At 63.1% G+C, this 54,232-nt stretch carries 61 protein-coding genes and 1 other RNA gene (2 of these 62 cut by a window edge); 23 read left to right on the top strand and 39 right to left on the bottom strand.

Annotated features, from left to right (window positions below):
• The 17 genes from GR138_RS20210 to ruvC form a co-directional block, all read right to left on the bottom strand.
• Positions 1-761 carry the 5' portion of an outer membrane protein gene (locus GR138_RS20210; protein WP_160861056.1) on the bottom strand. 73 nt of this gene lie to the left of the window's left edge, so 761 of the gene's 834 nt are visible here — the first part of the coding sequence; the start codon lies at positions 759-761; the stop codon falls past the left edge of the window.
• A 348-nt stretch (positions 762-1,109) separates the two neighbouring features.
• Positions 1,110-2,462 (bottom strand): phosphoglucosamine mutase, encoded by a 1,353-nt coding sequence (gene glmM / locus GR138_RS20205; RefSeq protein WP_160861055.1) that lies wholly within the window; start codon positions 2,460-2,462, stop codon positions 1,110-1,112.
• A 294-nt stretch (positions 2,463-2,756) separates the two neighbouring features.
• Positions 2,757-4,679, bottom strand: a complete 1,923-nt coding sequence (ftsH, locus tag GR138_RS20200) for an ATP-dependent zinc metalloprotease FtsH (RefSeq protein WP_160861054.1) — start codon at positions 4,677-4,679, stop codon at positions 2,757-2,759.
• A 202-nt stretch (positions 4,680-4,881) separates the two neighbouring features.
• The gene (tilS, locus tag GR138_RS20195) at positions 4,882-6,171 is read right to left on the bottom strand and encodes a tRNA lysidine(34) synthetase TilS (protein WP_160861053.1); all 1,290 of its coding nucleotides are present in this window, start codon (positions 6,169-6,171) and stop codon (positions 4,882-4,884) included.
• A 20-nt stretch (positions 6,172-6,191) separates the two neighbouring features.
• Positions 6,192-7,187 carry a tol-pal system protein YbgF gene (gene ybgF, locus GR138_RS20190; RefSeq protein ID WP_160861052.1) on the bottom strand — a complete coding sequence of 332 codons (996 nt, stop codon included), beginning with the start codon at positions 7,185-7,187 and terminating at the stop codon, positions 6,192-6,194.
• A 151-nt stretch (positions 7,188-7,338) separates the two neighbouring features.
• The gene (gene pal, locus GR138_RS20185) at positions 7,339-7,872 is read right to left on the bottom strand and encodes a peptidoglycan-associated lipoprotein Pal (RefSeq protein ID WP_160861051.1); all 534 of its coding nucleotides are present in this window, start codon (positions 7,870-7,872) and stop codon (positions 7,339-7,341) included.
• Between the two features lie 240 nt (positions 7,873-8,112).
• Positions 8,113-9,417 carry a Tol-Pal system beta propeller repeat protein TolB gene (gene tolB / locus GR138_RS20180; protein WP_160861050.1) on the bottom strand — a complete coding sequence of 435 codons (1,305 nt, stop codon included), beginning with the start codon at positions 9,415-9,417 and terminating at the stop codon, positions 8,113-8,115.
• A gap of 21 nt (positions 9,418-9,438) precedes the next feature.
• On the bottom strand, positions 9,439-10,551 hold the full coding sequence (locus GR138_RS20175; RefSeq protein WP_160861049.1) for a hypothetical protein: 1,113 nt from the start codon (positions 10,549-10,551) through the stop codon (positions 9,439-9,441).
• Positions 10,552-10,560: 9 nt separating this feature from the next.
• Positions 10,561-11,013 carry a protein TolR gene (gene tolR / locus GR138_RS20170; RefSeq protein WP_160861048.1) on the bottom strand — a complete coding sequence of 151 codons (453 nt, stop codon included), beginning with the start codon at positions 11,011-11,013 and terminating at the stop codon, positions 10,561-10,563.
• Positions 11,014-11,040: 27 nt separating this feature from the next.
• Positions 11,041-11,757 (bottom strand): protein TolQ, encoded by a 717-nt coding sequence (gene tolQ, locus GR138_RS20165; RefSeq protein ID WP_160861047.1) that lies wholly within the window; start codon positions 11,755-11,757, stop codon positions 11,041-11,043.
• A 315-nt stretch (positions 11,758-12,072) separates the two neighbouring features.
• Positions 12,073-12,543 (bottom strand): tol-pal system-associated acyl-CoA thioesterase, encoded by a 471-nt coding sequence (ybgC, locus tag GR138_RS20160; RefSeq protein WP_160861046.1) that lies wholly within the window; start codon positions 12,541-12,543, stop codon positions 12,073-12,075.
• Positions 12,544-12,609: 66 nt separating this feature from the next.
• Positions 12,610-13,512 carry a metallophosphoesterase gene (locus GR138_RS20155; RefSeq protein WP_338091127.1) on the bottom strand — a complete coding sequence of 301 codons (903 nt, stop codon included), beginning with the start codon at positions 13,510-13,512 and terminating at the stop codon, positions 12,610-12,612.
• Position 13,513: 1 nt separating this feature from the next.
• Entirely contained in the window at positions 13,514-14,554 is a 1,041-nt protein-coding gene (gene ruvB / locus GR138_RS20150) for a Holliday junction branch migration DNA helicase RuvB (protein WP_160861045.1), read from the bottom strand.
• Positions 14,555-14,594: 40 nt separating this feature from the next.
• On the bottom strand, positions 14,595-15,212 hold the full coding sequence (gene ruvA / locus GR138_RS20145) for a Holliday junction branch migration protein RuvA (protein WP_160861044.1): 618 nt from the start codon (positions 15,210-15,212) through the stop codon (positions 14,595-14,597).
• An 11-nt stretch (positions 15,213-15,223) separates the two neighbouring features.
• Positions 15,224-15,640 carry a type II toxin-antitoxin system VapC family toxin gene (locus GR138_RS20140; RefSeq protein ID WP_160861043.1) on the bottom strand — a complete coding sequence of 139 codons (417 nt, stop codon included), beginning with the start codon at positions 15,638-15,640 and terminating at the stop codon, positions 15,224-15,226.
• On the bottom strand, positions 15,621-15,884 hold the full coding sequence (locus GR138_RS20135) for an AbrB/MazE/SpoVT family DNA-binding domain-containing protein (RefSeq protein ID WP_160861042.1): 264 nt from the start codon (positions 15,882-15,884) through the stop codon (positions 15,621-15,623). The genes GR138_RS20140 and GR138_RS20135 overlap by 20 nt, the downstream gene beginning before the upstream one ends.
• A 55-nt stretch (positions 15,885-15,939) precedes the next feature.
• Positions 15,940-16,452, bottom strand: a complete 513-nt coding sequence (gene ruvC / locus GR138_RS20130; RefSeq protein WP_160861041.1) for a crossover junction endodeoxyribonuclease RuvC — start codon at positions 16,450-16,452, stop codon at positions 15,940-15,942.
• Positions 16,453-16,623: 171 nt separating this feature from the next.
• On the opposite strand from ruvC, the gene GR138_RS20125 reads away from it, so the two are divergent.
• Positions 16,624-17,625, top strand: a complete 1,002-nt coding sequence (locus GR138_RS20125; RefSeq protein ID WP_160861040.1) for an LLM class flavin-dependent oxidoreductase — start codon at positions 16,624-16,626, stop codon at positions 17,623-17,625.
• A gap of 142 nt (positions 17,626-17,767) precedes the next feature.
• Here the strand turns inward: GR138_RS20125 and GR138_RS20120 are convergent, their stop codons facing one another.
• The 3 genes from GR138_RS20120 to GR138_RS20110 form a co-directional block, all read right to left on the bottom strand.
• The gene (locus GR138_RS20120) at positions 17,768-18,514 is read right to left on the bottom strand and encodes a YebC/PmpR family DNA-binding transcriptional regulator (RefSeq protein ID WP_160861039.1); all 747 of its coding nucleotides are present in this window, start codon (positions 18,512-18,514) and stop codon (positions 17,768-17,770) included.
• Between the two features lie 168 nt (positions 18,515-18,682).
• Positions 18,683-19,177: a hypothetical protein gene (locus tag GR138_RS20115; protein WP_160861038.1), complete on the bottom strand. Its 495-nt coding sequence runs from the start codon at positions 19,175-19,177 to the stop codon at positions 18,683-18,685.
• 15 nt (positions 19,178-19,192) lie between these two features.
• Positions 19,193-20,032, bottom strand: a complete 840-nt coding sequence (locus tag GR138_RS20110) for an MBL fold metallo-hydrolase (protein WP_420853688.1) — start codon at positions 20,030-20,032, stop codon at positions 19,193-19,195.
• 165 nt (positions 20,033-20,197) lie between these two features.
• Here GR138_RS20110 and GR138_RS20105 point away from each other — a divergent pair, with 165 nt between their 5' ends.
• A complete protein-coding gene (locus tag GR138_RS20105) occupies positions 20,198-20,734 on the top strand; it encodes a pyridoxamine 5'-phosphate oxidase family protein (protein WP_160861036.1) in 537 nt (178 codons plus the stop codon).
• Between the two features lie 31 nt (positions 20,735-20,765).
• Here GR138_RS20105 and GR138_RS20100 read toward each other — a convergent pair whose 3' ends face one another.
• Entirely contained in the window at positions 20,766-21,590 is an 825-nt protein-coding gene (locus tag GR138_RS20100) for a TIGR00282 family metallophosphoesterase (RefSeq protein ID WP_160861035.1), read from the bottom strand.
• Positions 21,591-21,599: 9 nt separating this feature from the next.
• The gene (locus GR138_RS20095; RefSeq protein WP_160861034.1) at positions 21,600-22,184 is read right to left on the bottom strand and encodes a 5-formyltetrahydrofolate cyclo-ligase; all 585 of its coding nucleotides are present in this window, start codon (positions 22,182-22,184) and stop codon (positions 21,600-21,602) included.
• A gap of 220 nt (positions 22,185-22,404) precedes the next feature.
• On the opposite strand from GR138_RS20095, the gene GR138_RS20090 reads away from it, so the two are divergent.
• The gene (locus GR138_RS20090) at positions 22,405-22,629 is read left to right on the top strand and encodes a helix-turn-helix domain-containing protein (protein ID WP_160861033.1); all 225 of its coding nucleotides are present in this window, start codon (positions 22,405-22,407) and stop codon (positions 22,627-22,629) included.
• 3 nt (positions 22,630-22,632) lie between these two features.
• On the opposite strand, the gene GR138_RS20085 is transcribed toward GR138_RS20090, so the two are convergent.
• Complete coding sequence (locus tag GR138_RS20085) at positions 22,633-23,619, bottom strand: sugar-binding domain-containing protein (protein WP_160861032.1); 987 nt, start codon at positions 23,617-23,619, stop codon at positions 22,633-22,635.
• Positions 23,620-23,909: 290 nt separating this feature from the next.
• Here GR138_RS20085 and tal point away from each other — a divergent pair, with 290 nt between their 5' ends.
• The gene (tal, locus tag GR138_RS20080) at positions 23,910-24,872 is read left to right on the top strand and encodes a transaldolase (RefSeq protein ID WP_160861031.1); all 963 of its coding nucleotides are present in this window, start codon (positions 23,910-23,912) and stop codon (positions 24,870-24,872) included.
• 68 nt (positions 24,873-24,940) lie between these two features.
• Here the strand turns inward: tal and GR138_RS20075 are convergent, their stop codons facing one another.
• The 4 genes from GR138_RS20075 to GR138_RS20060 all read right to left on the bottom strand — a co-directional run bounded on the left by GR138_RS20075 (position 24,941) and on the right by GR138_RS20060 (position 26,618).
• Complete coding sequence (locus tag GR138_RS20075; protein ID WP_160861030.1) at positions 24,941-25,570, bottom strand: hypothetical protein; 630 nt, start codon at positions 25,568-25,570, stop codon at positions 24,941-24,943.
• A 95-nt stretch (positions 25,571-25,665) separates the two neighbouring features.
• Positions 25,666-25,823: non-coding RNA, 6S RNA (gene ssrS / locus GR138_RS20070), on the bottom strand.
• 50 nt (positions 25,824-25,873) lie between these two features.
• A complete protein-coding gene (locus GR138_RS20065; protein WP_160861029.1) occupies positions 25,874-26,245 on the bottom strand; it encodes a cell division protein ZapA in 372 nt (123 codons plus the stop codon).
• Positions 26,246-26,345: 100 nt separating this feature from the next.
• Positions 26,346-26,618: a DUF4164 domain-containing protein gene (locus GR138_RS20060; protein ID WP_160861028.1), complete on the bottom strand. Its 273-nt coding sequence runs from the start codon at positions 26,616-26,618 to the stop codon at positions 26,346-26,348.
• A 328-nt stretch (positions 26,619-26,946) separates the two neighbouring features.
• Between GR138_RS20060 and tkt the strand changes: the two genes are divergently transcribed.
• The 3 genes from tkt to GR138_RS20045 all read left to right on the top strand — a co-directional run bounded on the left by tkt (position 26,947) and on the right by GR138_RS20045 (position 31,279).
• Positions 26,947-28,929, top strand: coding sequence for a transketolase (gene tkt / locus GR138_RS20055; RefSeq protein ID WP_160861027.1), 1,983 nt, complete (start codon positions 26,947-26,949; stop codon positions 28,927-28,929).
• A gap of 70 nt (positions 28,930-28,999) precedes the next feature.
• Positions 29,000-30,001, top strand: coding sequence for a type I glyceraldehyde-3-phosphate dehydrogenase (gap, locus tag GR138_RS20050; protein ID WP_160861026.1), 1,002 nt, complete (start codon positions 29,000-29,002; stop codon positions 29,999-30,001).
• A gap of 78 nt (positions 30,002-30,079) precedes the next feature.
• Complete coding sequence (locus GR138_RS20045) at positions 30,080-31,279, top strand: phosphoglycerate kinase (protein ID WP_160861025.1); 1,200 nt, start codon at positions 30,080-30,082, stop codon at positions 31,277-31,279.
• Between the two features lie 387 nt (positions 31,280-31,666).
• On the opposite strand, the gene GR138_RS30315 is transcribed toward GR138_RS20045, so the two are convergent.
• On the bottom strand, positions 31,667-31,822 hold the full coding sequence (locus tag GR138_RS30315) for a hypothetical protein (RefSeq protein ID WP_202402733.1): 156 nt from the start codon (positions 31,820-31,822) through the stop codon (positions 31,667-31,669).
• Positions 31,823-31,974: 152 nt separating this feature from the next.
• On the opposite strand from GR138_RS30315, the gene GR138_RS20040 reads away from it, so the two are divergent.
• The 3 genes from GR138_RS20040 (at position 31,975) to rcdA (ending at position 34,343) form a co-directional block, all read left to right on the top strand.
• Positions 31,975-33,252 carry an MFS transporter gene (locus tag GR138_RS20040; protein WP_160861024.1) on the top strand — a complete coding sequence of 426 codons (1,278 nt, stop codon included), beginning with the start codon at positions 31,975-31,977 and terminating at the stop codon, positions 33,250-33,252.
• On the top strand, positions 33,249-33,440 hold the full coding sequence (locus tag GR138_RS20035; RefSeq protein ID WP_160861023.1) for a DUF1192 domain-containing protein: 192 nt from the start codon (positions 33,249-33,251) through the stop codon (positions 33,438-33,440). Before GR138_RS20040 ends, GR138_RS20035 begins: the two co-directional genes overlap by 4 nt.
• Positions 33,441-33,824: 384 nt before the next feature.
• On the top strand, positions 33,825-34,343 hold the full coding sequence (gene rcdA, locus GR138_RS20030; protein ID WP_160861022.1) for a protease adaptor protein RcdA: 519 nt from the start codon (positions 33,825-33,827) through the stop codon (positions 34,341-34,343).
• 263 nt (positions 34,344-34,606) lie between these two features.
• Here rcdA and rpmE read toward each other — a convergent pair whose 3' ends face one another.
• Positions 34,607-34,828, bottom strand: coding sequence for a 50S ribosomal protein L31 (rpmE, locus tag GR138_RS20025; RefSeq protein WP_160861021.1), 222 nt, complete (start codon positions 34,826-34,828; stop codon positions 34,607-34,609).
• 190 nt (positions 34,829-35,018) lie between these two features.
• On the opposite strand from rpmE, the gene GR138_RS20020 reads away from it, so the two are divergent.
• Positions 35,019-36,842, top strand: a complete 1,824-nt coding sequence (locus GR138_RS20020) for an ABC transporter transmembrane domain-containing protein (protein WP_246200582.1) — start codon at positions 35,019-35,021, stop codon at positions 36,840-36,842.
• Positions 36,843-36,955: 113 nt separating this feature from the next.
• Positions 36,956-37,915: a Bug family tripartite tricarboxylate transporter substrate binding protein gene (locus GR138_RS20015; RefSeq protein ID WP_202402748.1), complete on the top strand. Its 960-nt coding sequence runs from the start codon at positions 36,956-36,958 to the stop codon at positions 37,913-37,915.
• Positions 37,916-37,939: 24 nt separating this feature from the next.
• On the opposite strand, the gene GR138_RS20010 is transcribed toward GR138_RS20015, so the two are convergent.
• From GR138_RS20010 to GR138_RS19985, 6 genes are all read right to left on the bottom strand, one after another.
• Complete coding sequence (locus tag GR138_RS20010; protein ID WP_160861018.1) at positions 37,940-39,583, bottom strand: FAD-binding dehydrogenase; 1,644 nt, start codon at positions 39,581-39,583, stop codon at positions 37,940-37,942.
• A 95-nt stretch (positions 39,584-39,678) separates the two neighbouring features.
• The gene (locus GR138_RS20005) at positions 39,679-40,710 is read right to left on the bottom strand and encodes a peptidoglycan -binding protein (RefSeq protein ID WP_160861017.1); all 1,032 of its coding nucleotides are present in this window, start codon (positions 40,708-40,710) and stop codon (positions 39,679-39,681) included.
• Positions 40,711-40,712: 2 nt separating this feature from the next.
• A complete protein-coding gene (locus GR138_RS20000) occupies positions 40,713-41,801 on the bottom strand; it encodes a MotA/TolQ/ExbB proton channel family protein (RefSeq protein WP_160861016.1) in 1,089 nt (362 codons plus the stop codon).
• A 110-nt stretch (positions 41,802-41,911) separates the two neighbouring features.
• The gene (locus tag GR138_RS19995; protein ID WP_160861015.1) at positions 41,912-42,712 is read right to left on the bottom strand and encodes an inositol monophosphatase family protein; all 801 of its coding nucleotides are present in this window, start codon (positions 42,710-42,712) and stop codon (positions 41,912-41,914) included.
• A 179-nt stretch (positions 42,713-42,891) separates the two neighbouring features.
• Positions 42,892-44,031 (bottom strand): tetratricopeptide repeat protein, encoded by a 1,140-nt coding sequence (locus GR138_RS19990; RefSeq protein WP_420853683.1) that lies wholly within the window; start codon positions 44,029-44,031, stop codon positions 42,892-42,894.
• A 9-nt stretch (positions 44,032-44,040) separates the two neighbouring features.
• Entirely contained in the window at positions 44,041-44,694 is a 654-nt protein-coding gene (locus tag GR138_RS19985; RefSeq protein WP_160861014.1) for a thiamine phosphate synthase, read from the bottom strand.
• 93 nt (positions 44,695-44,787) lie between these two features.
• On the opposite strand from GR138_RS19985, the gene GR138_RS19980 reads away from it, so the two are divergent.
• A complete protein-coding gene (locus tag GR138_RS19980; protein ID WP_160861013.1) occupies positions 44,788-45,558 on the top strand; it encodes a sulfite exporter TauE/SafE family protein in 771 nt (256 codons plus the stop codon).
• A gap of 62 nt (positions 45,559-45,620) precedes the next feature.
• Positions 45,621-45,881, top strand: coding sequence for an ArsR/SmtB family transcription factor (locus GR138_RS19975; protein WP_160861012.1), 261 nt, complete (start codon positions 45,621-45,623; stop codon positions 45,879-45,881).
• A gap of 193 nt (positions 45,882-46,074) precedes the next feature.
• Here GR138_RS19975 and GR138_RS19970 read toward each other — a convergent pair whose 3' ends face one another.
• The gene (locus GR138_RS19970) at positions 46,075-46,248 is read right to left on the bottom strand and encodes a YdcH family protein (RefSeq protein WP_160861011.1); all 174 of its coding nucleotides are present in this window, start codon (positions 46,246-46,248) and stop codon (positions 46,075-46,077) included.
• A gap of 216 nt (positions 46,249-46,464) precedes the next feature.
• Here GR138_RS19970 and GR138_RS19965 point away from each other — a divergent pair, with 216 nt between their 5' ends.
• The 6 genes from GR138_RS19965 (at position 46,465) to GR138_RS19940 (ending at position 50,324) form a co-directional block, all read left to right on the top strand.
• Positions 46,465-46,668, top strand: a complete 204-nt coding sequence (locus GR138_RS19965) for a YdcH family protein (RefSeq protein WP_160861010.1) — start codon at positions 46,465-46,467, stop codon at positions 46,666-46,668.
• Between the two features lie 51 nt (positions 46,669-46,719).
• Positions 46,720-47,187, top strand: a complete 468-nt coding sequence (gene purE / locus GR138_RS19960; protein WP_160861093.1) for a 5-(carboxyamino)imidazole ribonucleotide mutase — start codon at positions 46,720-46,722, stop codon at positions 47,185-47,187.
• On the top strand, positions 47,184-48,242 hold the full coding sequence (locus tag GR138_RS19955; protein ID WP_160861009.1) for a 5-(carboxyamino)imidazole ribonucleotide synthase: 1,059 nt from the start codon (positions 47,184-47,186) through the stop codon (positions 48,240-48,242). Before purE ends, GR138_RS19955 begins: the two co-directional genes overlap by 4 nt.
• Before the next feature lie 169 nt (positions 48,243-48,411).
• A complete protein-coding gene (gene ykgO / locus GR138_RS19950) occupies positions 48,412-48,537 on the top strand; it encodes a type B 50S ribosomal protein L36 (protein ID WP_024271182.1) in 126 nt (41 codons plus the stop codon).
• Positions 48,538-48,604: 67 nt separating this feature from the next.
• On the top strand, positions 48,605-49,222 hold the full coding sequence (locus GR138_RS19945; protein WP_160861008.1) for a tetratricopeptide repeat protein: 618 nt from the start codon (positions 48,605-48,607) through the stop codon (positions 49,220-49,222).
• A 94-nt stretch (positions 49,223-49,316) separates the two neighbouring features.
• Positions 49,317-50,324 (top strand): alpha/beta fold hydrolase, encoded by a 1,008-nt coding sequence (locus GR138_RS19940; protein WP_160861007.1) that lies wholly within the window; start codon positions 49,317-49,319, stop codon positions 50,322-50,324.
• A gap of 62 nt (positions 50,325-50,386) precedes the next feature.
• Here the strand turns inward: GR138_RS19940 and pyk are convergent, their stop codons facing one another.
• Together pyk and GR138_RS19930 are read right to left on the bottom strand one after the other, a co-directional pair.
• The gene (gene pyk, locus GR138_RS19935) at positions 50,387-51,826 is read right to left on the bottom strand and encodes a pyruvate kinase (protein ID WP_160861006.1); all 1,440 of its coding nucleotides are present in this window, start codon (positions 51,824-51,826) and stop codon (positions 50,387-50,389) included.
• On the bottom strand, positions 51,826-52,236 hold the full coding sequence (locus GR138_RS19930; RefSeq protein WP_202402747.1) for a DUF1036 domain-containing protein: 411 nt from the start codon (positions 52,234-52,236) through the stop codon (positions 51,826-51,828). Before GR138_RS19930 ends, pyk begins: the two co-directional genes overlap by 1 nt.
• Before the next feature lie 261 nt (positions 52,237-52,497).
• On the opposite strand from GR138_RS19930, the gene GR138_RS19925 reads away from it, so the two are divergent.
• The 3 genes from GR138_RS19925 (at position 52,498) to GR138_RS19915 (ending at position 54,089) form a co-directional block, all read left to right on the top strand.
• Positions 52,498-53,286 (top strand): N-formylglutamate amidohydrolase, encoded by a 789-nt coding sequence (locus GR138_RS19925; protein ID WP_160861005.1) that lies wholly within the window; start codon positions 52,498-52,500, stop codon positions 53,284-53,286.
• Positions 53,287-53,303: 17 nt separating this feature from the next.
• Positions 53,304-53,609: a DUF1244 domain-containing protein gene (locus GR138_RS19920; RefSeq protein WP_160861004.1), complete on the top strand. Its 306-nt coding sequence runs from the start codon at positions 53,304-53,306 to the stop codon at positions 53,607-53,609.
• A 213-nt stretch (positions 53,610-53,822) separates the two neighbouring features.
• Positions 53,823-54,089: a DUF2312 domain-containing protein gene (locus GR138_RS19915; protein ID WP_160861003.1), complete on the top strand. Its 267-nt coding sequence runs from the start codon at positions 53,823-53,825 to the stop codon at positions 54,087-54,089.
• Positions 54,090-54,165: 76 nt separating this feature from the next.
• Here the strand turns inward: GR138_RS19915 and mepK are convergent, their stop codons facing one another.
• On the bottom strand, positions 54,166-54,232 hold the 3' end of the coding sequence (gene mepK / locus GR138_RS19910; RefSeq protein ID WP_420853682.1) for a peptidoglycan L,D-endopeptidase MepK. It continues 1,748 nt past the right edge of the window; 67 of the gene's 1,815 nt are visible here — the last part of the coding sequence; its start codon lies off the right edge, out of view — the gene reads right to left on this strand; its stop codon occupies positions 54,166-54,168.

Below are 54,232 nucleotides of genomic sequence, written 5' to 3'. Positions count from 1 at the left end.
GAGTAGCGCAGACCGGCGCGTGCTTCGTGGCTGTAGAAGCCCTTGTCGTAGCCGGGACCGCCGCCGGCATTGTAGCCGAACATGCCGCCCTTCGTGACATGGCGGAAGCGGTAGCCCACGTCGGCCTTCACGTTGCAGGTCACGTCGATCGAGGCACCGGCCATCAGCGCATAGGTGAAGCGCCAGTTCTTCTTGCCGTGGTGCGTGAATGTCGGGTCGCAGTTTGTCGGATCGCCGTCCTCGCACGAGGTGTTCTTGAGGCCCTTCCAGTTCACATAGGTGCCACCGATACCGGCACCGACATAGGGCGTGATGGAGCCATAGGTGCCGATGTCGACATAGGCGTTGGCCAGCAGACTCAGCGCCGTCAAGGAAGCGACGTCACGCGAGGTGCAGTTCACCGCCACGCCGCAACTGCCGGAGGTCGAGCCGCTGAACTTAGAATTGAACATGTAGTCGAGCGTCACGTCCGTACGGAAGTGATCGTTGATCTGGTAACCGACACCGCCGCCGATGACGAAGCCGCTCTTAAGGTCGGCGGAATCGAAGTTGCGCATGTTGCTGTTGGAGCCCTGGAAGTACTTGGCGCCGCGCATCTTGTTGTAGGACCAGCCCATGTCGCCGCGCAGATACCATCCGCCGGTCTCGATGATGGCTTCCTGTACCGGGGCTTCGATCACCTCCGGCTGATAGATATCAGCGGCGTAACCCGACGTGCCTGTCAGCAGGACGGCTACGACGCCACTCAAAACTTTCCTCATGGCCTGGCTCCAATAGGCTTTTGCTTGGCCGCCCGGCGTACCGGATTCCAAGTCCTTCGATCATCCAGGATAGTGAAGAAAAAAGGTTAATGGCCGCTTAAGGCGCATTTTTACATAAAATGAACGCTTATGAGGGCCAGTAAACAAAGTAATAAATTTTCGGTTTCTTAACCATGGCTCCAGCGCCTCGATGCGGTTGCCCACAGAAGAGCCGACAAGCCGCCGCCCTCCCCCAGTACAGCCCGCTGGATCGAGGCCCTATTTTCCGGCGGCGCAGGGCAACGCGCTGCCCAAACAAAAAAGGCCGGGGCATATCGCCCCGGCCTTCCAGAATTCGACACAGCTGTCTCAGGCGGCGGTGCGCGCCGAGCCGATGACGTTGACCAGTTCGTCGACGATCCGCTCTACCTGGGCACGATCGTCGCCTTCCGCCATCACGCGAATCAGCGGCTCGGTACCGGACGGGCGGATGAGCAGGCGGCCGGTTTTGGCCAGTTCGCTTTCGGCATCGGCAATGGCCTGGCGCACGACGGTATCCTCGAGCGGCTGGCCGGTCTTGATGCGAACGTTCTTCAACACCTGCGGCACCGGCTCGAAGCGGTTGCAGATTTCGCTGACGGACTTGCCGCTGCGCTTGACGCAGGCCAGCACCTGGAGCGCTGCGACGAGGCCATCGCCGGTCGTACCGAAATCGGAAAGCACCATATGGCCGGACTGCTCGCCGCCGACATTGTAGTCGTTCTGGCGCATGTGCTCGACGACATAGCGATCGCCGACCTTGGTGCGCTGGAGGTTCAGGCCCTTGCCCGTCAGGAAGCGCTCGAGGCCGAGGTTCGACATGACGGTTGCGACGATGCCGTTGCCACGCAGCGTGCCGTCCGCCGCCCAGCTTTCAGCGATGACCGCCATCAACTGATCGCCGTCGATGAACTTGCCGTTCTCGTCGATGATCTGCACGCGGTCTGCATCGCCATCAAGCGCGATGCCGATATCGGCCCGCACCTCGTGCACCTTGCGCTGCAAGGCCTCGGGATGGGTGGAGCCGCAGTCGAGATTGATGTTGAGACCGTCCGGCTCGTTGCCGATCGTCACCACGTCCGCGCCAAGTTCCCACAGGGCGGCGGGCGCCACGCGGTATGCCGCGCCGTTGGCACAGTCGATCGCCACGCGCAGGCCCTGCAGCGTCACATCGCGCGGAAGGGTGCGTTTGGCGTGCTCGATGTAACGGTCATGCACGCCGTCGATACGCTTCGCCCGGCCGATTTCCGCGGATTTGGCAAGCTGCGCCGTCATGTCAGTATCGAGCAGGTCCTCGATTTCCATTTCCAGGTCGTCGGACAGCTTGTAGCCATCGGGACCAAACAGTTTGATGCCGTTGTCGTAGAACGGATTGTGCGAGGCCGAGATCATCACGCCGATATCGGCGCGCAACGAGCGCGTCAGCATGGCGACGGCAGGCGTCGGGATCGGGCCGAGCACGAAGGCATCAATGCCGGCAGCCGTGAAGCCCGCGACCATGGCGTTTTCCAGCATATAGCCGGACAGCCGCGTGTCCTTGCCGATGACCACCCGGTGGCGATGCGCGCCGCGACGGAAGATCGTGCCGACGGCAATACCGACGCGCATGGCAAGATCAGGCGTCATCGGGAAAAGGTTCGACTGTCCCCGGATGCCGTCCGTACCAAAATAACGACGTTTCATGTCTACTCCTGAAAATCGCCAGCCTGGGCGGCGTTCTTTTGCTCTGCGCCCGGCCTTGTCGGTGTTCTGCCCACCACGCTCCACGGCCTCATACATCAAGCCGGTGGAAGTCGGAATACTTTAAACCAGCAACCCCATCTCAAACTTAAGCGCCGGGCGAACGTCGCGCTTCTTTGCCATAGAAGTCAGCAAATAGCATCCACCCGCAGATCAGAAATGATTACAGTCCGTTACCGTACGAAAACGGCCGGGACTATTTGCCCGGCCGTTTCGCAACTGCATGCCACGATTTTTTTACTGCGGCTGCGGCTCCAGGCCGCCTTCCGCCTCGCCGCCCTTCTTGTGGCCGGCCTTCGGAACGGCGGAGCCACGGTGCGGCGGCGTGTCGTCGCCAAGATCGCGCGCCGGCTTCTCGCCGCGGATCAGCGCCTTGATCTCGTCACCCGTCAGCGTCTCGTATTCGAGCAGGCCTTCGGCGAGCGCCACGAATTCGTGGTGCTGCTCGGTGATAATACGCTTGGCCTCGGTATAGGCCTCGTCGATCAGGCGGCGAACTTCGTTGTCGATCTTCTGCGCGGTGGCTTCGGAAACGTTCTTCTGCTGCGACACCGAATGACCGAGGAACACTTCCTGCTGGTTCTCGCCATAGGCGACCTGGCCGAGCTGGTCGGAGAAGCCCCATTGCGTGACCATCGCGCGGGCGAGCTTCGTCGCCTGCTCGATGTCGGATGATGCGCCGGACGTAATATTGTCCTTGCCGAAGGTCACTTCCTCGGCAACGCGGCCGCCCATCATGATGGCGAGGCGCGAGACCATCCACTTGTAGCTCATCGAGTAGCGGTCGCCCTCGGGAAGCTGCATGACCATGCCGAGTGCACGGCCGCGCGGAATGATCGTCGCCTTGTGCAGCGGATCGGCGAGCGGCACCTTGAGAGCGACGATGGCGTGGCCGGCTTCGTGATAGGCGGTGAGCTTCTTTTCCGCCTCGGTCATGCCGGAGGAACGGCGCTCCGCGCCCATCATGATCTTGTCCTTGGCGTCCTCGAACTCCTGCATGGTGACGAGGCGCTTGTTGCGACGCGCCGCCATCAGGGCAGATTCGTTGACGAGGTTCATGAGGTCGGCACCGGAGAAGCCGGGCGTACCGCGAGCCAGAACCTTGAGATCGACATTCGGTGCCAGCGGCACGTTGCGGACATGCACCTTGAGGATGCGCTCGCGGCCGACGATATCCGGGTTCGGCACGACGACCTGGCGGTCGAAACGGCCGGGACGCAGCAGCGCCGGGTCGAGAACATCAGGACGGTTGGTCGCGGCGATCAGGATGACGCCTTCATTGGCCTCGAAGCCGTCCATCTCGACGAGCAACTGGTTGAGCGTCTGTTCGCGCTCGTCATTGCCGCCACCGAGACCGGCGCCACGATGACGGCCGACCGCGTCGATTTCGTCGATGAAGATGATGCAGGGCGCGTTCTTCTTGGCCTGCTCGAACATGTCGCGCACGCGGCTTGCACCGACGCCGACGAACATTTCGACGAAGTCCGAACCGGAGATCGTGAAGAACGGCACATTGGCTTCGCCGGCAACGGAGCGCGCCAGCAGCGTCTTACCGGTGCCGGGCGGGCCAACGAGCAGCACGCCGCGCGGAATGCGGCCGCCGAGGCGCTGGAACTTCTGCGGATCCCGCAGGAATTCGACGATTTCTTCCAGATCCTGCTTGGCTTCGTCCACGCCGGCGACGTCTGCGAAGGTGACGCGGCCGTGTGCTTCGGTGAGCAGCTTGGCCTTGGACTTGCCAAAACCCATCGCGCCACGCGAACCACCCTGCATCTGGCGCATGAAGAACAGCCAGACACCGAGGATCAGGAGCATCGGCAAAAGCGTGCCGATATAGCTGAGGAAGCCGGACGAACCGTCCGTCTCCGGCCGCGCGCTGACGACCACGTTCTTCGCCTCGAGGCGCTGAACGAGTGTGTTGTCGCCGGCCGGCGCATAGGTCTGGAAGGTCGCGCCGGTCTCGACATAGCTGCCAACGATCTTCTCGCCGGTGATGACGACTTCCTTCACCCGGCTCGAGTCCACCTCTTTGAGGAACTGCGAATAGGGAATTTCCCGCGAGCCGGTCTGTGCCGGGCTCGTCTGGAACATGCTGAACAGCGCGATCAGCAGAAGGGCGATTATCGCCCACAGGGCGAAGTTACGGAAATTGGGATTCATCGAACTTTCCGGGCACTTTCCCGGCCGGAGTCTCCCGGCCGCTTCTCTGTCGCCTAACATAGGGTCGCCATGCGGCCTTGCCAAGGCAAAGCGCGCGATCCCGGGGCTTTTCTCATAACATCGTCAATGGCGGGGAAGGATCCGGGTCCCTCGTCCACATTGAGCCTGCAAACACCTTACCACAACGCTTTCGGGTGCGCCTTCATTCGTTAGACGGAGACGAAAACGGCCGGCACCCGAGAATTCCAGCTAGCGCGTTGGCAAGCGGCAGGTCGAAACGCGGCAGGAAACGGGCATAGGGCGCAATCGATGGTTCCACGCGCGCCCCGTCCGCGGGCACCATCTCGCCATCCTCGAATTTCAGGCGCGGCGCGGCGCGGCGTGCCCGCAGGGCCGGTCCGCGAAGCACGGCATCGCCCTGCCCCTCTTCATCGCCGGCCGGCGAAACCACGATCGGCTGTCCCGTCGCATTGGCCACACAATACCGGCCATCCCAAAGGGCGGCCGTTCCCGCCGGCAGGACAAGACTTTCGATGCCCCGGTGCTCGCGATACAGAAACAGGCCGTCGCGGCGGCGATCGAAAACCACGCGGCCGGCCGTCAGCCGCGACAGTGTGCCGCTGGCGAGAAAGGCGCGCAGGCGATCAGCCGAGGCCGCTTCGAGCACATGTGCCCGCCCGCCTACCGTGGCGGCCAGCAGCAGAAGCCCACGCCATGCCGCCGGATCGGCAAGAAGCGCCTCTATCGCAGTCGGGTCGACGGCCAACAATCCACGCCCCGCCCGCACATTTTCGATGAGAAAATCAGCCGCACGTTCCGAAAGCAGGTGCCTGTCCTGCGAAGAACGCACCGGAATTGTCGCCGCCCCCCGCTCGCGGATGCGCACGCGCTCGAAATGCGGGTTTCTGTTGCTGGGGTCGTCGAGCCAAGTTTCGCCCCGGGCGGCAAGAAACGCCCTGACGGCAGCGCGCTCCAGCGACAGGAAAGGCCGCAAGAGCCAGACGGCGCCATTCAGAAGAACCACATCCGCCATGCCGGAAAGGCCGACCCCCTCCGGCGACCGTTTGGCGCGCATGGCAACCGTCTCGTTCTGGTCGTCGCTGGTATGGGCGGCGAGGATGCTATCGGCACCCAGCTCCGCAGCCGCTTCGACGAGGAGATCATACCGTTTGGCGCGCGCTGCGGCCTGTAGGCCCGATGCGGGCTTTTCCCCCTCCCAGCGGCGGGTGACGTGCGGGATGCCGTGCCGGGCACAAAGCGCCTCGACCCATTTCGCTTCTTCGGCCGATCCAGCGCGAAGGGCGTGGTCGATGGTGCAGGCGGCAAGGGTGATGCCCGGATAGCGCCCGGTCGCGCAAAGCGTGGCGAGCGCCACGAGCAGCCCGGTCGAATCACTGCCGCCGGAAATGGCGACCAGCAGACGCGCGGGGCGCTTGAAACTTTTCAGAAAACGGCCGGTTGCCTCGACGACGGGATCTTCCGCGCGGGCCACGGCCTTCGATACGTCCGCAATCAGCAGGACAGCCGGCTCTGTTCGGAAGAAACCTTGCTCTTCACGGCCTTGGATGCGCTCGGATAGCGCTTGTTCACTTCGCGCAGCGTCGCGCAGGCGGTTTCGCGGTTATCGAGGGCAGCGAGCGACATGCCGAGCTTCAACAGCATTTCCGGCGCCTTCTTCGACTTGCTGAAGGTCTGGTGCGCATTCAGAAAAGTCTTGGCCGCGTCGTTGAAATTGCCCTGCGAATACTGTGCTTCGCCCAGCCAGAAATTGGCGTCCGCCGCCTTCTCGCCCTTCGGGTAGATGTCGAGATAATCGCGGAATTCGCGTTCAGCGAGCTGGTAGTCGCCGGTCAGCACATGGCCGTAAGCAACCTTGTAGAGGTCGTCCGGGTTGTCGAGCGACGCGGTGGAGGACTGCGATGCCTGCGGCAGGTCGCCCTCGACGCCTGGCAACGAATTGTCGTTGCCGATGGACGCACTCTGATTGTTCAAGTCCGGATTGGCCTCTGCACCGACCGGATTGCCGTTTTCGTCGAACTTGATCGAACCCAGCTCCTGCGGCTGCGCACCGCCATTCGTCGAACCGAGCGTGTCGGTCCCGGCGGTATCATCCGCCGGCACCCCGTTCGAGGCGGTCTGCTGGTCCGCAGTCCCGCCGTTCACCGGCCTGTCGAGGGCGCCGCTCTTGCCGGTGCCTCCCTTGCCGCTTTCGATTTCCTGGAAGCGATACTCGTTGTCTTCCTGAGCCTTGCGGATCTGCTCCTGCATCTGCAGCAGCTGGTAGCTCATTTCCTCGATCCGGCCGTTGAGGCTGCGGATCTGCTCTTCGAGCTGGCCAACCCGCGGATCCATGGCCTGCGCCAGAATCACGTTGCCCCTCTCCACTTTTTCGCTCTTTGCCGGCAGGAAGCCGGTCGCCAGTGTCGAGAGCGGCGATGCGCTGATCGGCCCGACCATGCCTGCTACCGCTGCCAGACTGAGAACGCCTGCCGCGACAAGTTTCTTCATCTATTTTCGTCCCGTTGGTCCATTGTGCGCCGAAGCGCTGCCGAAGAGTTTTCCAAATGCTCTCAAAAAGCAACGGAGTTCGGCCAAAGTGTGTTGAAAAAAGAAAGGCGGCCTCTCGGCCGCCTTCCACACGATCCTTCCGGAGAAGGAATTACATGCCGGCGCCACCGAGAACAGTGACGGCGCGGCGGTTCTGCGACCAGCAGGAAATGTCGTCGCAGACGGCGACCGGCTTTTCCTTGCCGAAGGAGATGGTCTTCATGCGGTTGGCCGGAACGCCGCGCGATGCGAGGTACTGGCGGGTCGAAGCCGCACGGCGTGCGCCGAGCGCGAGGTTGTATTCGCGCGTGCCGCGTTCGTCGGCATGGCCTTCGACCGTGATGGCGTAGTTCGGATACTGCTGCAGCCACTGTGCCTGACGGTCGAGCGTCGCTGCGGCATCGGCACGGATCGACGTCGAGTCGGTGTCGAAGAAGATGCGGTCGCCAACGTTGACGGTGAAGTCCTGCTGCGAGCCCGGGGTCGCGGCGCCTGCACCGTTCAGGCCGAGGTCACCGGCGTTGTTCGGCAGGTTTTTCTTCGAGGCGCAGCCTGCGAGGGCGAGCGTCATGAACAGGGCGATCATTGCCGGGTTGCGGGCGATGGTCTGCATGCGGCCAGCGGCCGGGGAATGAATGCGGCTCATGAGCCGGTCTCCTTGCATCAGTTTTTGCGTCAAGTTCGTTGAAGCGGCGTTTTCAATCAGGGTTGCCAGACTGTAACCGCGAGCGGTTAATCCGCCTTCAACGACTATGGTTAATGATTGCTTTAAGACCGTCCCCGGCCCCCTGCATTCTACGTAGAAACGGCTCTGCCGCGTCTCGCCTTGAAGCCTGACTTACAGGACTTTGCGGCAAGAACGCGGCAGAGCTGCCATATGCGTGTCCTATTCGAGAAGCGGCGACCAGGCCGGGTCCGAAGCAAAGCCCTTCGTCTGGACGACCTGCTCGTTATAGCCGGAAAGATCGATGGAATAGATCTGCGGACCGCCCGCACCCGCACCCTGGCGGAAGAACATCAGCACGCGGCCATTCGGCGCCCAGGTCGGGCCCTCATTGTGGAAGCCGCTGGTGAGGATGCGCTCGCCCGAACCGTCGGTCTTCATCACGCCGATCGAGAACTTGCCGCCCGACTGCTTGGTGAAGGCGATGAGATCGCCACGCGGGGACCAGACCGGGGTCGAATAGGAGCCGTCGCCGAAGGAAATGCGGCGCTGGTTGGAGCCGTCCGCGCCCATCACGTAGAGCTGCGGCCTTCCGCCACGGTCGCTTTCGAAGACGACCTGCGTGCCATCCGGCGAATAGGACGGCGAGGTATCGATCGCCGCCGTCGAGGTCAGCCGCGTCGTGGTGCGCGAGCGCAAATCCATCGTGTAGATGTTGGAATTGCCTTCCTGCTGCAGGCTCATGATGACCTTCTGGCCATCCGGCGAAAAGCGCGGCGAGAAGGTCATGCCCGGGAAGTTGCCGACCACCTCGCGCTGTCCCGTCTCAAGCTGGAGCAGGTAAACGCGCGGCTGGTTGCCCTCGAAGGACATGTAGGTGATTTCCTGACGGCTCGGCGAGAAGCGCGGCGTCAGGACGAGCTCGTTGGAGTTCGTCAGCGCCCGGGCGTTGAAGCCGTCCTGGTCCATGATGGCGAGCTGGCGCTTGCGGGCCGTCTTCGGGCCGCTTTCGGCGACATAGACGACGCGGGTATCGAAGTAGCCCTTCTCGCCCGTCAGGCTCTCATAGATCGCATCGGCGATGATATGGGCCACGCGGCGCCAGTTTTCCGGCTGCGTGTAGAACTGCTGGCCGGTCAGCTGCTGGCCGCTGAACGTGTCCCACAGGCGGAACTCCGCGCGAAGGCGTCCGTCGCCCTCCTGCGTCACGCGACCGGTAACGAGCGCCTGCGCATTGATGACCTTCCAGTCTTCGAAGCGCGGCGGCTGGTCGGGATTGGAGATCTTCTCGATGAAGGCCTGCTTGTTGACCGGTGCGAAGAGACCGGACCGCTTGAGATCCGCCGCGATCACGTCGGTGACGCGCTGACCGAGATCACCGCTCGCGATGAAATCCGTCACGGCGATCGGCAACGGCTCGACGTTACCCTTGTTGATGTTGATTTCCACGCGTGCCCAGGCCAGCGGCAGGGACACCGCGAGGCCGGTCAGCACGACCAGCAAACGGAGGAGATTGCGTCTGAACATCTATCTAGGCCTTCCTAGTTCTTACATCATTGCGCTGGGGTCGAAGTTCACGACGACTTCGTTCCAGGCGTCATATTTTTCAGGCGGCAGCCCCTTGAAGGGCCGTGATTTCATGATGGCGCGGCGCACACCGCCGGCTAGCGCACGTCGCGCAGAATCCGAACCGCCCGTCGCAACGACTTCCGGCTCGCCGATGATGTCGCCGTTCTGGTCGAGCTGCATGGTCACCTTGATACGCACGTCCGCGGCGTCGGACATGCCGGGCGTGATCGACCAGTTGTTCTCGATCTGGCCGCGCAGCGCATCCATTTCGCTGAGGCTCAGCTTGGTGCCGCTCGTCGTCTTCTTGCCGCCCAGCGCTGCCTGCTCCTGCGAGCGCTTGGCGCCGCCGCCGGCTGCCTTTTCCTTGTTGAGAAGCGCAGAAATCTCATCGGCATTGAAGTCGCTGTCGTTCAGCGAGCTTGCCTTCTCCTGCTTCTTCTTCTGGTCTTTCTTGCGGTCCGGCGTCTTGGCGGTCTCGGCCTTCGCCGTCTCGACCTTCTTGCTCTCTTCCGCCTTCTTGGTCTCGGCCTTCGCGGTTTCGAGCTTCGGCTTCATCTCGGGAAGCGGAATCTTGTCGGGCAGCGCCTCGGCTTCCGGGTCCACGGTCGGCTTTTCCTCGGTAGGCGTCGCCTCGGGCTTCGGGTCCGGCTTGACCTCCTGCTTGGTCTCGGCGGTCGCCGCGACCTCCGTCGACGGCTCGCTGGCAGGCTCTTCCTGTTTCACATCCTCGACGGGCTTTGTATCTGGCGTCTGGACGACCTTCTCCGCCTTTTCCGGCGAAGCGGCGGTCTCGACTTCGCGCGGCTTTTCCTCCGGCGTCGGCGTATTCTTCAGGTCGACCTCGTTGTCGCCAGCGTTTTCCGCATTCTCGACCGGCGTTTCCTTCTTGGTCGGAATGGGGGCGGCCTTTTCCCTGACTTCGGCCTTCTTGTCGCCCTGCTGGATCTGCGTCAGCTCCTCGATCGACACCATGTCGACCGGCAGCGCCTCGACGCTGACGACGTCGAAACTTTCAGGACTGCCGAGCGAAACCAGCGCCGCGGTGAGGACCAGGGCGTGAAGCACGGCGGATGTGGTAAGGCTGCCCTTCATGGCCTGCGATTACCTGTCCGGTTTCTGCTCGGTGACGAGGCCGATATTGGTGAACCCGCCAGCCTGGATGCGCGACATCACGTCGGCGACAACGCCATAAGGCGCATTGCCGTCGCCGCGCACGAAGACGCGCTCTGTGTAACCCGTGGTCGCCACGGCCTGCAGCTTGGCGGCAACCTCGTCGATCGGGATCGCCGTTTCCTGCAGGAAGACCTGACCGTCGGCCTTGACCGAAACGGTGATCGGCTGCGTATCGGCATTCAGCGCGCTCGCCTTCGTCTTCGGCAGGTCGATCGGCACACCCACCGTCATCAGGGGCGCTGCCACCATGAAGATGATCAGCAGCACGAGCATGACGTCGACGAACGGCGTCACGTTGATCTCGCTCATCGGGGCCTTTTTGCTGCCCCCGCGACGGCGGCGACCGCCGCCCGAATTCTTTGCACCGACTGACATGCCCATTGGCGTCGTCTCCGTTTCAGCCTGCTATCACTGCGCCGCAGCGCGCGGTTGCAGCTTTTCATCGATCTGGCGCGAGAGGATGGCGGAGAACTCGTCCGCAAAACCTTCCATGCGCGCCGTCAGCTTGCCGGCATCAGCAGAGAATTTGTTGTAGGCAATAACCGCCGGAATTGCGGCAAGCAGGCCGATTGCAGTTGCAAGAAGCGCTTCGGCGATACCAGGCGCCACGACCGCAAGGCTCGTCTGCTTGGAACCGGCGATGGCCTGGAACGAGGTCATGATACCGACGACGGTGCCGAAGAGACCGACGAAGGGCGCTGCTGAACCGATGGTGGCAAGCGAGCCGAGGCGAGCTTCCAGCGTTTCGGATTCACGCGACAGCGTCACGTCCATCGCCCGGTCGATACGCATCTGAAGGCCGATCGGCGAGCGCGCGCCACGCTCGAAGCTCTTCTTCCATTCCCGCATCGCAGCCACGAAAATGGCGCTCATGCCTGATGTCTGGCGGTCGGAGAGCGTGCGGTAAAGCTCCTCCAGCGACTGCCCCGACCAGAACACCTGTTCGAAACTGTCAAGCTGGCGACGTGCCCTGCCGTAGCTCACCGTCTTGTCGACGACGATGGCCCAGGTCCACACGGACGCGGCGATCAGGCCGAGCATGACCAGCTTGACGACGAATCCGGCTTGCATGAAGAGTGCCCAAAGAGTCACGCTGTGCGCCGCTTCCAAACCCACTTGTTCCATAGACCTATGTCCCCGAATCCAAACACCCGGCACGGGCCTTTGCGGCTCGAACCGGGTAACATTCACGCCGCACGGTCTCCTGGGAGGTGGAACCCGCATCGGCATTCACAGAAACGTGCGTCACAGCCCAGGATTTTACTCCACACTGCTTCGCGTGCCCGTCAAGAATGTCCGGTTGATGCCGCCGGCTGCCATGCCGGTCAAAACGCTTACAACCTGCCTTCTTGACGGCAATTTTGGTTAAAGGATGACGTGCAGTGCACAAAATCCTCACGACCTGAGTAAGACATCATTATGGTTAAGGGAGTGTTACTGCTAATGCGCGCCGAAAACTTCTTGCGTCTTGGCAAGAAAACGCGCGGCCAGAGCTTCCGGCAGGCGACGGGGGCGACCGGCCGAATTGATGACCGCGATGATCACGCGGGCGGCGATCAGCAACTGTTCTCCGCGCCGGATTTCCTGGTTGAGGATCATCTTCGCGCCGCCGGCCTTCTCCGTCGAGGTGAGGATCGTCAGGATATCGTCCATGCGCGCCGGTGACTTGAAGTCGATCTCCATGCGGTGCACGACGAAGACGAGGCCTTCGCGATCCTCCTCCAGAACGAGGCTGCCCTGTTCGACGCCGAGCAGCCGCAGGTAATCCGTCCGGCCGCGTTCCATGAAATGCAGATAGCGGGCATGATAGACCACACCGGAAAAGTCGGTGTCTTCGTAATAGACCCGCTGCTTGAGCCGATGGCCCGCCTCGGTCAGTTGGCCCGAGAGATGATGGTTGACGTCCGTCATGGTCGAATCCGGCTTACAGGTTCCGCCTCTCTCCCGCAAAGCGCCGGCAATTGCAAGACAAGAGGGTCAGCCGAGTTCGACAACCATGATTTCCGGCGGCGAGCCGAAGCGCACCGGCGCGATGGAACAGCCAAGCCCGCCGGAGACGCACAGATGCCGGCCATCCTCGATCACATGACCATAGGCGAAGCGGTTGCCATACGCCGATGGCACCATGGGCGAGTAGCCGAACAGCCGTACCTGCCCGCCATGGGTATGGCCCGAAAGCGTCAGGGAAACCCGCGCAGGCACCTGCGGAAAGATATCCGGCTCATGCGCCAGCAGGAGGATCGGCGCGTCATCCGTAACCTGCGCGAGTGTGCCCGGCAGATCATCGAGACCGACATACGCAAAGCGGTTCCAGGATCGACCAGGACGCAGTGCGATCTGGTCTTCGAGGCCGGCAAGCCAGAAGGCGCCCGTCGCCGTTTGGATCCGCGCAGCCCGATTGGAATAAACGGCAATACCGGCCGCCTGCAGCACACGATGGCTGAGTGTGTCGCCGCCGTCAGCCGCCTGTGCATCCAGATCGTCCCACCAGTCATGGTTTCCGAGAACGGCGTGGACGCCGAGCGGCGCACGAAGCGCCGACAATTCCGCCGCCCATATGTCCGGCGGCACCTGGCTCCAGACCGCGCGCATGCTGGAAACATAGTCGCCGAGCAGAACGACGATGTCACCGCCGAGATCGTTGGCATAGCGGCAGATATCGCCGATGCGGCGCGCATTCATCCAGGGTTCGCAGGCGTGAATGTCGGCAAGCGCAACGATCCGGAGTTTTTGACCTTCCGGCCAACCAGGTGGCGAGATTTGGTAGGTCGTCGTGCGCAACCGCAAAAGCGGCTCGATGCCGACGGCGTAAGTAGATGATGCAAAACCCGCGGCAAACAATCCACCGAAGGTTTTGAGCATCCCACGCCGGGTCAGCACATCAGTCGTCCTCGGTAAACAGCCTGAACTGCGACGCCTCGAGATCCTTTGGCGGCGTAAGCCCCATATGTTTCCAGGCATTTGCGGTCAAAACACGGCCACGCGGCGTGCGCTGGATGAAACCCTGCTGGATCATATAGGGCTCGATGATATCCTCGATCGCGTCGCGCGGTTCAGACAGGCCAGCGGCGATCGTCTCAATACCGACTGGCCCACCGCCAAAATTGTGGGCGATCATGGACAGATAACGCCGATCAAGCTGGTCGAGACCCATATTGTCGACGAGCAGCCGCGTCAGCGCCTCGTCCGCAATCTGTTGCGTTACCGCCTCCGCCCGCGCCACTTCGGCAAAATCCCGCACCCGACGCAGCAGACGCCCGGCGATACGCGGCGTGCCGCGCGCGCGACGCGCAATCTCGCGCGCGCCCTCCTCCGTAATGCCGAGCCCCATCAGCCGCGCACCGCGGCGCACGATCGATTCCAGCTCCTCGACGGTGTAGAAATTGAGCCGCACCGGAATACCGAAACGGTCGCGCAGGGGGGTGGTGAGCAGGCCGAGGCGGGTGGTCGCGGCAACGAGCGTGAACTTCGACAGGTCGATCTTCACAGAGCGCGCGGCCGGGCCTTCGCCGATGATCAGGTCGAGCTGGAAATCCTCCATGGCCGGATAGAGGATTTCCTCGACAGCCGGATTGAGGCGGTGGATTTCATCGATGAAGAGCACGTCGCGCTCTTCGAGATTGGTCAGCAGCGCCGCAAGGTCGCCCGCCTTGGCGATAACCGGACCGGAGGTCGAGCGGAAATTGACGCCGAGCTCCTTCGCCATGATCTGCGCGAGCGTCGTCTTGCCGAGGCCGGGCGGGCCGACGAAGAGCACGTGGTCGAGCGCCTCACCGCGGTTCTTCGCCGCTTCGATGAAGATTTTGAGGTTGGCGCGCGCCTCCGCCTGGCCGGTAAAATCGTCCAGCGTCTGGGGCCGCAAGGCGGTATCGATGTCCTCGCCGCGTTTTTCCGGCGAAAGCAGTCCGTTCTCGTCGCTCATCGCGCCCTAATCCCATTGTCCACGGCGGAAGGCAACCGCATCACCGCGACAATTCCTTGAGGCCGAGGCGGATGAGCTTGGCGCTGTCACCGCCCTCCCCGCCGTTCTTTAGCGCCGCCGCGACCGCGTTGGCCGCCTGGTCACGCGAATAACCGAGATTGGTGAGCGCGGAGACGGCATCGGAAACAGGCGCCGAGGCCACCCCTTCTCCCAGCTCCTGCTTGAGACCGATCGAGGCCGACGCCTCGCCGGCAAAAGCCGGCGCCTTGTTGCGCAGCTCGGTGACGATACGCACCGCAACCTTCGGCCCGACGCCCGGCGCCCGCGACACCGCCGTCTTGTCCTGCAGCGCGATGGCATTGGCCAGTTCGCCCGGCGTCAGCGTCGAGAGCACGCCGAGCGCCACCTTGGAGCCCACCCCCTGGACGCTCTGCAACAGGCGAAACCACTCCCGCTCCAACGCCGTCAGGAAGCCGAACAGCCTGAACTGATCCTCCCGCACATAGGTCTCGATGAACAGCACCGTCGCCTCGCCGGCCGAACCGAGTTTACCCAGCGTGCGCGCGGAGCAATGGGCAACATAGCCGACGCCATGCACGTCGAGGACCACATAGTCGTCGCCGATCTCGTCGATTGTGCCTTTGAGTTTGCCAATCATGGGAGGATCCGTCAGGGATGGGTTTCGGGGGACAGGATGTCGAGCGCGGGAAAATAGGTTCGGTAGCGCGCGGCATCGCGTGTCAAAAGTCGATGAGCGCGCACGGCCGCATGGGCGCCGATCAGGAAATCGGGCAGGGTTCGCTCCCGCTGTCCGCCGGCCCGCCGGTAACGCTGATGCGCCATTCCGGCCTGGTAGGCGGCAGAAAACGGCAACGCTTCGCGCACAGGGTTAAGCCGCGAGAGCGATTGCGCAAGTTCGTCCTCGCTCGGCATCATACCAGCCAGTTCCGCCCAGACGATGGGCGACAAAATGAACTGCACGTCCGGCTTGAGCGTGAGGATAGCCTGCGACGACCACACCTTGAACGGCGTTTCCGGTCCAAACACATCGATGATAATATTGGTGTCAATCAGAACCGAGATCATCGCGCGGTCCCCGTAGCCACTCCACATATTCATCGGCCGTCATGCCGCCGGTATCGAACATGCCGGATCGGCTTTTTATCCAGGCCTCGAAATCTTCAGGTTCACCCACCTTGCCACCGGAGACGACGATCAGCCTCGCCCCCCTGTCGTCGGCCACAAAATCCACCTCCGAGCCCGGGCTGATGTTCAGCCGGTCGCGGATGTCTTTCGGGATCGTCACCTGGCCTTTTTCCGTAACACGCATGGTAATACCTCTGCGGTATTACTTATCGCCCAGACTGGAACAAGTCAAGAACAAATCAGCCGACAAGCTTGGCGAGGCGACCGGAAAGGCCCTGGCGATTGTGGGCGTGGCAGATGGCGATGGCCAGTGCATCGGCGGCGTCGTTGCCAACGAAGGTGGCCTTCGGCATCAGCACCTTCAGCATCATGTGGATCTGCTGCTTCTCGCCATGACCAACGCCGATGACCGCCTTCTTGACCGCGTTCGGCGCATATTCGGCGACGCGCAGGCCCGCCCGCGCCGGCACCAGCATGGCGATGCCGCGCGCCTGGCCGAGTTTCAACGTCGCCACCGCGTCCTTGTTGACGAAGGTCTGTTCGACGGCCGCCTCCTGCGGCTGGTAGCTGTGGATGATCTCGGCAAGACCATCGTGCAACTGGCAGAGGCGTGAGGCGAGATCGGCGTCGCCATCGGAGGTCACCGTACCGGAAGCGACGAAGCGCAACGAGTTGCCGAGGGTATCGATGACACCCCAGCCGGTGCGGCGAAGCCCCGGATCGATGCCGATGATGCGAATCGTTTCCTGCATGCTGAAACCCTAATCTTGTCGGGGTGACCCTGCCAGTGAAATGTGAACAAACCAAAAACATTCGGACTTTTACGACGAGGCTTCCGAAAACCTGAAACGGGTCGCTTGGATTTCACAGAACTGAACCTACATGGGAGGACGATCAAATTCCCTTACAAAGAGGCCGCTCCCATGGTGCCCTTCTCCATCCTGGATCTTTCCCCGGTCATCGAAGGCGGCACCGTCGCCCAATCACTGGAAAACTCGCGCCGGCTCGCGCAGGAAGCGGAGGCTTATGGCTACAAGCGCTTCTGGCTGGCCGAGCACCACGGCATGCGCGGCATTGCCAGCGCCGCAACCTCGCTCGTCATCCAGCATGTCGCAGCGGGCACGGAAAAGATCCGCGTCGGCTCCGGCGGCATCATGCTGCCGAACCATTCGCCACTCGTCATCGCCGAACAGTTCGGCACGCTCGCCGCCCTCTTCCCCGATCGCGTCGACCTTGGCCTCGGCCGCGCGCCCGGCACGGACATGCGCACGGCCCAGGCGCTGCGCCGCAACCTCGACAGCGCCGCGAACAACTTCCCGCAGGATGTCGTCGAGCTGATGCAGCTTATGGGACCGACGAGCCCGGAGCAAAAGGTCATCGCCATTCCCGGCGCGGGCAGTAACGTGCCAGTCTGGCTCCTCGGCTCCAGTCATTATTCGGCCCATCTTGCCGGCATGCTCGGCCTGCCCTTCGCCTTTGCCTCGCATTTCGCGCCGGACATGCTGTTGACTGCGCTGGACATCTACCGCGAACGCTTCGAGCCGTCGCAATATCTCGACAAGCCGCATGCCATGGTGGGCGTGATGGGCGCCGCCGCCGATACGGATGCGGAGGCCGACTATCTCTTCACGTCGATGCAGCAATCCTTCGTGCGCCTGCGCCGCGGCACGCCGGGCGCGTTCCCGGCCCCGGTCGACGACATGGATCCGCACTGGAGCGAGGGGGAGCGCATCAATGTCGAGCACACGCTGCAATATGCGGTGGTCGGCGGGCCGGACAAGATCAAGCGCCAGATCGCCGATTTCCTGTCGATCACCAAGGCCGACGAGCTGATCGTCTCCATGCCGATCTACGACATGGACGCCCGGCTGAAATCGGTGCGGCTGTTTGCCGAGGCGCGGCAGGGGCTCGCACTCGCCGCGTAGCGAAAAAGGCCGGGGCCACACGGCGCCCGGCCTTTTCAATGAACCTCTCTGTCGTCATGGCCGGACTTGGTCCGACCATCCATGCCACGTGGATCCTCGGGTCAAGCCCGAGGATGACAACGGGAGGGCACGGTTCGTTCGATCAGGCCGAAAGTTTGGCCATGACTTCGTCGGAGACTTCGAAGTTCGAATAGACGTTCTGCACGTCATCGTCGTCTTCCAGCGTGTCGATGAGCTTCATCAGCGACTGCGCCTTGTCCTCGTCGACCGGCACGGTGTTCTGCGCTTTCCAGATCGCCTTGACCGTCTCGGCTTCGCCGAGCTTGTCTTCCAGCGCCTTGGAAACCTCGCCGATATCCTCGAAACCGCAGATGATCGTGTGGCCGTCCTCGTCCGTCGTCACGTCCTCGGCGCCAGCGTCGATGGCCGCTTCCATGACCGCATTGGCGTCACCGACGGAAAGCTTGTAGGTGATTTCCCCGACGCGGTCGAAGGAGAACGAAACCGAACCGGTTTCACCAAGCGCGCCGCCAGCCTTCGAAAAGGTCGAGCGCACCGAAGAGGCGGTGCGGTTGCGGTTGTCGGTCAGCGCCTCGACGATGACGGCGACGCCGCCCGGGCCATAACCTTCGTAACGGACTTCTTCGTAGTTCTCGCCTTCCGCGCCGGACGCCTTCTTGACGGCGCGCTCGATATTGTCCTTCGGCATGGACTGCGCCTTGGCATTCTGGATCGCCAGACGCAGGCGGGCATTCATCGCCGGGTCGGGAAGACCGGTCTTTGCCGCCACGGTGATTTCGCGGGCAAGCTTGGAGAACATTTTCGACCGCACGGAATCCTGCCGACCCTTGCGGTGCATGATATTCTTGAACTGTGAATGGCCAGCCATGGCACCCCTGTCTCGTTTTTTGGCGCCCGTTCCCGGTCGCCGGTCACTGTGCCGGAGCCTCCGCCGCGGTGACGCGCCGCTCTCAAGCCCCGATTTTCGAAATGCCGCCTTATAATTTCATTGCCGCCGAACGTCCAGCAGTCCCGCAAACAAAGCGACGGACGGATTTCAGTCCGCCCGCACGCGGGCGCGGCTCAGCAGGAAGGAGTGGCCGTCATTGCGCTCGCAGGTGAGCCCCGTGCGCTCGGAATAGCAGGTGAACGGGCCGGCCGACCAGGTTTGACCATAGTCGACGGTGTTCTCAGCGCCACAGCAACCCTGGTCGCCGACATTCGTGCGCACCACGGCCTTGCCGCTCCGGCCGAGCGTCGCACGCAGGTATTTCGGCTCGATCCGGTCACAGGAAAGTTCCGGCCCGCCATCGGCCGGCTGATACACCTCGGTGCCACCTGCCGGAATATAGGTGCAGCCGATATTGCCGGACGGCATGACGAAGCGCTCGGCCAAACCGAAGGAACGGGTCGGGACCTTTTCCACGGGCTGCGTCACCGTCTCGCGCGGCTGGCCGGATTCGACAGCGGGGCCGCCGGGCGTCGGTGCGCCGCTCGCGAAAGCAAACGCAGGCGAGAGCAGCAGGACAGGGACGGCAAGGAAAAAGCGCATCAAGAGACTCCGACATCAGACGCCGGAGAGAATATGAATCGTCGGGCGCTTCGGCAAGCTGCGGATGGAAACGGTGATCGACGCGTCCTCATCCGTCACCGCATCGAAGCCGGTCCCGAACATCGAAAGGAACTGGCTGATCGGCGGCCCGCGGCGATGCATGGGCAGGATGAGCGAGGAACGCAGCCGCTGCACGACGCGGCTCATGCTTTCCGCCCCCATGGTCAGCCCGCCATCGACCGGCACCATCAGCACATCGAGCCGGCCGATCTCGGCATATTGTTTTTCCGTCAACTCGTGGTGCAGGTGGCCGAGATGGCCGATGCAGAGGCCGGCGACTTCGAAGATGAAGATGGAATTGCCGTTCGCCTCCATCGCTCCACCCCAGTTGCGGATGTCGGTGGCTACGTTGCGGATATAGGTGTCGCCAACCACGACATCATGGTCCGCCCCCTTTTCCGATCCGTCCTGCCATCCATGCAGCACATATTCGATGCCGGGCTCCGGCGTCATCGTGTAGTGGCTGGAATGGGCCTTGTTCATCGTCACCACGGTCGGCAGCGCCGGCGGCTTGTACCAGCCGTTATAGTCGGTGGCGATCTTCACGCCCGCAGGCGTTTCGATGAAGAAGGTCGAATGCCCCACATAGGTGATGCGGACCTCCTCGTTGGCTTTCGCCTGAACCTGCAGCGGCTTGGGCGTGGAAAAGCTGGCGAACGTAACGGAGGGAAGAGATCTTGCGATCATCTGGCACTGGCTGACCGGCGCTTCGGCCTGCGCAAGGGATGACCGCGGTGCAGCAACAAAGGCAAGAGCGACAAGCAGAAACGGAATGAGCAGGAGATGCGGCATCAGCGGCTCCGTTCATTGGTCGACCCGACTATGCGCCCACGGGCCGTTTCGGTCGAGATTATCGGCCAAACGCGACGATCACAATCGTTTGACCGCCGCACGCCTCCGGAACCTTCTTCATCGCAGCACGTTCAGCCAGAACTCAATCGAACGACTGAGAGGTACGCCATGTCCAATCTTACCCGGGCCCGTGAAAACCCGAAGGAACAGCTCTTCGACGAGATAGACAGGATTCATGCCGGCATGCTCGGTATCGAAGGAAGCCACATGCATATGCAGCCGATGGCGCCGCAGCTCGATCGCCAGACAAGGACGATCTGGTTTTTCACCAAGACGGATGCGGAAATCGTAGATGCCATCGTGCCAGGAGCGCGCGCGCATTTTTGCGTCGTCGGTAAGGATCATGACTATCACGCCTGCCTTGCCGGGCGGATTTCCGTCCGCCGGGATCCTGCCAAGGTCGACGAATACTGGAGTTCCGTCGTGGAGGCCTGGTTCGACCACGGCAAGAAGGATCCCAAGCTCACCATGCTGGCCCTCGAGATCGAGGATGCGGAAGTCTGGGCTTCGACCGGTAGCAAACTGAAATTCGGCTGGGAGATCGCCAAGGCGAATTTCAACCCGGACGAAGAACCGGATGTCGGCGTGAAGGCGCATCTGACCTTCAACGGCGGCTCGGCCGATCATCTTCGTCACATGATCTGAGGCGCTTTGCCCTTGCGGGCATCGCATAGGATCAGCGCCAGAAATCCGGCACCGTTTCGGCCAGCCGCGGGCCGAGGCGAAGCGGCGCGATCTTCTCGGCAAGTCCCGTGCGGTCGGAGATTTCGACCGCCAGGCCGCAGATCGTCGCCGGCCCGGAGGCCGCCTCGAAGCGGCTCTTCGGCATTTTGGAAATGAAGCGGTTAAGCGGCTCTTCCTTCTCCATGCCGAGCGAGGAATCGTAGTCGCCACACATGCCGGCATCCGACATATAACCCGTCCCGCCATTCAGGATCTGGCAATCGGCCGTCGGCACATGGGTATGCGTGCCAACCACGACGCTCGCGCGGCCATCGACGAAATGGCCAAAACATTGTTTTTCGCTGGTCGCCTCAGCGTGGAAATCGAAGATGATGGCATCCGCCTGCTCGCCGAGCGGGCAGGAGGCGAGGATCGCTTCGCCGGCCTTGAAGGGGTCATCGAGTTCCGGATGCATGAAGACCCGGCCCATGACATTGGCCACGAGCACGCGGGCACCGTTGCGGGCGACGAACAGATTGGCGCCGCGGCCGGGTGTGCCGGCGGGATAGTTGGCAGGACGCAGGAACTGGTCGTGCCGGCCGGCAAACGTCACCGCTTCCTTCTGGTCCCAGACGTGGTTGCCGGTCGTCACCACATCCGCACCGGCATTGACGGTTTCGAGAAAGATTTCTTCCGTGATGCCGAAGCCGCCGGCCGCGTTCTCCCCGTTGACGACGACGAAATCCAGCTTGAAGTCGCTGATCAGCCCCGGCAGGCGCTGCCAGACAGCCGTCCGTCCGGTCTTGCCCACCATGTCGCCCAGAAAAAGAAAACGCATCGAACTGCCTTACAAAACCTGTTGGAACAAACGAAAGCCGCTCTCGGTGAGGATGGCGTCCAGGGGGACGTCGTGCGGCTCTGCGGGTACTGATGCCACTTCCTGGCAGTCGAACGCAATGCCGATCAGTTTCGGCGCGTGGCCTTTCGCCTTCAGGCGGTCGATCGCCCGGTCGTAATGGCCGGCACCGTAGCCGATGCGATGCCCTGCCCGGTCGAAGGCAGAAAGCGGGACGAGCAGGATATCCGGATCGAGCACGGCAGCCTCCGGCCCCGGTCCGGTCGTGCCGAACCCCGTCTTCACGACAGGCGCACCGACAACGAGTTCGCGGAAAACGATGGTTTCCCGGTCGAGCACGACGGGCAAGCAGAGCCTTGCGCCGCGCGTGCGCAAATGTGCCAGAAGCGGACGGATATCGGCCTCCGAGCGGATCGGCCAGAACCCCGAAATGACGGTGCCCGGTTCAAAATCGAGGCGGTCGCCCGCATGTTCGACCATGGCCAGGCTGCCTTCGATGCGCGCCTCCGGCGTCATCGCATCACGCAAGGCCAACCGCTCGTTGCGGATCGCCGCCTTCTGTTCCTTGGATGTCACGCCCCATCTCCAGCCTTTTCGCGCGTGGCTTACCAGCTAGCAGCGCCTGAAGGCAAATCCCCATCTCTTTGCGACGGCGCGGCGTCGCAGGACATCAGGCCGACGGAAGGGATGAAATCTGCCTCATAACGGGACACAAGGGCAAAAAACGGCCGTGTCCCGTTAAGCATTGAAGCGGCTTACGCTTTGCGCGTCGCACGTCTGCCTTTAAGCGGGGCGCATGACGTCCTCGGAAAATGACCTTTCCCGCCGCCCCGAATTGACCGAAATCGAAAGACGGTGTCTCGAACTTGCCGCCAATGGCAGGACGCCGGCCGATATCGTGCTCGAAACCGATCTCGCTATGCCGCGTGTTGCAGACGCCATGCGCAGCGCCATCGATAAACTCGGCGCCCGCAACATCACGGGCGCGATCACCCGCGCCATCCGCCTCGACTTGCTTTAGCGCTCAGGCAGCAGCGGAGGTTTCGGCCAACCGCAACATGGCCTGCGCCGCCCCCTCGTCGGTGATCAGCGTGTTGCAGCCGACGCGACGGATCGTGGCGCGAATGGCCGGCGCCCGGTGCGCGCCGCCCGAAACCAGCACGATATGACGCGCCTTGCTCACGGTTTCGAGGTCGATCGACATGACCCGGTGGCGGATCGGATGATCGATCGTGTGCCCTTCGGCATCCAGAAAATTGCACATCGTATCGCAGACGCAGCCGGCCGCGATCAATTCCTCTAACTCGTGCCGGGCGATGAAATCGCGCGATAGAGAGCTGGCGCGCGGCCCGATATCGCCGCAGCTCACCACCGCGATATCCATGTTCTCCGCCAGTTCGAACAGAGTTTTCAGGCCGCACTTCTCGATGAGGCTACGCTTGGTCTCCCGCGAATCGACGAGCAGCGGCGCGAGGAACAGGTAACATTCCGCGCCGAGCTGGCTCGCCAGCCGCCAGGTATATTCGATCGGGTTGATGTGGTGCGCCTCGACCACGCCGCCGAGCAGCGAGACGACCTTGACGCGCTCCCGCCGCACCGGGCGGAAACTGGCGAGCGAGGCAGTCAATGTGCGCCCCCAGCCGACACCGATGGTGCAATCGTCCGGGATCGCCTCGGTCAGGAACTGGCCAAGCGCCAGCCCCACGCCCTTTGCCGTCGCCTCCGCGCTCTGCGCCGCCGGCACCACCACGGCCTCATCCAGCCCGTAGGCCTTCTCCAGGCGCACGGCGAGTTCGACGCAATCGGCCACGCCCTCGTTGATCCAGATCTGCACTTCGGAGCGCTTCAGCGCCTCGTCGAGCATGCGGATGACGGTGCTGCGGCTGACGCCGATCTTTTCCGCCACGTCCTTCTGGGTGAGGCCCTGGTTGTAATAGAGCCAGGCGGCCCTGAGCCGCAGGGCGGCCGATTCCGAATAGGCCGTGTGTGTGTCGCGCCGGAGCCTTGTCACGTCGCCTCCATCTGTCTGCAATCGTTCTGCGCCACCTTAACACACGAAATGGAAAATGCGACATATGTTCAGACGATTGAGCAAAAGTGCTTGACTTTCCCCCGCTGATGCGAGGATAGTCCCCGTCAGATCGGCTGGCGGCCTTCCGTCGGCAGATTGGTTGTGCCAGCATGCGCGGCGACTGAAACAGGAAGCACAGTCGTCGAGCGCGCTTTCACGAACAACATGGAGGAGGGCTTGGCATTTCTCTCGGGAAAGCGGCCCAGCAACAACCATTTCGGGATATCGACATGACGTCCAAGCTTGAACAACTCCGCGCGATGACCACCGTCGTGGCAGACACCGGCGACATCGAAGCCGTGCGCCGCCTGAAGCCGGTCGATTGCACCACCAATCCGACGATCGTCCTGAAGGCCCTCGGCACGCCGATGTTTGCCGATACCGTCAACGAGGCGATCCGCTGGGGTCAGTCCCAGGGCGGCAATCACGACGGCGTCGTCTCGGCCGTTGCCGATCGCCTCGCCATCTCCGTCGGCGCAGCGCTCTCCGAACTCGTGCCGGGTCGCGTCTCGACCGAAGTCGACGCCGACCTGTCCTTCGACACGGAAGCCTCGATTGCCAAGGGCCGCGAGATCATCAAGGCCTATGAGGCGCGCGGCATCACCCGCGACCGCATCCTCATCAAGCTCGCTTCCACCTGGGAAGGCATCCGCGCCGCGGAAGTGCTCCAGAAGGACGGCATCGACTGCAACCTGACGCTGCTCTTCAACAAGGCCCAGGCGATCGCCTGCGCCGATGCCGGCGCCTTCCTCATCTCGCCCTTCGTCGGCCGTATCCTCGACTGGCACGTCAAGGCGAGCGGCAAGACGTTCACCGCCGAGGAAGATCCGGGCGTGCTGTCGGTCCGCGCGATCTACGACTACTACAAGTCCAACGGCATCAACACGATCGTCATGGGCGCCTCGTTCCGCAACACCGGCGAAATCGAAGCCCTCGCCGGCTGCGACCGCCTGACCATCAGCCCGGCGCTGCTCGAAGAACTCGACGCCGCCGAAGGCACGCTGGAGCGCAAGCTGTCGCCGGAAAAGGCCGCCAAGGTCTCGCCGATCAAGATCGACGAAAAAACCTTCCGCTGGATGCTGAACGAAGACGCCATGGCCACCGAAAAGCTCTCCGAAGGCATCCGCGCCTTCGCCAAGGACCTCGGCAGCCTGCGCGCGATGATCGACAAGGAACTGAAGGCGGCTGCGTAAGGCTCGCCCACAGTCTTGGAAATACGAAGGCCGCCCTTGAGGCGGCCTTTTCTTTGAGTATCCCAGGCTTAGCCGCAGGTTCCACCGAGTCCCAGACGCGGTTCCGAAACTTTGTCGGAAGGCTCGAAACCGACATCCGATCCACGTCCCTTGGCACGCTCGACCCCGAACCGGCCAAGATATTCCAAACCTGAGTAGTAGCGCGACTGCGGCGAGCTTGCAGAAATCTCACCCTTCAAAGCAGGATCGACATAGTCCAACCGTTCCTGCCTTTGTGGATCGATTGCTTCGTGTTCAGTAAACGAGACGGCGGCAAGTTGCTTGCCGAGAGGTGTAAAAGCCACAGCGTCCCGAGAATAGCAGAAAGCTTTCATCGTCCCAGCCTCCACATCGTAGCGATAGAGCCGGATGCTAAGGCCGATGTAGAGAAACTGACCATCTTTGGACCGATAAACCGTCATGCCCGAATTGTACGGCTTATCCCAGATGTCCTCCCAATTGGTCGAAACACTGGAAAACAAGGATCCTTCGGGAGCAATTGAAAGTCGCTCTTCCATTCCCCACCCCCAGGCAACGGAATAGGTAATATCGACTTTCTCCATCGGTACAGCAACAGTGATCGAGCGCCGCGACACCACGCAGCCGCTTAGGCCTGCAAGCATCAAGATGCCAAGCAGGCACAATGAAAAACGCTTCATTTTGTCTCCCAACGAGCCGAAACTATACGATCGCCGCCACCCTCAGGAACGACGAGGCCGGTGCGATTTCGATATGGAAGAGCAAAAAGGGAAAAGTACGATCCACGCAACCGATGGAGGTTTACGATCCTGGGTGCCTACAAACGTAGGTGGGCGCCATATGTCCAAGCCCACGGGCCTGGTCAGGGACAGCTCCCTTTGGATCGAGTATGGCCCCAGGGATTGTGGTTCCTGTCGAGAGGCGCAGACCGCATCCGACATATAGGATGAAAGTGGCGTCTTCGCCAGTGGCATTTCTGCCGGTCAGTTGACCGGGGGCTTGCCGGAAAGTTTTGCCGCCATGCCCTGGATCTGACTGGTCAGTTCGCCGAGCGCCTGCGCGATCGCATCCTCGCCCTTGGCAACCTCGTCGAGCACGCCTTCCCGGCCCTTGCGCAACTCTTCGGTTTCCTTTTCCAGCTTGGTCAGGCGGCGGCTGGTTTCGTTCAGCTCGTCCATCACCATGATACCGGCCATAACGGTCAGCCGCAGATCGCCGATCTCGCCGAACTGCTCCTTCAGGTGCACAACATACCGATCGAAGCCGGCGGCAAGCTCTTCAAGATGCGCCTCCTGCCCCTCCTCGCAGGCCATGCGATAGGCCTTGCCATCGATCTGTACGGTTACCTGTGCCATGCGAAATATCCTGATTGCGGGGAAAGCGGGCGGTTAACGCTCTGGTTTGACGCAATTCCGGACGAAAAACCACGTAGCCCGCACTTTTTCCGGAGTTGCTCTAACGGTCCAGCACGGCCCGGATCGTTTCCATGGCCGTCACGAGCCGGCGGGAAACCTCCCGGTTGACCTCCTCCAGGCGATTGGCGCGGAATTCGGACTGGTCCAGTTCCTGGGCAAGCCGCGACCGGTCGGTGTTGACGCGGCGAACCTCGCCCTCAACCTCGCCATGGTCACGCTCGCGGTCAAAGCGCATGTCGAGCGCATTGTCGAGGGCGCTGATCGCTCTGCGAAGCTCCTCGATCGCCACCCTGACTATTTCCCCGTTCGTCATAAAGCCTTCACCGGCACTCTCAAAATACGCGAATCGCCGCCGCCAACGCCGGTTCTCTCGCCTTGACAGTATTCAACAGCGGGCGGCAGCGTCAACAGCAGGCCGCAAGGCGCCGCAAAGCCGCTGTGGATCAGCGTTTAAATCGGTTGCGAAATCGGCCGGCCGCACGCTGTAGGAAACGCTAAAAAAGCCACCGGAATTGGCCCGCAAAGGCCGGAAAAACGGCCGAATTCGTTGACTCCGACGGCGCACCTGCTATGTGTCTCCCGCTTCCTAACCGATGCTCGAAAGGCACCGGGCCCAACACTCCGAAGAATACGGAACAGTCATGATCTCTCGCGAAAAACACGACCGGATGGCGAACGCAATTCGCTTCCTTTCCATGGATGCCGTGGAAAAGGCGAACTCCGGTCACCCCGGCCTGCCCATGGGCGCAGCAGACATCGCAACGGTTCTTTTCACCCGCTTTCTCTCCTTCGATCCGAAAACCCCGTCCTGGCCGAACCGCGACCGCTTCGTGCTGTCGGCCGGCCACGGCTCCATGCTCCTCTACTCGCTGCTCTATCTGACGGGTTATGAGGACATCACGATCGACGAGATCAAGAATTTCCGTCAGCTCGGCGCGCGCACCGCGGGCCATCCGGAATACGGCCACGCCGCCGGCATCGAGACGACGACCGGCCCGCTCGGCCAGGGCATCGCCAACGCCGTCGGCATGGCGCTTGCCGAACGCAAGCTGCGCGACGAGTTCGGCGCCGACCTCATGGAGCACTACACCTACGTGATCGCCGGCGACGGCTGCCTCATGGAGGGCATCAGCCAGGAAGCAATCGCGCTCGCCGGCCACCTGAAGCTCAACAAGCTGATCGTGTTCTGGGACGACAACAACATCTCGATCGACGGCCCGATCTCGATTGCCGACTCGACCGACCAGCACGCCCGCTTCCGCGCCTGCCAGTGGCACACGATCGCCGTCGACGGCCATGATCCGGACGCGATCGCCGCTGCCATCGAGGAAGCCCAGAAGTCCGACAAGCCGACGATGATCGCCTGTAAGACGACGATCGGCTTCGGCGCGCCGAACAAGGCCGGCACGCACAAGGTGCATGGCTCGCCGCTCGGCGCCGAGGAAATCGCCGCCACCCGCAAGGCGCTGAACTGGGAATCGGAAGCCTTCGCTGTTCCCTCCGACGTGCTGGACGCCTGGCGCCTTGCCGGTCTTCGCTCCACGAAGGCCCACAAGGAATGGGACGCGCGCCTCGAGAAGACGGAAGCCGAGAAGAAGGCCCAGTTCGTCCGCCGCTTCGCCGGCGAACTCGAAAGCGGCCTCGACCCGGCGATTTCGGCCTACAAGAAGAAGCTTGCCGAAACCAAGCCGAACCCGGCGACCCGCAAGGCCTCCGAGGACGCGCTGGAAGTCATCAACGGCGTTCTTCTCGAAACCATCGGCGGCTCGGCCGACCTGACCGGCTCGAACAACACCAAGACGAGCCAGACCAAGTCGATCACGCCTACGGATTTCTCCGGCCGCTACATCCACTACGGCGTGCGCGAGCACGGCATGGCGGCGGCGATGAACGGCATGGCGCTGCATGGCGGCCTCATTCCCTATTCCGGCGGCTTCCTGATCTTCTCGGACTACTGCCGTCCGTCGATCCGCCTTGCCGCACTGATGGGCATCCGCGTCATCCACGTCCTGACGCATGATTCCATCGGTCTCGGCGAAGACGGCCCGACGCACCAGCCGGTCGAGCACATGGCGGCACTGCGCGCCATTCCGAATCTGCTGGTCTTCCGCCCGGCCGACGCCACGGAAACGGCAGAGGTCTGGCAGCTGGCGCTCGAAAGCCACAACCGTCCGTCGGCGATTGCGCTCACCCGCCAGAACCTGATGCCGGTACGCCTGGAATACGAGGAAGAAAACCTCTCGGCCCGCGGCGCCTACGATCTGGTTTCGGCCAGCGACGCCAAGGTGACGATCTTCGCCTCCGGCTCGGAAATCGAGATCGCCGTGAAGGCGCAGCAGGCGCTGTCGGCCAAGGGCATCTCGACCCGTGTCGTCTCCGTACCCTGCGTCGAGCTGTTCGCCGAGCAGCCGGAAGCTTACCAGAAGGCCGTTATCGGCAACTCGCCGGTCAAGATCGCCGTCGAAGCCGGCATCCGCCAGGGCTGGGATCACTTCATCGGTTCGGACGGCATCTTCGTCGGCATGTCCTCCTTCGGCGCATCGGGTCCCTACAAGGAACTCTACAAGCACTTCGGCATCACGCCGGAAGCTGTCGTCGCCGCTGCGGAAGCCAAGCTCGGCTGATGCCCGTCGGGCGCGGCCTCCCGCCGCGCCCTGACTTCGCAAACAGATTATCCATAGGGAGAGACCCCAAATGACTGTGAAAGTTGCCATCAACGGTTTTGGCCGCATCGGCCGCAACGTGCTCCGCGCCATCGTCGAATCCGGCCGCACCGACATCGAAGTCGTCGCCGTCAACGACCTCGGCCCGGTCGAGACCAATGCGCATCTCGTCCGCTACGATTCCGTCCACGGCAAGTTCCCGGGCACCGTCACCGTTTCCGGCGACACGATCGACGTCGGCCGCGGCCCGATCCGCGTCACCGCCATCCGCGATCCGAAGGAACTGCCCTGGAGCGACGTCGACATCGCGCTGGAATGCACCGGCCTGTTCACGACGAAGGAAAAGGCCGGCGCGCATCTCGCCAACGGCTCCAAGCGCGTCATCGTCTCCGCACCGTGCGACAATGCCGACAAGACGATCGTCTTCGGCGTCAACCACAACACGCTGACCAAGGACGACCGCGTCATCTCGAACGCGTCCTGCACGACGAACTGCCTGGCGCCGGTTGCCTACATTCTCGACAAGGCCTTCGGCATCGAGAAGGGCTACATGACGACGATCCACTCCTACACGGGTGACCAGCCGACGCTCGACACCATGCACAAGGACCTCTACCGCGCCCGCGCGGCAGCGCTCTCCATGATCCCGACCTCGACGGGTGCCGCCAAGGCCGTCGGCCTCGTGCTGCCGCAGCTCGCCGGCAAGCTCGACGGTTCGGCGATCCGCGTGCCGACCCCGAACGTCTCGGTCGTCGACCTGAAGTTCGTGCCGTCGCGCAACGTCACCGCTGAAGAAGTCAACGCTGCCATCAAGGAAGCCGCCGAAGGCGAACTCAAGGGCATCCTCGACTATGTCACCGGCCCGCTCGTCTCCATCGACTTCAACCACGACAGCAACTCGTCGAACTTCGCCGCCGACCAGACCAAGGTTCTCGACGGCAACCTCGTTCGCATCCTGTCCTGGTACGACAACGAATGGGGCTTCTCGAACCGCATGTCCGACACGGCCGTTGCGTTCGGCAAGCTGATCTAAGCAGAAACACGAAACACCCGGGCAGCGATGTCCGGGTGTTTTTTCTTGACCAGACGACAGATAGTCCCGGAGCGGCCCATGACCTTCAAAACCCTCGACAACCTCACCGACATCGCCGGCAAGCGCGTGCTCGTCCGCGTCGATCTCAACGTGCCCGTCAAGGACGGCAAGGTCACCGACGCGACCCGCATCGAGCGCGTCGCCCCGACGATCCTGGAACTGTCGAAGAAGGGCGCCAAGGTCATCCTGCTTGCCCATTTCGGTCGCCCGCAGGGCGCGGTCGTCGCCGACATGTCGCTGGAGCAGATTCTTCCCGCCGTCAACGACGTGCTCGGCACGAAAGTGCATTTCGCCTCCGACTGCATCGGCGAGACGGCCGCAGCCGCCATCGCCGCCCTCGACAATGGCGGTATCCTGCTTCTCGAAAACACCCGCTTCCACAAGGGCGAAGAGAAGAACAACCCGGATTTCACCGCCGCCCTCGCGGCGAACGGCGACATCTACGTCAACGATGCCTTTTCCGCCGCCCATCGTGCTCATGCCTCGACCGAGGGCCTCGCCCACCTGCTGCCCGCCTATGCCGGCCGCACCATGCAGGCCGAGCTTGAAGCCCTGGAAAAGGGTCTCGGCAACCCGGTCCGCCCGGTCGTGGCGATCGTCGGCGGCGCCAAGGTGTCCACCAAGATCGACCTGCTCATGAACCTCGTGAAGAAGGTCGATGCGCTGGTCATCGGCGGCGGCATGGCCAACACCTTCCTCGCCGCCCGCGGCACCAATGTCGGCAAGTCGCTCTGCGAGCACGACCTCGCCGAAACCGCCAAGCAGATCATGATCGAGGCGGCGACGGCCGGCTGCGCCATCGTGCTGCCGGACGACGGCGTCGTGGCCCGCGAGTTCAAGGCGAATGCCGAGAACGAAGTGGTCAATGTCAATGCCATTCCGGCCGACGCGATGATGCTCGATGTCGGCCCGAAGACGATCGAGGCGGTCAATGCCTGGATCTCCCGCGCCACCACGCTCGTCTGGAACGGCCCGCTCGGCGCCTTCGAAATCGCCCCGTTCGATACGGCGACGGTGTCGGCCGCCAAACATGCCGCCGCCCGCACAAGGGAAGGCAAACTGGTCTCCGTCGCCGGCGGTGGCGATACGGTTGCAGCCCTCAACCATGCCGGCGTTGCGGACGATTTCACCTATGTTTCGACCGCCGGCGGCGCCTTCCTGGAATGGATGGAAGGCAAGCCGCTGCCGGGCGTAGATATCCTGCATCAGCAGAAATAACGGCGGGGGGCTTGCGCTCCGCCACGGATCGCTTACATTTCTGGTCAGTATCAACGAACAGAAAGGAAGGTGATCCAATGTCTAATGAGATTTCGGTCTTGGCTTCGGGCATGGGAATTGTGGTGAACGAAACGAGGCAGCCCTCGTTCTGACACGCCTTCCTTCGGGCCCAAAGGCCCGGGTCCACGCCGGACCAAACCTCATGGGGGCCACCTTCGGGTGGCCCTTTTGCGTTTCAGCGATTTTGATCTGTACCTCCCTCTTCCGTCATCCTCGGGCTTGACCCGAGGATCCACCACCCGCGGATGGATGGTCGGGTCAAGCCCGACCATGACGACGGAGACGTAGCGGTGGGTTAAGGAGAGCCTCCCCTCCTGGAAGAGGTGTTCAGGGCCTGACAAGCACCGTCAGCATCATCAGCACGATGGCGACAACGGCGATCTTCCAGAAGTCCGCGCGCCGCTTCAGCCCCGGCAGACCGATCGGCCGGATGAGGTGCAGCAGCATGACGGCGAGGAGAAGTGCTGGAAGGATTTTCGACATGTCGGCCTTTCTTCACCCTTCCTGTCATACCCGGGACATTTTTCCAAGCGACCACCACGTCGTCTGAAAATCGTGTGCGCGTCGCCTTTGCATCTGGCAATCGGCAACAGGTGCGCTATTCCTTTCCCATTGGCGAAACTCACGGAAATCCTATGCGTAACAATCTCATTTCCGTCTTCGCGCTTCTCATGGGCACCCTGTTCCTCTTCCTGGGGAACGGCCTGCACGGCCTGCTGCTGCCCATGCGTGGCGCTTTCGAAGGCTATGAGACGACGATGCTCGGCCTGCTCGGCACGTCGTGGGCGTCGGGCTTCGTGCTCGGCTGCCTGATGGCACCCACCATCGTCAAGCGCATTGGCCATGTGCGCGCCTTCTCCGGCTTCGCCTCGCTGATCGCCATCATCGCGCTGTTGACCGGCATGCTGGTCGATCCGTTCTGGTGGATCGTGCTGCGCGCCGTCACCGGCTTTTCAATTGCCGGCACCTCGATGATCATCGAAAGCTGGCTGAACGAGCGCGCCACCAATGAGAGCCGCGGCCTGATCTTCTCGCTCTACATCGCCATCACGCTGGTCGGCACCGTCGGCGGCCAGATGACGGTGGCGCTCGGCGACGTGACGACGCCGATGCTCTTCATGTTCGCCGGCATTCTCTACTGCTTCGCCATGCTGCCGACGACGCTCTCGACCGCCGCCTCGCCGCAGCCGCTGAAACAGGTGCGGCTCGATATTCCGGCCCTCTTCCGCACCTCCCCCGTCGCCTGCGTCGGCATCGTGCTGATCGGTATCGCCAACGGCGCCTTCGGTACGCTGGGTGCCGTCTTCGGCGCCAATGCCGGCCTGTCCTCCAGCACGATCGCCATCATGATGAGCGTGGCGATCTTCGCCGGTGCGGTCATGCAATTGCCGGCCGGGCGGATGTCCGACCGGATCGACCGGCGCATCGTGCTCGCCGCCCTCTCGGCCATTGCCGCCGGCGCCGGCCTCTCGCTCTTCGTTTTCCAGCCCGCCTCCGTCACCGTGCTGCTGGTCTTGACGGCGCTCTATGGCGCGATGGCCAACGCGCTCTATCCGATCGCCGTGTCGCACGCCAATGACTTCGCCAGCCCCGAGGATTTCGTAAAGGTCTCCGGCGGCCTGCTGCTGCTTTACGGCGTCGGCACGATCATCGGCCCGACGCTCGGCGGCCCGATCATGTCGGCGGTCGGCCCCTATGCGCTCTTCATGGTGACCTGCTCGGCGCATATCCTGATCACCGCCTACGCCATCTTCCGCAGCCGCCGCCGCGCCGCCCTGCCGGCCGAGATGCGCGACGCCTACACGACCATCAACCCCGGCACGATGATGACGCCGGAAAGCCTTCAACTCTCGCCGCGCGCGCTCGCCCAGCCGCAGGCCGCCGACGAACAATCGGAGGAGAAAACCGCATGAACCTCTTCGACGAAGACGGACGCCCGTTGAAAAAGGCCGCACACGAGATCGGCAGCGACCTGTCGTTGCTCTCGGCCGATGAACTGGCGGCGCGAATCGACCTGCTTCGCACGGAAATCGACCGCCTGGAGGCAGAGAAGGCAAGGAAGGGCGCAAGCCGGTCGGCGGCAGAAAATCTCTTCCGCTAAAGGCATGTAAAGTCGACGCGGCCTTGCCGAAAAAGCACAGCAACCGGCAAACCGACAATAGAGTTAACCGGCCATTAAGCCTTATACGTTATTACTTGCCCCATCCGGTCCTTCCGGATTCAGACATTTTCGCCCCTCGGGGAATCGGTCTGATTTTCTCCCTGTTTTACCTTGAGAGCCGCTTCCCGCGGCTCTTTTTTTGTCTGCAGGTCAATCCCGCGGGCACCTGTGCCGAAAGAATTGTGGAGATTAACCCTTTATTAAGAATGCCCTTGCGCGAATTAGGTTATGGGATCATCCTTGAGACATTAAAAGGCGGCTCGGAACACGAAGCCCCAACCTTCCGTTACCTGCATTGTGATGCGTTTCAACAGGGATGACACCATGTCCGAAAGAGGATTGAATACCGTCAGCTTCGCTGGCCATGTTGCGTCGTCAGCGCAATTCAAATCCCTGTACGCCGAAGGCATGGGTCTAGTCGAAGAGACCGCGAGCTATCTCGATGGCGTCGGCCGCCAGGCCTCGAAGGTCCTGCCCCGCATGGCATCGGTGCTTTACGCAGCAGAATCAATGCGCCTCACCACCCGCCTGATGCAGATGGCCTCCTGGCTGCTGCTCCAGCGCGCCGTCAACAATGGCGAGATGAGCCGCGACCAGGTGCTGTCGGAAAAGAACAAGGTCCGCCTCGACAGCTTCAACGTCGACAAGACCGCGCCCGGCTGGAACGACCTGCCGGAAGCCTTTCGCGACCTGATCGAACGTTCGCTGCGCCTGCAGAACCGCATCGCCCTGCTCGACCGCGAAATCTACCGCCCCCAGGAAGTCCAGACCTTCGAACCGGGCAACCAGAACAGCGTCCAGGCCCAGCTCAACCTGCTGCAGACCGCCTTCGGCAACAACTGAGCGGTTTGTAGAAGCGCACGAAACGATGACCCGGCTTTTGCCGGGTTTTTTGTTGCCTCGACTGATCAGGTTTGCCCCTCACCTGCCTGCCGGCATCCTCTCCCCGCAAGCGGGGCGAGGAGCGATGGGCTCGCCATTTTCCTCCTTCTCCCCGCTTGCGGGAGAAGGTCCCGGCAGGGGGATGAGGGGCAGTGAACCCGCCAGTCAAGGCAATAAAAAACCCGGCCGAAGCCGGGTTCTTGAAATCATCCAGTGGAAGCAGATTAGAGGCCGAGGCCTTCGAAGCGCTTCTTGAACTTGGAAACGCGGCCGCCGCGGTCCAGCATCTGCTGGTTGCCGCCGGTCCAGGCCGGGTGGGACTTGGGGTCGATTTCCAGGTTCATCGTGGCGCCGGCCGAACCCCAGGTCGAGCGGGTTTCGTATTCGGTACCGTCGGTCATGACGACCTTGATGACGTGGTAGTCGGGATGGATATCAGCCTTCATGACACTCTTCCTGCTTGTTCCGGGGGCCATTTGTCGCAACGCATTGCGGCAGCGAGGCCAAAGACGTAAATGAAGCCGCAGTCGGTCGGACCTACGGCTTCCCAATTCGATGGCGAGCCTATACATGAAGGCCGTCTGGATAACAAGAGCCGAAAGACAATTCGTGCCGCCAGGCACTGGGAATGGGGGTATGGTGTCCACAGACAGAGAAGCAGTCGCGCCGGCGAAAACCGAGCGCCGCACCGTCCGTCCGCTGGGCAGGCTCATTCCTTACATCGGCCGCTACCGTGGCCTCGTCGCCGGTGCGCTGGTTGCGCTCGTGATGGCCGCCGTCACGACGCTCGTCCTGCCGCTCGCCGTACGGCGCATGATCGATCATGGCTTCTCCGGCGCCGGTGCCGGCTTCATCAACACCTATTTCACGATGCTTTTCGTGCTGGCCGGTCTGCTCGCGCTGGCGAGTGGCATGCGCTACTATTTCGTCATCACGCTCGGCGAACGCATCGTCGCCGATCTGCGCCGCGACGTCTTCGCCCATGTGACGAAACTCTCGCCGGCCTTCTTCGACGTCAACCAGTCGGGTGAGATCGTCTCGCGGCTGACCGCCGATACGACGCAGATCAAGTCCGCGGTGGGCGCCACCGCCTCGGTCGCGCTGCGCAACCTCATCCTCTGTCTCGGCGCCATCGCCATGATGGTCTATACCAGCCCGAAGCTGTCGAGCCTCGTCATCGCCGCCATTCCCGTCATCGTCTTCCCGCTCGTCGCCTTCGGCCGCTCGGTGCGCCGCCGCTCGCGCGAGGCGCAGGATACGCTGGCGGCAGCCTCCGCCTATGCCGGCGAGGCGATCGGCGCGACCCGCACGCTCCAGGCGTTCAACGCGGAAGACGCCGCCCGCGCCCGGTTCTTCGGTGAAGTCGAGAGCGCCTATGGTGCGGCCCGCTCCGCCATCCGCGCCCGCTCGCTGCTCACGGGTTTCGCCATCGCCATGATCTTCGGCTCGGTCGTCGCCGTGCTGTGGTTCGGTGCGCGCGACGTTCTGTCGGGCACGCTTTCCGCCGGCACGCTCGGCCAGTTCCTGCTCTACGCCGTCTTTGCCGCCGGCAGCCTCGGCGCATTGTCCGAAGTCTGGGGCGAACTCTCGCAGGCCGCCGGTGCCGCCGAGCGCCTGACAGAGCTGCTCGCCGAGGTGCCAGCCATCGCTGCGCCCGCCCGTCCCGTGACACTGCCGCTGCCTGCCCGCGGCGAGCTTGCCTTCCAGGACGTGCATTTCTCGTATCCCGCCCGCCCCGGCTATCGCAGCGTCAACGGCCTGAGCTTTACCGTCAAGCAGGGCGAGACCGTGGCGATCGTCGGCCCCTCCGGCGCCGGCAAAAGCACGATCCTTTCCCTCGTGCTGCGCTTCTACGATCCCGATTCCGGCACGATCACTCTCGATGGCGTCGACCTGCGCACCGCTGACCCGGAAGAGCTGCGCCGCCGCATCGCGCTGGTGCCGCAGGACGTCACCATCTTTGCCGCAACCATCCGCGACAACATTGCCTTCGGCATGGCGGATGTCAGCGACGAGGCGATCCGTGCTGCGGCGCGCGCCGCCCAGGCGGAAGAATTCATCGCCCGGCTCGACAAAGGCTATGACACGATGGTCGGCGAGCGCGGTGTCACACTGTCCGGTGGCCAGCGCCAGCGTATCGCCATCGCCCGCGCCATCCTGAAGGACGCGGCCCTCCTGCTGCTCGACGAGGCGACCTCCGCGCTCGATGCCGAAAGCGAGACGCTGGTGCAGAAGGCGCTGGACGGCCAGATGGGCAAGCGCACGACGATCGTCATCGCCCACCGCCTCGCCACCGTGCTCAAGGCCGACCGCATCCTCGTCATGGAGGCGGGCCGCGTCGTCGAGGAAGGCACGCATCAGTCGCTCGTCCAGCAGAACGGGCTTTACGCCCGCCTGGCCCGGCTGCAATTCGACCATGGCGGCCAGGCTTTCCTTGGAGAAGCCCGCGCCGCCGGCTGATCGTCGCTTGCCCTTGTTTCGCGGGGCAAGTGCCCTATCCTGAGGGAGCGGACTTCACGTCACCTTGGGAGGAAAACCACGTGGCATTTTCGACGCTCACCCGCCGTACCCTTATGGCGCTTGGCACCACCGTACTTGCGTCGCTGGCGCTCGGCCTGCCGGCCAGTGCCCAGCAATTCCCTGACCGGACCATCACGCTCGTCGTGCCGTTCGCGGCTGGAGGATCGACCGACGTTGTTGCGCGCATCATCGCGCAGAAGATGGGCGACGGCCTCGGCCAGCAGGTCATCGTCGAAAATGTCGGCGGCGCCGGCGGAAGTCTCGGTGCCGACCGGGTGGCGCGCGCCGAGCCGGATGGCTATACGATCCTGATGGGCACGGTCGCCACCCACGCGCTGAACCCGCTGATCCTGAAAACCAACCCCTATGATGCGGAAAAGGATTTCGCGCCGGTTTCTCTGCTGGTGATCGTGCCGAACGTGCTCGTGGTGAACCCTGAACTGCCAGCGAAAAACGTCGAAGAGCTGCTGGCGCTGCTGAAGGCCGATCCGGAAGGCTACAGCTATGCTTCCTCCGGCAACGGTACGCCGCTGCATCTCTCTGGCGAACTCTTCAAGAGCATGGCCGGCGTCAGCATGCAGCATGTGCCCTACAAGGGCTCCGGCCCGGCGCTGAACGACGTGATCGGCAACCAGATCCCGATCATGTTCGACAACCTTCCCTCCTCCTCCAGTCACATCAAGGCCGGCACGCTGCGCGCACTCGCCGTGACGACGAAGGAGCGCGCCGCCTCCTTCCCGGATGTGCCGACGATCGCCGAATCCGGCATTCCCGGCTATGAGACCTATACGTGGAATGCGCTGTTTGCGCCTGCCGGCACGCCGACCGACGTGGTGGCAAAGCTCAACGAAGCGGCCAACACTGCCATGAAGGATCCGGCCGTTGTGGAGCGCATGAAGGAGTTCAGCGCGACGATCGTCGGCTCGACGCCCGAAGACCTTGGCAAGCACGTGACAGCCGAGCTTGCCAAATGGAAGCCGGTCGTCGAAGGCGCCAAGATCCAGATGGACTGATCGTGATCGAAGCGGTCGGCGCTCTCAGGCGCCGACTGCCCTGCCCGCTCTACGCCCCGAAAACAGGCATCCACCGAGGAAGGTGCCTTCCAGCGCATTGTAGCCATGCACGCCGCCGCCGCCGAAACCGGCGACCTCACCGGCTGCATAGAGACCCGGCACCGGCTTGCCGGACAATTCCAGCACTCGGCCGGAAAGATCCGTCTGGAGGCCACCCAAGCTTTTGCGCGTCAGGATGTTGAGGCGCACGGCAATCAATGGCCCGGCCTTCGGATCAAGCAGACGATGCGGTCGTGCGGTGCGCATCAGTTTGTCGCCAAGATAGGCGCGCGCGCCGCGAACGGCCGTTACCTGCGCATCCTTCGAGAAGGGGTTGTCGATCTCGCGGTCGCGGGCTTCCACCGCGGCCCGCACCTGCTCGACATCCAGCAGCGCCTCTCCCGTCAACGTGTTCATCGCGGAGACGAGGTCGCCGAGATCGTTGCGCACCACAAAATCCGCGCCCTTGTCCATGAAGGCCTGCACGGGGCCGGGCGGGTTCTTGCCGAGCCGCTTCAGGAGCAGCGGGATATCCTTGCCGGTCAGGTCCGGGTTCTGCTCGGAGCCCGACAGGGCGAACTCCTTCTTGATGATCGCCTTCGTCAGGATGAACCAGCTGTGGTCATAGCCCGTCGCGCGGATGGCTTTGAGCGTGGCCAGCGTGTCGAAGCCCGGCATGGCCGGTGCCGGAAACCGCCGCCCGCGTGCGTCCAGCCAGAGCGAGGACGGGCCAGGCAGGATGCGGATGCCATGCCCCGGCCAAATCGGATCCCAGTTCCTCAGGCCCTCCGTATAGTGCCACATGCGGTCGCCATTGATGACGGAGCCGCCGGCAGCCTGCGTGATCGCCAGCATGCGACCATCGACATGGGCCGGCACGCCGCTGACCATGAAGGCGGGCGGTTCGCCCAGGCGATCACGCGGCCAGCTCTGCCGCACCAGCTCGTGATTGCCGCCGATGCCGCCGGAGGAGACGAGCACTGCCCCCGCCCGGAAACTGAAATCGCCCACCACCGCGCGAGAGGTTGACCGGCCGCGCTCCGCAGCGTCCGGCGCGAGAACCGCGCCATGCGCGCCGACGACGGCGCCGTTTTCGACGATCAGGCCATCCACCCGGTGGCGGAAACGAAAGACCAGCGCATTAGAGGCGCGAAAATCCTGCGCACGTCGCAGGAAGGGCGCCAGCACGCCGGGGCCGGTGCCCCAGGTGACGTGGAAGCGCGGCACGGAATTGCCATGGCCGGTCGCAAGTCCGCCGCCACGCTCGGCCCAGCCGACGACCGGGAACCAGCGCATGCCCATGGCGTGCAGCCAGGCGCGTTTTTCCCCGCTGGCAAAATCGAGATAGGCCTCCGCCCAGTGGCGCGGCCAGTGGTCCTCCGGCCGGTCGAAGCCCGCGGAGCCCAACCAGTCCTGCCGGGCCAGTGCTAGGCTGTCGCGGATGCGCAGGCGCCGCTGCTCCGGGCTGTCGACGAAAAAAAGGCCACCGAGCGACCAGAAGGCCTGCCCGCCAAGGCTCTGCTCGCCCTCCTGATCGAGAACGATCACCTTGAGGCCGCGCGCCGCCGCCTCCGTCGCCGCCACGAGGCCAGCCAGCCCCGCCCCGATCACCAGCAGGTCGCAATCCATAAACGCCTCCCGTCGTCCTGTCGGAAAAACTTACGCATACGTGCGCGTAAGATCAACCTTCCGGCAATGGCGTCGCACCAATCGGCGCGAAGCGACTATCGTTCGGTGAGCTTCAGCTCGATGCGGCGATTGGTGGCGCGGGCGGCATCGTCGCTGCCTTCGGCAATCGGCTGGAACTCGCCGAAACCCGCCGCGACGAGCCGGTTGGCGGGCACGCCATTGGCGATCAGGAATTTGACCACCGAGGTCGCACGCGCCGAAGAAAGCTCCCAGTTGTCGCGGTAGCGGCCGGTGCCGGAGAGCGGCACATTGTCGGTATGGCCATCGACGCGCAGCACCCAGTTGATCTCGGAGGGAATTTCCTTGGCGAGATCGAGCAACGCGGTGGCGAGCTTGCGCATCTCCACCTGCCCTTCCGGGTTCAACTCGTTGCCGCCGGACGGGAACAGCACTTCCGACTGGAAGACGAACCGGTCGCCGACGATGCGGATGTTTTCGCGATCGGAGAGGATTTCCCGCAGGCGACCGAAGAAGTCGGAGCGATAGCGGTTGAGTTCCTGCACACGCTGCGCCAGCGCGACGTTGAGGCGGCGGCCGAGATCGGCAATCTTCGCTTGCGACGAACTATCCTTTGCCTCCGAGGCCTGAAGCGCCTCTTCCACCGCCGCAATCTGGCTGCGCAACGCGGCAATCTGCTGGTTCAGCAGTTCGATCTGGCTCATGGCGCGGGCGCTGACCTGTTTTTCCGAATCGAGTTCGCCTTCGAGCGTCGTCACGCGCGCATTCGCCTGGTCCGACGCGCCGGCCCCGCTATCGAGCAATTGCTGCAAGCGGGAACGGTCGCTTTCCGACTGGGCGAGCGACGCCTGCAGGTTGGCGAGTGCATCCTCGATATCCTGCTTGCCGCTCTTTTCGAGCGCCAGAAGCTGGGTCAGCTCGTTGATCTGGCTGGTGAGCCGGTTCAGCACATCGTCCTTGCCGGAAATTTCCCGGCTCAGGAAGAACTGCGCCAGCACGAACACCGTCAGCAGGAACATGATGGCCAGCAGCAGCGTCGATAGCGCATCGACGAAGCCAGGCCAGTAATCGACCGTGCGCTGGCTGCGCCGGTTGCGGGCGAGCGCCATCTCTACTCGCCCCCGGCCTTATGGGCTTTCTCGCTCGTGCGCTCGGACAGCCGCTCGACGTTTTTCTCGCCGTTGCGCGCGGCGAGCCGGTCGAGCGTGCGGCGCAGCGCCTTGGCCTCTTCCTGTTGCGCCTCGATCCAGTCGCGCAGCATCTGCTGTTCGCTGCGCATGTTCTTGACGAGGCCCTGGATGCCCTCCGCAAGGCTTGCCATCGCCGCCGTCGAACGGTGGCCGCTGCCGCCGCCGTCCTGCGCGAGCTTCAGGATCTGTTCCGCCAGAGCCTGCACGTCGGCGGACGACGAACCGGCCGCCATATCGGCCACCGGCTGGAGTTCGGACCCGACATCGGTGACCGAGGAGAGCCAGTTTTCCAGTTCGGTATAGAACCGGTTCTGCGCGCGCCCAGCCTGGAGATCGAGGAAGCCGAGGATCAGCGAGCTTGCCAGACCGAAAAGCGAGGTGGAGAAGGCCGTCCCCATGCCCTCGAGCGGCGCGGACAGGCCCTGCTTCAAGGCGGTCAGGATGTCGTTCGCCGTGCCGCCGCCGGCATCGAGCGACTGGATGACCGCGCTGATCGAGCCGATCGTGCCGAGCAGACCCCAGAAGGTGCCGAGCAGGCCGAGGAAGACGAGCAGGCCGATCAGATAGCGGGATGTATCACGCGATTCATCGAGGCGGGTCGCAATGGAATCAAGGATCGAGCGCAGCGCATTGGCCGAGAGCGCGACGGAATGCCGGCGACCGATCAGCGCGCGCATCGGTGCAAGCAACACCGGATCGCGCCCGACCTTCTCGGCACTGCCGGCCGCGCGGAAGGAGTTGAACCAGCGGACTTCCGGCCGCAACGCCAGCACATGGTTGAAGACGAGAAGAATGCCGATCAGCAGCACGCCGAGGATCAGACCGTTCAGGCCCGGATTGCTGAGGAAGGCCGTCTGCGCCTGGCGGAAGAGGATGGCGGCCACGAAGCCGACGATGATGAGGAAGATCACCATCGTCCAGAAGAAGGCCATGGGGCTTGAGAGTTTGTGGGGGTAGTCATCCCCGGTCCCGGCCGATCCTCCCCAGCCCGACAGCCCAAGCTTCGCCATGTCGTCGCATCTCCACTTCCTCGTCGCGGCGGAGACTAGAGGAAGATTAAGCCGAATTGAAGGGCTTAGCGGCAACAGCGACGCGGAATGCGTCGCCCCGAGACTGGCTTTTAACGGGTGGGAACCGGGCGGTGCACGACGTCGCGCAGCGCCTTGTGGATATATTCGTTGCCGGCAACGATCGTGCCGGTGTCGAACATCGCACTGCCGCCATCGAGATCGCTCGCATAACCGCCGGCTTCGCGAATCAGCAGAATGCCGGCCGCGATATCCCACGGCGCCAGGTCCCGTTGCCAGAAACCGTCGAAACGGCCGGCCGCGACATAGGCAAGATCCAGCGCGGGCGAGCCGAGACGGCGCACACCGGCGACCTCACCCATCACATGGCGCAACTCGATGAGGAACTTGCCGTGATTGCCGTCGCCGAGATGCGGCACGCTGCAGCCGACGACCGCATCGGAGAGGCTCTTGCGGGCCGCGACACGCAGGCGACGATCGTTGACAAAAGCGCCACCGCCACGCTCGGCGGTGAAAAGCTCGTCCGTCGCCGCGTTCAGCACCACGGACGCGACGATTTCACCATTGCGCTCCAGCGCGATGGTGCTGGCAAAAAGCGGAATGCCGTGCAGGAAGTTCGTTGTGCCGTCGAGCGGATTGACGATCCAGCGATGCGCGCCGTCCGTACCGACGACCTCTTCGCCGTCCGCGCCGAGAAAGCCATAGGTCGGGCGCGCCTTCATCAGCTCTTCACGGATGAGCTTTTCCGCCTTGCGGTCGGCCTGCGCGACGTAATCGCCCGGTCCCTTGACCGAGACCTGCAGGTTCTGCACTTCGCCGAAATCACGGGAGAGCGATTTTCCGGCCTTGAAAGCGGCCTGAACCATGACGTTGAGAAGAGCTGAACGAGCCATACACTTAAGTCCTTCGGGAATGTCCGGTGCTCGGGACGGCAAGAGCCGCGGCGCGCAAACGCACCGGGACCGGGATTTGAGGCCTCAAGACCACAAATTCCCAGAAGTTTCAAGTCTTCGGCCCCTGCATCGGCTGCAATGCAGGGTATCGCATCGTGCAACAGGGTAAATGCGCGGCTTTAAGAGCCCGAGCGGTACTTGTTCGCTGCGGTGACCGCGGCCTTCTGCTGCTCGTCGTTGAGGCCGAGATAGAAGTCCTCGAGCGACGGGTCGTTGAGGCCGGCCCGACGTGCCAGCACGAACCATTTCGCCGCCTCGACCGGATCCGGCCTTGTCCCGAGCGCATGGATGTAAAGCTGGGCGAGCTTGCTCTGCGCGACGGGATTGCCGCCGTCGGCCGCCCGTTTCATCCATTTGAAGCCGGCTTCGTAGTCGCGGTCACCGGCAGTGCCGTTCACCAGCCACATGCCAAGATCGAGCTGGGCGGTGTCGAAACCGGCGCGCGCCGCACGCAGCAGCCATTCACGCGCCCGCCTGGTCTTTTCCTCCGGCAGGTCGGTCAGGTTGATGTAGATCTGCGACAGGGCATATTGCGCATCGGCAATGCCCTGTTCGGCGGATTTCTCGTAGTAGGGCAGCGCGTCGCGCAGGCCCTTCTCGCCGGGACTGTCGGCGACCAGCACCTGGCCATAGTTGAACTGCGCAGAGGCGTTGCCCAGATCGGCCGCCTTCTTCATCAGCTCATCGGCCTTCTTGCGGTCCTCTTTCGAGCTCGAGCGCTCCATCAACAGGACCGCATATTTGAACATACCGGTCGGATCGCCGCCGCCGGCCGCCTGCTCGTACCAGAACATGGCTTGGTCGCGGTTGCGCTTGACGCCGAGGCCGCGATCGAGAATTTCCGCCACCAGCGTCTGCGCCGCCGGGTCGCCCAGTTGCGCACGCGGCAGCGCGAGTTCCATCGCCGTCAGGTAGCGGCCGCGCTGGAAAGCACCGTAGGCCTCATCGACCTTGCCGGCGAAGGGCTTTTCCGCCGGCAGCGCCGGCAGGTCCGCACCCATGCGGTCCAGCACCGAAAGCCCGGACGACGGGCCATCGACAGGCTTGTCCTTGTCGGTTTTCGTGGCGGACTTGTCTTCGACGGATGCCGGTTCGGCCGCGGGCGTCTGATCCTTCGCATCCGCAGCGCCATCATCGGCCGTCACCGCCGGCCCCTTCTTCACGGTCTGCGCGGAGGCGGGCGCAGCAACGAGAGCAGCCGTGGCGAGAAACGCCACCGGCACCATACGGCAGATTTGAAAGAACACGGCCCTGATCATGAACGCCTACTATTCCTCAAACCGTGGCGCTTTTTCGTCAAGAAGAGCGTTGACGGCAGCAATTACATGCGGTGCCTGCGCGGGATCGGCAAACACCGCCTTGTCGAGCGCGACGAACTCCGCGCCAGCCTCGGCAGCGGCAAGGGCCGACTGCGGGTCCGTGCCGCCGAGCACGATGCAGGGAATTTCCACCATCGAGGCCCACCATTCGGCAAGCGCCAGATTCTTCGGATGCGCCTCCGGCTTGATGTCGCCGCCGATCTTGCCGAAGAAGATATAGTCCGGCTGCACATCGCCGATCTCCAGCGCCTTGTGCCGGTCCGTCGCGTTTCCCCCGCCGACGATGAGCTGCGGCGTGAATTTCTCCACCACCTCGCCCAGTTCCGCCACGCCGCCCGTCACATGGATGCCGTCGGCCTTCACCCGTCCGGCAACGCGCGTATCGCCGGCGACCAGGGCCGCAGCCCCGGCATTCTGCACGATCGCCACCAGCTTCTCGGCATGTTTCTGGAACAGGCCGTCGTCGAGTCCGTACTGCGGCAGGATCACCGAGGCAACGTCACCGCCCTTCAGCGCGCCTTCCAGCATTGCGGCGCGCGCGGAAAGGTCGTCGCCTTCAGGCAGGATCAGCACCAGGCGGCAGCGGTTTTGGACGTCGGACATGAATGGGCACTTCCCTTGGGTTCAGATAGTCGGGGCTCGTCATAACAGATCAAAGCGGTTAGACGGAAGAACGAACAGGATCAATCGCCCTCCATGTCCATCGACCCTTCCATCTACTACGCTGCCATCCCCGCGGTTCTCCTGGTCGGCCTGACGAAGGGCGGCATGGGCGAGGCGCTGGCCTTGATGGGCGTGCCGCTGCTCGCCATGGCCGTGCCGCCGGTGCAGGCCGCCGCGATCCTGTTGCCGATCCTCGTCGTGATGGACTGCGTCTCGCTCTGGATCTGGCGCGACTACAACGACCGCACGCTCCTGAAAATGCTCTTGCCCGGCGCCCTGATCGGCATCGCCATCGGCTGGGCGACTTCAGCCTATGTGCCGCGTGATGCGCTGCGCCTGATCATCGGGCTCATCACCGTGCTCTTCGCCGCCCGCTACTTCTATAACAGTTGGCGGGCCCGCCACGGCCATATCGCCCAGGCAAAACCGCACCGCCTCGTCCCCGCCGCCTTCTTCGGCACGCTTTCCGGTTATGGCAGTTTCGTCGCCCATGCCGGCGGGGCACCGTTCCAGGTCTACAGCCTGCCGCTGAAACTGCCGCCACGCGATTACACGGGCGCCGCCGTGCGCTTCTTCGCCATCCTCAATTTCATCAAGCTCGGCCCCTATTTCGCCCTCGGCCAGCTCGACACGACAAATCTCACCATCTCCGCCACGCTCGTGCCGCTTGCCATCGTTGCGACGGCCTGCGGCGGCTTCATGGTCAAGCGTATGAAGCCGGAGGTCTTCTATCCCTTCATGTACGCCATGGCCTTCATCGCCGGCCTCAAGCTTGTCTATGACGGCGTGGTCGCCTTCGTCTGAACCATTACTTCGCAGCGCACAAAATACTTGCCGCAAATGCTGCTTTGCCATAGCGTTCAGCCATGGCGCACCCTGATCCCTTTGCAGCGATTGCCGATCCCAACCGCAGGTTCCTGCTGGAGGAACTGCGGCGTGCCCCGCGCACCGTCAATGAACTCTCCGAAGGGCTGCCGATCAGCCGCCCGGCCGTCTCCCAGCACCTAAAGGCGTTGCTCGATTCCAACCTCGTCAGCGTGAAATCCGAAGGCACAAAGCGCATCTATGCGATCAACGCCAAGGGTTTCGACGGGCTCAATCTCTGGCTCGACCAGTTCTGGGCCTGAACGGCCAGCACTCCTGTTTCAAAACAGAACGCCCTGGCGCACGTTTCAAGCGGGCCAGGGCGTCTCGATACCTATGATTTCATTTTACGGAAGCGGTTTCGCGAAACGGGCTCCTACCCTGGTCCTCCCATACAGACCATCTGTGTTCGCGACGTGCCTCCCTCGGTAAATTCTTGGAAAAATCCCTGTCTTTTCAGTGTGATGAAGAGCGCAGGCGCTCGATCTCATCTTTGATGCGCAGCTTGCGACGCTTGATGTCCGCGATCGTCTGGTCCTCCGAGGAGGGACGGATAACCGCAGCATGCAGCTCTTCCTCAAGAGCAAAATGCTTCTTTTCCAGCGTAGCCAGATGGGCCTCAATCGTCATGTGACAGTTCCTTCCTTTTGCTTACGCCCGGTCATTCACACGCCGGGTGGTCCAGGTTGCAACAGAACTAGTGTGCCATGTCATTTTTCATTTGTCGAAGGCGAAAACGTGGCAAGGGATAACTTCCCGTTACCAGGGGTTTCGTGGTACGAGCACCCTTTATCGAGAATGGAGGCAGGTGGGCGAACCACCTCTCCGCCGAGGGGAACGAATAGCATGCCAGACCAGGACCAGGCTGAATTGCGGCTTGCCGTTGCGCGGCTGCGCCAAGAACACGAAGATTACGATGCCGCGATCAACGCCATGATCCAGATCGGCAGCGAAGCCCTCAGAATCCAGCGTATGAAGAAGAAGAAACTGGGCCTGAAGGACCGGATCTCCAAGCTGGAAGACCAGATCATCCCCGACATCATCGCCTGAACCGGACGAGAAGCCTTGGACACCACAGAAACGCCCCCCGTCGCCATCATCATGGGTAGCCAGTCCGACTGGGAGACGATGAAAAACGCCGCCGACACGCTCGATGCGCTCGGCGTCGACTATGAGGCCCGCATCATTTCGGCGCACCGCACACCGGACCGGCTCTACAGCTTCGCGCGCGGCGCCAAGGCCGAAGGCTTCAAGATCATCATCGCCGGTGCCGGCGGCGCGGCCCATCTGCCGGGCATGGCGGCGGCGATGACGCCGCTGCCGGTCTTCGGCGTGCCGGTGCAGTCCAAGGCGCTGTCCGGCCAGGACAGCCTGTTGTCCATCGTGCAGATGCCGGCGGGCATTCCCGTCGGCACGCTCGCCATCGGCCGGGCCGGCGCGGTCAATGCCGCGCTGCTGTCTGCCGCCGTGCTTGCCCTCAGCGACCCGGAACTGGCCCATCGCCTCGACGAATGGCGCGAGAACCAGTCGAATTCCGTTGCCGAATATCCCGTGGACGGCCCGCTATGACCGTCCGCACGATCGGCATTATCGGCGGCGGCCAGCTCGGCCGCATGCTGGCCATGGCGGCTGCACGCCTCAACCTGCGCACCGTCGTTCTCGAACCGCAGGCCGATTGTCCGGCCGCACAGGTCGCCAACGCGCAGATCGTCGCCGCCTATGACGACCCGGATGCGCTCGCCGAGCTCGCCCGCCTCTGCGACGTCGTCACCTACGAATTCGAGAATGTGCCGGTCGTCGCGGCCGAGGCATTGGCAAAGGCCGTCCCCGTCTACCCGCCACCGCGCGCGCTGGAAGTCTCGCAGGACCGGCTGGTCGAAAAGAGCTTCATCCGTGATTGCGGCATCGTCACCGCCGATTTCGCCGCCGTGGACAGCCAGGCCGACCTCGAAGCGGCGCTCGACCGGTTCGGCGGCGTCGGCGTCCTGAAGACGCGCCGGCTCGGCTATGACGGCAAGGGGCAGCGCCTCTTCCGTTCGCCGGCCGAAAGCCGTGACGGCGCCTTCGAGGCGCTCGGCGGCGTACCGCTGATTCTCGAAAGCCTGGTGCCCTTCGAACGGGAAATCTCGATCATCGCCGCCCGCGACCATGACGGCACGATCGCCTGTTACGATCCGGCGGAAAACGTCCACCTGAACGGCATCCTGCACACCTCCACCCTGCCGGCGCTCGTTAACGAGACGACGGTGGACCAGGCGCGCAAGGCGGCGCGGGCGATTCTCGACCAGCTCGGTTATGTCGGCGTCATCGGCGTCGAATTTTTCGTCCTGCCGGATGGCGGGCTCGTGGCCAACGAGATCGCGCCGCGCGTGCACAATTCCGGCCACTGGACGGAGGCAGCATGCATCGTCTCGCAGTTCGAGCAGCATATCCGCGCCGTCGCCGGGCATACGCTCGGCGATCCCCGTCGCCATTCGGACTGTGTGATGCAGAATCTCATCGGCGACGACATCGACGACGTGCCCGCATGGCTGGCCAAGCCCGGTGTGTTTGTCCATCTCTACGGCAAGACGGAAGCCCGCCCCGGTCGCAAGATGGGGCATGTTACCCAGGTTTTCAGCTGAGAGAGGCTGGAAAACCGGCCGGGAGCGCGGAAAACCCGCTGCTTGCGGTTGACAGCGCAAAGGTCACAGGGTACATGCCTGCCAACCCGAAAGCGCGCCCGAAACGGCGCGTTTTTGATTGAAGAAATCCGGCGAGCTCGTATCGCCCTGCAATACGCGGATCAGAAAAATGAAGATCAAGAATTCGCTCAAGTCGCTCAAGGCTCGCCACCGCGAAAACCGCCTTGTTCGCCGCAAGGGCCGCATCTACATCATCAACAAGCAGAACCCGCGCTTCAAGGCTCGTCAGGGCTGATCAAGCGTCGCGGTCACCTGTGGTGATCGAGAAATATTGACTTGAAGTTGGGCGCTGGCGGTCTACCATGGCCGCCATGCGCTTTTTCATGCTTTACACAATCTGCCTTTCCCTCTCCCTCATCGGTGCCGCACCGACCGCTGCCCTTGCGCAGTCGGCGGACAAGGCCTCGCTTGACGCCACATCCGGCGCCTTCACGACGCCTGCCCAGCGGCTCGACAAACTGTTCGTCGAGCTGAAACGCGAGGCGAGCCCAGACGCAGCCACCGGCATCGCCAACCAGATCCGCCGGGAATGGCAAGACTCCGGCAGCGCCACGATCAACCTGCTCATCCAGTGGGCCGACAAGGCCGTGAGCGAGGAAAAGAACGCCGCGGCGCTCGATTTCCTCGACGAAGCGATTCGCCTGAAGCCGGACTATGTCGAAGGCTGGAACCGCCGCGCGACGCTGCATTTCAAGCTGGGCAACTATCGCAAGTCCATGTCCGACATAAACCAGGTGCTCGTCATCGAGCCACGCCATTTTGGCGCATTGGCCGGCATGGCCGCGATCATGCAGCAGACCGGTCGCGACGAGATGGCGCTGAAGGCGTGGGAACGCTTCCTGGAGGTCTACCCCACCGAGCGGCAGGCACAGAAGGAACTGGGCGAACTGGCGGAAAAGCTGACCGGCCAGCGGACCTGACTGCCGTGCCGTGGAACCGGCATGGCAGCGATTGCGCAGATCGTTTATCGATACCCCCAACCAGGCTCCTTCCTTGCCCTCCCCTAGCCGCCTCATGCTGACAGCCCTTCTTGCCGCTCCCCTTGCGCTGGCGCTCGCCGGCTTCGTCTTCACCGCGTGGAAGACGCGCGCCATAGAGCGGCAGTTCCCAAACATCGGCGAGCGCATCGACGTGGGCGGCTTCAGCATGAACAGCGTGTTCATCCCGGCCGGCGCCGCGGCCGACCTGCCGCCCCTCGTTTTCATCCACGGGGCAAGCGGCAACCTGCGCGACCAGATGCATGCCTTCCGGCAAAAACTCGAAGGCCGGGCGGACCTGCTGTTCCTCGACCGGCCGGGCCACGGCTACTCGGACCGGGGCGGGCCGGAAAATGCCTGGCCGGACGGTCAGGCCGATGCCGTCGCCCGCCTGATGGACAAGCGTGGCATAGGCAAGGCGATCATCATCGGCCATTCCTTTGGTGGTGCCACGGCCGCAAGCTTTGCGCTGCAGCACCCGGACAAGACGGCCGGCCTGCTCTTTCTCGCACCCGCAACCCATCCCTGGCCCGGCGGCGTCGACTGGTACTACGATCTGGCGAAGATGCCGGTCATCGGCTGGCTGTTCACCCGCATCGTCGCGCTGCCCGCAGGGCTGTCGCGCATCGAGAGCGGCACCCGTTTCGTCTTCGCCCCGAACCCGCGCCCGGACGATTACATCGCAGCCACCGCACCTGCACTCGTGCTGCGCCCGTCGACCTTCCGCAACAATGCAATCGACGTCGCCAGCCTGCTTGACTATGTCGGCCGCGTGCAGCCGCGCTACCACGAAATCCACACGCCCACGGTCATCATTACCGGGGACACGGATGGCGTCGTCTATGAGGAAATCCACTCCCGCGGGCTGGCGCGCGATATCGCGGGATCGGAACTCGTCTGGATCCGCAATCTCGGCCACAAACCGGATTACGTCGTGACCGACCTTGCCATCGAAGCGCTGGAGAAGATCGCCGGCAAGGATCGCGACCTCCAGGAATCAGCAAGGCGGGCCGAAGCCCGCCTTGCGAAGGATCATGAAGAGTAGAGCAATTCCAGGAAAAGTGTGAAGCGGTTTTCCGTCCGGAATTGCGTCGACAAAAATTCCGATCAGACGCCGCTGACGCCGTCCGCGCCGATATAGGCGATGCGCAGCATGTTCGTCGCGCCCGGCGTGCGCAGCGGAACGCCGGCCGAAACGATGATGCGGTCGCCCGGCTTGCCGAATTCTTCGGTCACGACGATGCGGCAGGCGCGATTGACCATGTCGTCGAGGTTTTCCGCATCTCCCGTGACGACGCAGTGCAGGCCCCAGACGACCGAGAGGCGGCGGGCCGTCTCGATGACCGGCGAGAGCGCCAGGACCGGGACTTCCGGCCGCTCACGCGCGGCGCGCAGGCCCGTCGTGCCCGACGAGGTGTAACAGACGATGGCCGACAGCTTCAGCGTCTCGGCGATCTGGCGGGCGGCGAGCGAAATGGCATCGGCGCCCGTGGCTTCCGGGGCTGCGCGCTGGGCGTAGATGATGCCCGGATAATGCGGGTCGCGTTCGACCGTGCTGGCAATCGACGCCATCGTCGAGACGGCTTCGACCGGATAGGTGCCGGAGGCAGACTCAGCCGACAGCATGACGGCGTCCGCGCCTTCGAAGACGGCAGTCGCGACGTCCGACACTTCGGCGCGGGTCGGCACCGGTGCGGAAATCATCGATTCCAGCATCTGCGTCGCGACGACGACCGGCTTGCCGGCGCGGCGGCAGGCGCGAATAAGCTGCTTCTGGATGCCGGGAACGGCTTCCAGCGGCATTTCCACGCCGAGATCGCCACGCGCCACCATCAGTGCATCGGAAAGCTCGATGATCTCGTCGATACGCTCGACGGCCTGCGGCTTTTCAATCTTCGACATCAGGCCGACGCGGCCGCGCGCGATCTTGCGCACTTCGACCAGATCTTCCGGGCGCTGGATGAACGAGAGCGCGACCCAGTCGACGCTGCCGGTCGCCAGCACGGCATCGAGATCGATACGGTCCTTTTCCGTCAGCGCACCGACGCCGAGCAGCGTGTCGGGCAGGCTGACGCCCTTGCGGTCGGAGATCTTGGTGCCGGAGACCACCGTGCAGACGATCGACTTGCCATCGGACGATTCAGCGCGCAGGTGCAGCTTGCCGTCGTCGATCAGGAGACGATGGCCGGGCTTGACCGCCTCGAGGATCTCCGGATGCGGCAGGAACACGCGGTTGTTGTCGCCGGGCTCGTCCTTGTTGTCGAGCGTGAAGGTCTGCCCGGGCTTCAGCTCTTCCGAACCGTTGGCGAACTTGCCGACGCGCAGCTTCGGCCCCTGAAGGTCGGCAAGAATGCCGATCGGCCGGCCGCAGCGCGCCTCCACCGCACGAATGCGGCTGATCAGCGAGCGCATCACATCGTGGCTGGCATGGCTCATGTTGATGCGGAACAGGTCTGCTCCCGCCTCATGCAGCTTCTGGATCATCTGCTCGTCAGACGATGCGGGCCCGAGCGTGGCGAGGATTTTGACTTTTCTGTTCCGTCTCATCAGTTCTGGCTCTCCTGCGTCCCTGGCGTATCGGAAAGCTGTACCATCCAGCTTCCCTGCCGCCCCGTGTCATATTCCTTGAAGCCCATGCGCTGGAATCCGCGCGCGAAGCAGTCCTCGACGCCGGTGATCTTGAACTCGTTTTCGGCGACGCACATGTTGACGTCACCGGTCCAGCGGCCGCCGCGGGCGGCGTCTTCGGCATAGAGGTAATAATAGCGCGACTGCAGCTCGCCCTCGATCAGCGTGGCGCAGGTGGTCGCAGGCACCTGCCACCATCCTTCGGTCATCCAGCCTTCCTTGGCGCGGTAGCCGATGGCGACGCCGACGAGGTTTTGCGTGCCGTTGCAGACACGGAATTCCGCCTTCGCCTCATCCGCAACGGAAAGGGCGAGGAAACCCGCAAACAGGAAAAGTCCAGCCTGGAAAAGGCCGCTGGCTTTCGGGAAAAACGGGCGATAGCTCTTGGTTCTCACGGCTTCCGATGGAACTCCGTTGATTTGAATATGCGCTTTCTTGCGATGCCGGGGCATGAATGTCAACGCAACATCAATCGATTACATTTTCACGAAAGGAGAAGGAATCTTTCCTGCAACCGCAGGCCTCGAACCTTGCGAGGCGGGTCGCCCCATGCAATCACTCGCAGGCGTAGCGCACAATCGGCAAAAGACATGCACGACCATCCCCCTTTCGAGATCATTGACGGCGATTTGAGCCTCGGGCTCGTCGTTCTGGCAGACCATGCCACAAATCTTCTTCCTTCCCGTTACGGCCGGCTCGGCCTGCCGGACAGCGCTTTCGAACGCCATATCGCCTACGATATCGGCGTCGAGGGCGTGGTGCGCGGCCTGAACGCCCGGCTGAACGCGCCGGTGGTCATGAGCCGCTTCTCCCGTCTGTTGATCGACCCCAACCGCGGCGAGGACGATCCGACGCTCGTCATGCGAATTTCCGACGGCGCGATTGTTCCAGGCAACCATCCGATCACGCCCGAAGAATGGCAATACCGGCTGGAAACCTTCCATCGCCCCTATCACGATGCCGTGTCTCGCACGATCGGCGCCGTCGCGGAAAAAACCGGCAAGGCGCCGCTCGTCATCTCGATGCATTCCTTCACGCCGGCCTGGAAGGGTGTGGCACGGCCCTGGCAGGTGACGGTGCTCTGGGACAGCGACCATCGCGCTGTTCGCCCCCTGCTCTCCGAACTGGAAGCGCTCGGTGACGTCGTGGTGGGCGACAACGAGCCCTATGACGGGGCGCTGCGCGGCGACACGATGTTCCGCCATTGCATGAAACCCGGCATTGCGCATGCGCTGATCGAAATCCGCCAGGACGAAATCGGCGATGCGGCCGGCATTGCGCGCTGGGTCGAGCGGCTTGCCCCCATCCTCGGCCGCTTGAACGCAGATGATGTCCTGCACACATACGAGACATTCCCCTCCCGCACCGGGCCCTATTGAGCCCCGAGGACGAGACGATGAGCGATCTGACAAAAGAACAGCAGACGGAGTTCGAGGCGGCCGCCTTCCGGCGCCTCGTGAACCATCTGCGCGAACGCAGCGATGTGCAGAACATCGACCTGATGAACCTCGCCGGCTTTTGCCGCAACTGCCTGTCCAACTGGTACCGCGACGCGGCAAACGCGGCGGGCGTCCCTCTCGACAAGGAGGCCTCGCGCGAAATCGTCTACGGCATGCCCTACGAGGAATGGCGCGAACGCCACCAGCGCGAGGCGAGCGATGCCCAGAAGACAGCCTTCGAGGCCAACCGCCCGAAGGAATGACGCCCGCCTGCGCGAAAATCCCTGGTGCATTTGCGCTTTTCTTCGAATCGCGAAAACGCGCTACCTCTTTGTTTTTACGCAATTCTGGACGGAAAACCGTTCCGCACTTTTGCTGGAATTGCTCCAGGCACCGCGCGTTAGGCCTTGATCTTGCCGGAAGTTCGCGGCAAGTCACGGCACCTTTGAATTTCTAGCCTATCCAAGGAGAACATCATGTCGGATGCCCACGGCGTCGCACGCGACCAGCTTCGCGCATTCATCGAGCGCATCGAGCGTCTCGAGGAAGAAAAGAAAACCATCGCCGACGACATCAAGGACGTCTACGGCGAAGCCAAGGGCACCGGCTTCGACACCAAGATCCTGCGCAAGGTCATCCAGATCCGCAAGCAGGACAAGGACGAGCGCATGGAGCAGGAAGCGATCCTCGACACCTACCTCCAGGCCCTCGGCATGCTCGAACTGCCGCCGGAAGCCGAATAAGCGGCTCGCCGAACACCCAAAGAAAAACCCCGCCGGATCGCTCCGGCGGGGTTTTTTGATGGATTGTTCTCGGTGCTTAGTTTTCGCTGCCTTCGAACTTGCGGACTTCCATGAAGTTCACCGCCGTGCCGCTGAAGCGCCCG

Source organism: Shinella kummerowiae (assembly GCF_009827055.1).
In the GTDB taxonomy this organism is placed as follows: domain Bacteria; phylum Pseudomonadota; class Alphaproteobacteria; order Rhizobiales; family Rhizobiaceae; genus Shinella; species Shinella kummerowiae.
The sequence above is the reverse complement of the archived record's forward strand: the minus strand, read 5'-3'. Positions and strand labels throughout refer to the sequence as shown.

Excerpts from the sequence above, each read along its gene's own strand:
- glmM (WP_160861055.1), bottom strand. The coding sequence starts at position 2,462 with ATGAAACGTCGTTATTTTGGTACGGACGGCATCCGGGGACAGTCGAAC.
- ftsH (WP_160861054.1), bottom strand. The coding sequence starts at position 4,679 with ATGAATCCCAATTTCCGTAACTTCGCCCTGTGGGCGATAATCGCCCTT.
- ybgF (WP_160861052.1), bottom strand. The coding sequence starts at position 7,187 with ATGAAGAAACTTGTCGCGGCAGGCGTTCTCAGTCTGGCAGCGGTAGCA.
- pal (WP_160861051.1), bottom strand. The coding sequence starts at position 7,872 with ATGAGCCGCATTCATTCCCCGGCCGCTGGCCGCATGCAGACCATCGCC.
- tolB (WP_160861050.1), bottom strand. The coding sequence starts at position 9,417 with ATGTTCAGACGCAATCTCCTCCGTTTGCTGGTCGTGCTGACCGGCCTC.
- GR138_RS20175 (WP_160861049.1), bottom strand. The coding sequence starts at position 10,551 with ATGAAGGGCAGCCTTACCACATCCGCCGTGCTTCACGCCCTGGTCCTC.
- tolR (WP_160861048.1), bottom strand. The coding sequence starts at position 11,013 with ATGGGCATGTCAGTCGGTGCAAAGAATTCGGGCGGCGGTCGCCGCCGT.
- tolQ (WP_160861047.1), bottom strand. The coding sequence starts at position 11,757 with ATGGAACAAGTGGGTTTGGAAGCGGCGCACAGCGTGACTCTTTGGGCA.
- ybgC (WP_160861046.1), bottom strand. The coding sequence starts at position 12,543 with ATGACGGACGTCAACCATCATCTCTCGGGCCAACTGACCGAGGCGGGC.
- ruvB (WP_160861045.1), bottom strand. The coding sequence starts at position 14,554 with ATGAGCGACGAGAACGGACTGCTTTCGCCGGAAAAACGCGGCGAGGAC.
- ruvA (WP_160861044.1), bottom strand. The coding sequence starts at position 15,212 with ATGATTGGCAAACTCAAAGGCACAATCGACGAGATCGGCGACGACTAT.
- GR138_RS20140 (WP_160861043.1), bottom strand. The coding sequence starts at position 15,640 with ATGATCTCGGTTCTGATTGACACCAATATTATCATCGATGTGTTTGGA.
- GR138_RS20135 (WP_160861042.1), bottom strand. The coding sequence starts at position 15,884 with ATGCGTGTTACGGAAAAAGGCCAGGTGACGATCCCGAAAGACATCCGC.
- ruvC (WP_160861041.1), bottom strand. The coding sequence starts at position 16,452 with ATGCAGGAAACGATTCGCATCATCGGCATCGATCCGGGGCTTCGCCGC.
- GR138_RS20125 (WP_160861040.1), top strand. The coding sequence starts at position 16,624 with ATGGTGCCCTTCTCCATCCTGGATCTTTCCCCGGTCATCGAAGGCGGC.
- GR138_RS20120 (WP_160861039.1), bottom strand. The coding sequence starts at position 18,514 with ATGGCTGGCCATTCACAGTTCAAGAATATCATGCACCGCAAGGGTCGG.
- GR138_RS20115 (WP_160861038.1), bottom strand. The coding sequence starts at position 19,177 with ATGCGCTTTTTCCTTGCCGTCCCTGTCCTGCTGCTCTCGCCTGCGTTT.
- GR138_RS20105 (WP_160861036.1), top strand. The coding sequence starts at position 20,198 with ATGTCCAATCTTACCCGGGCCCGTGAAAACCCGAAGGAACAGCTCTTC.
- GR138_RS20100 (WP_160861035.1), bottom strand. The coding sequence starts at position 21,590 with ATGCGTTTTCTTTTTCTGGGCGACATGGTGGGCAAGACCGGACGGACG.
- GR138_RS20090 (WP_160861033.1), top strand. The coding sequence starts at position 22,405 with ATGACGTCCTCGGAAAATGACCTTTCCCGCCGCCCCGAATTGACCGAA.
- tal (WP_160861031.1), top strand. The coding sequence starts at position 23,910 with ATGACGTCCAAGCTTGAACAACTCCGCGCGATGACCACCGTCGTGGCA.
- GR138_RS20075 (WP_160861030.1), bottom strand. The coding sequence starts at position 25,570 with ATGAAGCGTTTTTCATTGTGCCTGCTTGGCATCTTGATGCTTGCAGGC.
- GR138_RS20065 (WP_160861029.1), bottom strand. The coding sequence starts at position 26,245 with ATGGCACAGGTAACCGTACAGATCGATGGCAAGGCCTATCGCATGGCC.
- GR138_RS20060 (WP_160861028.1), bottom strand. The coding sequence starts at position 26,618 with ATGACGAACGGGGAAATAGTCAGGGTGGCGATCGAGGAGCTTCGCAGA.
- tkt (WP_160861027.1), top strand. The coding sequence starts at position 26,947 with ATGATCTCTCGCGAAAAACACGACCGGATGGCGAACGCAATTCGCTTC.
- gap (WP_160861026.1), top strand. The coding sequence starts at position 29,000 with ATGACTGTGAAAGTTGCCATCAACGGTTTTGGCCGCATCGGCCGCAAC.
- GR138_RS20045 (WP_160861025.1), top strand. The coding sequence starts at position 30,080 with ATGACCTTCAAAACCCTCGACAACCTCACCGACATCGCCGGCAAGCGC.
- GR138_RS30315 (WP_202402733.1), bottom strand. The coding sequence starts at position 31,822 with ATGTCGAAAATCCTTCCAGCACTTCTCCTCGCCGTCATGCTGCTGCAC.
- GR138_RS20040 (WP_160861024.1), top strand. The coding sequence starts at position 31,975 with ATGCGTAACAATCTCATTTCCGTCTTCGCGCTTCTCATGGGCACCCTG.
- GR138_RS20035 (WP_160861023.1), top strand. The coding sequence starts at position 33,249 with ATGAACCTCTTCGACGAAGACGGACGCCCGTTGAAAAAGGCCGCACAC.
- rcdA (WP_160861022.1), top strand. The coding sequence starts at position 33,825 with ATGTCCGAAAGAGGATTGAATACCGTCAGCTTCGCTGGCCATGTTGCG.
- rpmE (WP_160861021.1), bottom strand. The coding sequence starts at position 34,828 with ATGAAGGCTGATATCCATCCCGACTACCACGTCATCAAGGTCGTCATG.
- GR138_RS20020 (WP_246200582.1), top strand. The coding sequence starts at position 35,019 with ATGGTGTCCACAGACAGAGAAGCAGTCGCGCCGGCGAAAACCGAGCGC.
- GR138_RS20015 (WP_202402748.1), top strand. The coding sequence starts at position 36,956 with ATGGCGCTTGGCACCACCGTACTTGCGTCGCTGGCGCTCGGCCTGCCG.
- GR138_RS20010 (WP_160861018.1), bottom strand. The coding sequence starts at position 39,583 with ATGGATTGCGACCTGCTGGTGATCGGGGCGGGGCTGGCTGGCCTCGTG.
- GR138_RS20005 (WP_160861017.1), bottom strand. The coding sequence starts at position 40,710 with ATGGCGCTCGCCCGCAACCGGCGCAGCCAGCGCACGGTCGATTACTGG.
- GR138_RS20000 (WP_160861016.1), bottom strand. The coding sequence starts at position 41,801 with ATGGCGAAGCTTGGGCTGTCGGGCTGGGGAGGATCGGCCGGGACCGGG.
- GR138_RS19995 (WP_160861015.1), bottom strand. The coding sequence starts at position 42,712 with ATGGCTCGTTCAGCTCTTCTCAACGTCATGGTTCAGGCCGCTTTCAAG.
- GR138_RS19990 (WP_420853683.1), bottom strand. The coding sequence starts at position 44,031 with ATGATCAGGGCCGTGTTCTTTCAAATCTGCCGTATGGTGCCGGTGGCG.
- GR138_RS19985 (WP_160861014.1), bottom strand. The coding sequence starts at position 44,694 with ATGTCCGACGTCCAAAACCGCTGCCGCCTGGTGCTGATCCTGCCTGAA.
- GR138_RS19980 (WP_160861013.1), top strand. The coding sequence starts at position 44,788 with ATGTCCATCGACCCTTCCATCTACTACGCTGCCATCCCCGCGGTTCTC.
- GR138_RS19975 (WP_160861012.1), top strand. The coding sequence starts at position 45,621 with ATGGCGCACCCTGATCCCTTTGCAGCGATTGCCGATCCCAACCGCAGG.
- GR138_RS19970 (WP_160861011.1), bottom strand. The coding sequence starts at position 46,248 with ATGACGATTGAGGCCCATCTGGCTACGCTGGAAAAGAAGCATTTTGCT.
- GR138_RS19965 (WP_160861010.1), top strand. The coding sequence starts at position 46,465 with ATGCCAGACCAGGACCAGGCTGAATTGCGGCTTGCCGTTGCGCGGCTG.
- purE (WP_160861093.1), top strand. The coding sequence starts at position 46,720 with ATGGGTAGCCAGTCCGACTGGGAGACGATGAAAAACGCCGCCGACACG.
- GR138_RS19955 (WP_160861009.1), top strand. The coding sequence starts at position 47,184 with ATGACCGTCCGCACGATCGGCATTATCGGCGGCGGCCAGCTCGGCCGC.
- ykgO (WP_024271182.1), top strand. The coding sequence starts at position 48,412 with ATGAAGATCAAGAATTCGCTCAAGTCGCTCAAGGCTCGCCACCGCGAA.
- GR138_RS19945 (WP_160861008.1), top strand. The coding sequence starts at position 48,605 with ATGGCCGCCATGCGCTTTTTCATGCTTTACACAATCTGCCTTTCCCTC.
- GR138_RS19940 (WP_160861007.1), top strand. The coding sequence starts at position 49,317 with ATGCTGACAGCCCTTCTTGCCGCTCCCCTTGCGCTGGCGCTCGCCGGC.
- pyk (WP_160861006.1), bottom strand. The coding sequence starts at position 51,826 with ATGAGACGGAACAGAAAAGTCAAAATCCTCGCCACGCTCGGGCCCGCA.
- GR138_RS19925 (WP_160861005.1), top strand. The coding sequence starts at position 52,498 with ATGCACGACCATCCCCCTTTCGAGATCATTGACGGCGATTTGAGCCTC.
- GR138_RS19920 (WP_160861004.1), top strand. The coding sequence starts at position 53,304 with ATGAGCGATCTGACAAAAGAACAGCAGACGGAGTTCGAGGCGGCCGCC.
- GR138_RS19915 (WP_160861003.1), top strand. The coding sequence starts at position 53,823 with ATGTCGGATGCCCACGGCGTCGCACGCGACCAGCTTCGCGCATTCATC.